This is a genomic window from Pseudoalteromonas rubra (assembly GCF_004212645.1).
Classification (GTDB): domain Bacteria; phylum Pseudomonadota; class Gammaproteobacteria; order Enterobacterales; family Alteromonadaceae; genus Pseudoalteromonas; species Pseudoalteromonas rubra_G.
Window position 1 is genome coordinate 1 of record NZ_PPUZ01000026.1, and the last position, 47,597, is coordinate 47,597.

Annotated in this window: 40 protein-coding genes; 27 read left to right on the plus strand and 13 right to left on the minus strand. The window is 52.3% G+C overall.

The annotated features are described in order from the left end of the window. Positions 1-301: 301 nt before the first annotated feature. The gene (gppA, locus tag C3B51_RS09905) at positions 302-1,804 is read right to left on the minus strand and encodes a guanosine-5'-triphosphate,3'-diphosphate diphosphatase (RefSeq protein WP_130244931.1); all 1,503 of its coding nucleotides are present in this window, start codon (positions 1,802-1,804) and stop codon (positions 302-304) included. 38 nt (positions 1,805-1,842) lie between these two features. After that, positions 1,843-3,129 carry an ATP-dependent RNA helicase RhlB gene (gene rhlB / locus C3B51_RS09910; protein ID WP_125721469.1) on the minus strand — a complete coding sequence of 429 codons (1,287 nt, stop codon included), beginning with the start codon at positions 3,127-3,129 and terminating at the stop codon, positions 1,843-1,845. 91 nt (positions 3,130-3,220) lie between these two features. Between rhlB and trxA the strand changes: the two genes are divergently transcribed. From trxA to C3B51_RS24065, 3 genes are all read left to right on the plus strand, one after another. Next, entirely contained in the window at positions 3,221-3,547 is a 327-nt protein-coding gene (gene trxA / locus C3B51_RS09915; protein ID WP_010387092.1) for a thioredoxin TrxA, read from the plus strand. Positions 3,548-3,765: 218 nt separating this feature from the next. Continuing rightward, on the plus strand, positions 3,766-5,025 hold the full coding sequence (rho, locus tag C3B51_RS09920; protein ID WP_010387091.1) for a transcription termination factor Rho: 1,260 nt from the start codon (positions 3,766-3,768) through the stop codon (positions 5,023-5,025). A gap of 168 nt (positions 5,026-5,193) precedes the next feature. Next, positions 5,194-6,480 carry a methyl-accepting chemotaxis protein gene (locus C3B51_RS24065; RefSeq protein ID WP_130244932.1) on the plus strand — a complete coding sequence of 429 codons (1,287 nt, stop codon included), beginning with the start codon at positions 5,194-5,196 and terminating at the stop codon, positions 6,478-6,480. Here the strand turns inward: C3B51_RS24065 and C3B51_RS09930 are convergent. Next, positions 6,457-9,321, minus strand: coding sequence for an ATP-binding protein (locus C3B51_RS09930; RefSeq protein ID WP_130244933.1), 2,865 nt, complete (start codon positions 9,319-9,321; stop codon positions 6,457-6,459). The two genes, C3B51_RS24065 and C3B51_RS09930, sit on opposite strands and share 24 nt — an antisense overlap. Before the next feature lie 86 nt (positions 9,322-9,407). Here C3B51_RS09930 and C3B51_RS09935 point away from each other — a divergent pair, with 86 nt between their 5' ends. Beyond that, on the plus strand, positions 9,408-9,983 hold the full coding sequence (locus C3B51_RS09935) for a DNA-J related domain-containing protein (protein ID WP_165389137.1): 576 nt from the start codon (positions 9,408-9,410) through the stop codon (positions 9,981-9,983). Here the strand turns inward: C3B51_RS09935 and dbpA are convergent, their stop codons facing one another. After that, complete coding sequence (gene dbpA / locus C3B51_RS09940; protein ID WP_130244935.1) at positions 9,984-11,369, minus strand: ATP-dependent RNA helicase DbpA; 1,386 nt, start codon at positions 11,367-11,369, stop codon at positions 9,984-9,986. Between the two features lie 155 nt (positions 11,370-11,524). Here dbpA and C3B51_RS09945 point away from each other — a divergent pair, with 155 nt between their 5' ends. Together C3B51_RS09945 and C3B51_RS09950 are read left to right on the plus strand one after the other, a co-directional pair. Next, entirely contained in the window at positions 11,525-12,958 is a 1,434-nt protein-coding gene (locus tag C3B51_RS09945; RefSeq protein ID WP_240701883.1) for a M28 family peptidase, read from the plus strand. A gap of 85 nt (positions 12,959-13,043) precedes the next feature. Then, complete coding sequence (locus tag C3B51_RS09950; RefSeq protein ID WP_130244936.1) at positions 13,044-13,829, plus strand: sel1 repeat family protein; 786 nt, start codon at positions 13,044-13,046, stop codon at positions 13,827-13,829. Here C3B51_RS09950 and C3B51_RS09955 read toward each other — a convergent pair. Beyond that, positions 13,826-16,462 carry a sensor domain-containing protein gene (locus tag C3B51_RS09955; RefSeq protein ID WP_130244937.1) on the minus strand — a complete coding sequence of 879 codons (2,637 nt, stop codon included), beginning with the start codon at positions 16,460-16,462 and terminating at the stop codon, positions 13,826-13,828. The two genes, C3B51_RS09950 and C3B51_RS09955, sit on opposite strands and share 4 nt — an antisense overlap. Before the next feature lie 251 nt (positions 16,463-16,713). Between C3B51_RS09955 and ubiD the strand changes: the two genes are divergently transcribed. From ubiD to C3B51_RS09970, 3 genes are all read left to right on the plus strand, one after another. Then, positions 16,714-18,186 carry a 4-hydroxy-3-polyprenylbenzoate decarboxylase gene (ubiD, locus tag C3B51_RS09960; protein ID WP_130244938.1) on the plus strand — a complete coding sequence of 491 codons (1,473 nt, stop codon included), beginning with the start codon at positions 16,714-16,716 and terminating at the stop codon, positions 18,184-18,186. 143 nt (positions 18,187-18,329) lie between these two features. Continuing rightward, positions 18,330-19,043 carry an NAD(P)H-flavin reductase gene (gene fre / locus C3B51_RS09965; protein ID WP_125721486.1) on the plus strand — a complete coding sequence of 238 codons (714 nt, stop codon included), beginning with the start codon at positions 18,330-18,332 and terminating at the stop codon, positions 19,041-19,043. 129 nt (positions 19,044-19,172) lie between these two features. Then, positions 19,173-19,583 (plus strand): CBS domain-containing protein, encoded by a 411-nt coding sequence (locus tag C3B51_RS09970; protein ID WP_125721488.1) that lies wholly within the window; start codon positions 19,173-19,175, stop codon positions 19,581-19,583. 18 nt (positions 19,584-19,601) lie between these two features. Here C3B51_RS09970 and add read toward each other — a convergent pair whose 3' ends face one another. The 7 genes from add to cyaY form a co-directional block, all read right to left on the minus strand. Continuing rightward, positions 19,602-20,597 carry an adenosine deaminase gene (gene add, locus C3B51_RS09975; protein ID WP_130244939.1) on the minus strand — a complete coding sequence of 332 codons (996 nt, stop codon included), beginning with the start codon at positions 20,595-20,597 and terminating at the stop codon, positions 19,602-19,604. Positions 20,598-20,778: 181 nt separating this feature from the next. Then, the gene (locus C3B51_RS09980) at positions 20,779-21,882 is read right to left on the minus strand and encodes a heme biosynthesis HemY N-terminal domain-containing protein (protein WP_130244940.1); all 1,104 of its coding nucleotides are present in this window, start codon (positions 21,880-21,882) and stop codon (positions 20,779-20,781) included. Further along, positions 21,879-23,681 (minus strand): uroporphyrinogen-III C-methyltransferase, encoded by a 1,803-nt coding sequence (locus C3B51_RS09985; protein ID WP_165389138.1) that lies wholly within the window; start codon positions 23,679-23,681, stop codon positions 21,879-21,881. The genes C3B51_RS09980 and C3B51_RS09985 overlap by 4 nt, the downstream gene beginning before the upstream one ends. A gap of 1 nt (position 23,682) precedes the next feature. Next, on the minus strand, positions 23,683-24,621 hold the full coding sequence (gene hemC, locus C3B51_RS09990) for a hydroxymethylbilane synthase (protein ID WP_125721496.1): 939 nt from the start codon (positions 24,619-24,621) through the stop codon (positions 23,683-23,685). A 19-nt stretch (positions 24,622-24,640) separates the two neighbouring features. Continuing rightward, the gene (locus tag C3B51_RS09995) at positions 24,641-25,510 is read right to left on the minus strand and encodes a DUF2914 domain-containing protein (protein ID WP_130244942.1); all 870 of its coding nucleotides are present in this window, start codon (positions 25,508-25,510) and stop codon (positions 24,641-24,643) included. A 17-nt stretch (positions 25,511-25,527) separates the two neighbouring features. Beyond that, positions 25,528-26,181, minus strand: a complete 654-nt coding sequence (locus tag C3B51_RS10000; RefSeq protein WP_125721573.1) for an alpha/beta hydrolase — start codon at positions 26,179-26,181, stop codon at positions 25,528-25,530. Then, positions 26,181-26,501, minus strand: coding sequence for an iron donor protein CyaY (gene cyaY / locus C3B51_RS10005; protein ID WP_130244943.1), 321 nt, complete (start codon positions 26,499-26,501; stop codon positions 26,181-26,183). The genes C3B51_RS10000 and cyaY overlap by 1 nt, the downstream gene beginning before the upstream one ends. A 127-nt stretch (positions 26,502-26,628) precedes the next feature. On the opposite strand from cyaY, the gene lptM reads away from it, so the two are divergent. The 12 genes from lptM (at position 26,629) to C3B51_RS10065 (ending at position 38,206) form a co-directional block, all read left to right on the plus strand. Continuing rightward, a complete protein-coding gene (lptM, locus tag C3B51_RS10010; RefSeq protein WP_125721501.1) occupies positions 26,629-26,826 on the plus strand; it encodes an LPS translocon maturation chaperone LptM in 198 nt (65 codons plus the stop codon). Continuing rightward, positions 26,827-28,080, plus strand: coding sequence for a diaminopimelate decarboxylase (lysA, locus tag C3B51_RS10015; RefSeq protein WP_125783716.1), 1,254 nt, complete (start codon positions 26,827-26,829; stop codon positions 28,078-28,080). It abuts the gene before it with no gap. Between the two features lie 86 nt (positions 28,081-28,166). Then, positions 28,167-28,997, plus strand: a complete 831-nt coding sequence (gene dapF / locus C3B51_RS10020) for a diaminopimelate epimerase (RefSeq protein WP_130244944.1) — start codon at positions 28,167-28,169, stop codon at positions 28,995-28,997. Continuing rightward, a complete protein-coding gene (locus C3B51_RS10025) occupies positions 28,994-29,638 on the plus strand; it encodes a DUF484 family protein (protein WP_130244945.1) in 645 nt (214 codons plus the stop codon). Before dapF ends, C3B51_RS10025 begins: the two co-directional genes overlap by 4 nt. Next, the gene (locus C3B51_RS10030; RefSeq protein ID WP_130244946.1) at positions 29,635-30,579 is read left to right on the plus strand and encodes a tyrosine recombinase XerC; all 945 of its coding nucleotides are present in this window, start codon (positions 29,635-29,637) and stop codon (positions 30,577-30,579) included. The genes C3B51_RS10025 and C3B51_RS10030 overlap by 4 nt, the downstream gene beginning before the upstream one ends. A gap of 59 nt (positions 30,580-30,638) precedes the next feature. Continuing rightward, on the plus strand, positions 30,639-31,343 hold the full coding sequence (locus C3B51_RS10035) for an HAD-IA family hydrolase (protein ID WP_130244947.1): 705 nt from the start codon (positions 30,639-30,641) through the stop codon (positions 31,341-31,343). A 116-nt stretch (positions 31,344-31,459) separates the two neighbouring features. Continuing rightward, the gene (locus C3B51_RS10040; RefSeq protein ID WP_130244948.1) at positions 31,460-32,959 is read left to right on the plus strand and encodes a peptide MFS transporter; all 1,500 of its coding nucleotides are present in this window, start codon (positions 31,460-31,462) and stop codon (positions 32,957-32,959) included. Between the two features lie 278 nt (positions 32,960-33,237). Continuing rightward, the gene (locus C3B51_RS10045) at positions 33,238-34,113 is read left to right on the plus strand and encodes a dTDP-4-dehydrorhamnose reductase family protein (protein WP_130244949.1); all 876 of its coding nucleotides are present in this window, start codon (positions 33,238-33,240) and stop codon (positions 34,111-34,113) included. 11 nt (positions 34,114-34,124) lie between these two features. Further along, entirely contained in the window at positions 34,125-35,261 is a 1,137-nt protein-coding gene (locus C3B51_RS10050; RefSeq protein WP_130244950.1) for a retropepsin-like aspartic protease family protein, read from the plus strand. A gap of 43 nt (positions 35,262-35,304) precedes the next feature. Beyond that, positions 35,305-35,997: a pseudouridine synthase gene (locus C3B51_RS10055; RefSeq protein WP_130244951.1), complete on the plus strand. Its 693-nt coding sequence runs from the start codon at positions 35,305-35,307 to the stop codon at positions 35,995-35,997. A gap of 195 nt (positions 35,998-36,192) precedes the next feature. Continuing rightward, a complete protein-coding gene (locus tag C3B51_RS10060; protein WP_130244952.1) occupies positions 36,193-37,065 on the plus strand; it encodes a multidrug transporter in 873 nt (290 codons plus the stop codon). A gap of 88 nt (positions 37,066-37,153) precedes the next feature. Then, positions 37,154-38,206 (plus strand): GGDEF domain-containing protein, encoded by a 1,053-nt coding sequence (locus C3B51_RS10065; protein WP_240701884.1) that lies wholly within the window; start codon positions 37,154-37,156, stop codon positions 38,204-38,206. On the opposite strand, the gene C3B51_RS10070 is transcribed toward C3B51_RS10065, so the two are convergent. Continuing rightward, entirely contained in the window at positions 38,203-40,494 is a 2,292-nt protein-coding gene (locus C3B51_RS10070) for a penicillin acylase family protein (protein WP_130244954.1), read from the minus strand. The two genes, C3B51_RS10065 and C3B51_RS10070, sit on opposite strands and share 4 nt — an antisense overlap. Before the next feature lie 253 nt (positions 40,495-40,747). Between C3B51_RS10070 and C3B51_RS10075 the strand changes: the two genes are divergently transcribed. The 6 genes from C3B51_RS10075 (at position 40,748) to folX (ending at position 47,560) form a co-directional block, all read left to right on the plus strand. Beyond that, the gene (locus C3B51_RS10075) at positions 40,748-44,062 is read left to right on the plus strand and encodes an ATP-binding protein (protein ID WP_240701885.1); all 3,315 of its coding nucleotides are present in this window, start codon (positions 40,748-40,750) and stop codon (positions 44,060-44,062) included. A gap of 131 nt (positions 44,063-44,193) precedes the next feature. Further along, on the plus strand, positions 44,194-44,820 hold the full coding sequence (locus C3B51_RS10080) for a YceH family protein (RefSeq protein WP_125721528.1): 627 nt from the start codon (positions 44,194-44,196) through the stop codon (positions 44,818-44,820). Positions 44,821-44,929: 109 nt separating this feature from the next. Further along, a complete protein-coding gene (nadE, locus tag C3B51_RS10085; RefSeq protein ID WP_125721530.1) occupies positions 44,930-45,766 on the plus strand; it encodes an ammonia-dependent NAD(+) synthetase in 837 nt (278 codons plus the stop codon). A gap of 121 nt (positions 45,767-45,887) precedes the next feature. Next, positions 45,888-46,595, plus strand: a complete 708-nt coding sequence (gene folM / locus C3B51_RS10090) for a dihydromonapterin reductase (RefSeq protein ID WP_125721532.1) — start codon at positions 45,888-45,890, stop codon at positions 46,593-46,595. 35 nt (positions 46,596-46,630) lie between these two features. Beyond that, entirely contained in the window at positions 46,631-47,185 is a 555-nt protein-coding gene (gene folE / locus C3B51_RS10095; protein ID WP_125721534.1) for a GTP cyclohydrolase I FolE, read from the plus strand. A 9-nt stretch (positions 47,186-47,194) separates the two neighbouring features. After that, positions 47,195-47,560, plus strand: a complete 366-nt coding sequence (folX, locus tag C3B51_RS10100; protein WP_046005884.1) for a dihydroneopterin triphosphate 2'-epimerase — start codon at positions 47,195-47,197, stop codon at positions 47,558-47,560. Positions 47,561-47,597: the final 37 nt, after the last annotated feature.

Here is a 47,597-nt window from a genome sequence, read left to right on the forward strand (position 1 = left end):
CCGGTTACCCGGTGCGACTTAATGCCGCTGCGCTGTTAGCGCTGAGGGTTGTGCATTCTAATCACTTCCCATTTTATGTCAACACTTAATTTTGAAAAGTTTCAAAGCTAAGTTTTATTTGACTTCCAACTCGCTGGCTCTTTGCTTTTCAGCGTTGTGCCCCGTGTCGGTGGATGCGCATTATAGGGAAATCGAAACCCAGCGCAACCCCTTTTTTGAAGAAAAGTGAGAAAAACGGTGCGTTCGGACAAAATACAGCCAAAACCCGCATTTTTGGACATTTGTTGTACAAAAAGAGCGCTTAATCGCGCTCTATTTTCAAGATCCACCCAGCTTTTTCCTGATACCCGGCTTCTGACTCCAATTCACTTCGCATCAGTGGATGCTCATGTAGCCAATCTCCCGGTAAAGTCAGGGTCAGTGTTTCAGGTTCAGTTGCCGTAATGTAGAGATCCGGTAGGACATCATCTTGACGGCGCATCGATAAGATCACCGCAACCCGGAGAATTCTGACAAGTAACTCGATAAACCCCTGATGATTGCCAAACCGAGGAAAAGAACCTTCTTCTACATCGAGTCGGTGATTACCTACTAAAGCGACCACCATCTGCTTTTGTACTCGAGAATATCCCGGCATACCTGTGTGCTTCAAAATATAAGCACTGTGCTGATGATAAGACTTGTAATCAATGACCAGACCAATCTCATGCATAGATGCAGCTGCACTCAATAAGTCACAGGCATTTTGAAAGTCAAACTGCATCGGAGCTTCTAGCTGCTTAAGCAGTATTTTACATATCTCAAAAACGCGTGTCGCCTGGCCAGTATCAACATGATACCGCGACATAAAACCGTCAAGCGTGCGTTTGCGAATATCGGCCTGATTGAGCTGATCAATCATGCTATATAAAACGCCTTCGCGTAACGCACCACCTGCCAGACCCATTCGCTCAATCTGCAATGCTTCAAACAGCGCGATTAATATCGCCAACCCGGATACAAATACCAAGCGACGCTCTTCACTTAATCCAGGTAACTCAAGTTGCTCGATGCTTTTGAACTGGATTGCCTGCTCGCGAATTGCCTGAAGTTTATCCAGAGTCAACATTTCATCTAAGCCAAGCGCGGCGAAGATCTCCTGAATAGCCTGCACCGTGCCGGATGCACCAATCGCTAACTCCCATCCGGCAGTTTTGTATTGTGATGCGTAAGGTGCAACGACACTATGCGCAGCAGCGGTTGCCGCAGCAAAGTTTGCCTCACTCAGTGCGCCATCAGAGAAGTAACGCTCCAAATAGGTCACACAGCCCATATTCAGACTGTGGTATAGGTGCGCTTCAAAACCCTGGCCAATGACTATTTCTGTACTGGCACCACCTATATCCACAACAAGCTGTCGCCCCTGGCAAGCGGAGGTATGCGCAACGCCTTTGTATATAGAGCGTGCTTCTTCTTCACCACTAATAATAGAGATAGGATGGCCAAGAATTTTCTCTGCTCTGAGCTTGAACACATTCGCATTGGTTGCCAGGCGCAAAGTTGCAGTCGCGACGATACGAATATTATCGGCTGGAATATCCTGAAGCCGTTCGGCGAACAAAGATAAACACTCCCAGCCCCGCTGCATCGCTTCTTCACTCAGCAGGTTTTGCTCATCAAGGCCCGCCGCCAGGCGCACTTTACGTTTAACTCGCCCGATTGTATGCACGCCGCCGGCCATATGTTTTGCGATCAGCATATGGAAGCTGTTTGATCCTAAATCAATCACCGCATACACGTTTTCGTGTGGAGATTTCTGAACCACGCTCACTAACCTCTATTTACCTCTACCAAAACGCCCGGCTAGCTGCGCGGGCGCGATTTTTGGTAACTACCTTGTCGACGGTTATTACCGCTGCGATTACCGCGTTGACCGGATGGGTTTCTGCGCCTTTGTTGTCTGGCTGGCGCTTTTATATCATCTAGTAATGCTGACTTATCGTAGTGAGAAACCGGAATTGCATGGTCAATGTATTCTTCAATCTCATGTAAGTTGTAAGCATATTGCTCACAGGCAAAGCTAATTGCGTGCCCCGATGCACCCGCTCGGCCAGTACGACCGATACGATGCACGTAGTCTTCACAATCGTCTGGTAAATCAAAATTGAGCACATGACTCACTTCAGGGATGTGCAAACCACGTGCAGCAACATCCGTTGCAACCAGCAGATCCAGTTCGCCTTTAGTGAATTTAGACAAAATCGACAAACGTTTTTTCTGGTTCACATCACCGGTTAACAGTCCCACCCGGTGTCCATCATTTTTCAGCCACTCATAGACGTTCTCACAACTATGCTTGGTATTAGCAAATACAATGGCTTTGTCTGGCCACTCTTCCTCAATCAGGGTGAGCAGTAAAGGAATTTTGTCCTCTTGCGAAGGATGAAATAATTCTTCTTTGATCCGTTTGCCCGTTTTGACATCCGGCTCTATCTGCACATGGATAGGATTGTGCATGTGTTCAAAAGCCAGCTCCTGCACACGATAAGAAAGCGTCGCAGAAAACAGCAGGTTCAGACGTTGCTGGGTATCCGGCATACGATTGAACATATAACGAATATCTTTAATGAAGCCCAAATCAAACATGCGATCTGCTTCATCCAGTACAACAACTTCAATGTTATTAAGGTTGTAGGCACCTTGTTTATAGAAATCGATCAGGCGACCGGTCGTGCCGATTAGGATATCCACCCCTTTTTCTAGCTGCGACCGTTGTTTTTCGTATTCTTCGCCACCATATACTAAGCCAAGCTTTAACCCACACGCCGGCGCCAATATTTGTGCGTCTTTGTGGATTTGGATCGCAAGCTCTCGTGTCGGCGCCATGATCAATGCTCGTGGCTGACCGGCAACCTGAGCGTCAGATTGGCTTTGCAACAGTCTGTGGCAAGTCGCAGTTAAAAACGCGAGCGTTTTACCTGTTCCTGTCTGAGCCTGACCGGCAATGTCTCTGCCCTCACTAATGTAGGGCATGCACTTTGCTTGGATTGGCGTACAGTATTCGAAGCCACTCGCTGTCAAACCGGCGACCACTTCCGGCGCTAAAGCAAAGTCGATAAATTTTTTATTGGTCAAATGTGTCTTAGTCATAGCAATTAAGCATAACGTTTAAACTTGCAATAAGAAACAAGAGTGTTTAAATACGCATTAAATAATTGACCTAATTCTAACGGAGAGCGCAATGAGCGACAAAATTATTCAACTAACTGATGACAGCTTCGAAGCAGACGTGCTTAAGTCGGATACCCCTGTACTGGTAGATTTCTGGGCTGAGTGGTGTGGTCCTTGTAAAATGATCGCCCCTATCCTGGACGAGATTGCAGACGAGTTCGAAGGTCGCGCGACCGTAGCTAAGCTCAACATCGACCAAAACTCACTGACACCACCTAAGTTCGGTATCCGTGGTATCCCAACTCTGCTTCTGTTCAAAGACGGTGCTGTAGCAGCAACTAAAGTTGGTGCATTGTCAAAAACACAATTGATTGAGTTCCTTGAGAACAACATCTAACTGATCACTGATTAATGGCGCCGGCACAGGCTGGTCGCCAATCAGTCACAGTCTGAATGCATCAGGTAGCGCTGTTTTAGCTCTGCCTGATTAAATTTGTATAAAGACTGGACGACTGCTCCCCTAGCTGCTAACTTATAGAGCCACTAACCTTAAGCAATTTCAATTCAATCCCTCGTACCACGAGAGAACAACTTTTAAATAAAGAACCCACCAATATGCATTTACGCGAACTGAAAGACAAGTCAATCAATGAGCTTGTAAAACTTGCCGAGTCTATGGGGCTCGAGAACGTTGCCCGTCTGAGAAAACAAGACATCATCTTCGCCATCTTAAAAGCGCACGCTAAAAGCGGCGAAAACATTTATGGCGGCGGCGTGCTGGAAATTCTTCAGGATGGCTTCGGCTTTTTACGCTCATCAGAAGCCTCCTACCTGGCAGGCCCGGATGACATTTATGTTTCGCCCAGCCAGATCAGACGTTTTAGCCTGCGTACAGGCGACAGCATCAGCGGTCTGATCCGCCCACCAAAAGATGGTGAGCGTTACTTTGCGCTGCTGAAAGTAAACGAAGTTAACTTCGATAAGCCAGAAAACTCCAGAACTAAGATCCTGTTCGAGAACCTGACACCAATTCACGCCAACGAACGTATGGTGATGGAACGTGGTAACGGCAGTACAGAAGACATCACTGCGCGTGTTCTGGACCTGGCTTCTCCAATCGGTAAAGGTCAACGTGCACTGATTGTTGCACCACCTAAAGCCGGTAAGACCATGCTGCTGCAAAACATTGCACAGTCTATTTCTTACAACAACCCAGATGCAACGCTGATGGTACTGCTGATCGACGAGCGTCCGGAAGAAGTAACAGAAATGCAGCGCCTGGTACAAGGTGAAGTCGTCGCCTCAACGTTCGACGAGCCAGCAAGCCGCCACGTGCAGGTTGCAGAAATGGTCATCGAAAAAGCGAAACGTCTGGTTGAGCACAAAAAAGACGTCATCATTTTGCTGGACTCTATCACGCGTCTTGCTCGTGCCTACAACACCGTGATCCCATCGTCAGGTAAAGTTCTGACAGGTGGTGTCGACGCCAACGCACTGCACAAGCCAAAGCGTTTCTTTGGTGCGGCACGTAACGTAGAAGAAGGTGGCAGCCTGACTATCATCGCCACAGCCCTGATCGACACGGGCTCTAAAATGGATGAAGTTATTTACGAAGAGTTTAAGGGTACCGGTAACATGGAACTGCACTTAAACCGTAAGATTGCTGAAAAGCGCGTCTTCCCGGCCATTGACTTTAACCGTTCAGGTACGCGCCGCGAAGAGCTCCTCACTAAACCAGATGAGCTGCAAAAAATGTGGATCTTACGCAAAATTGTTCATGAAATGAGCGAAATCGATGCAATGGAATTCCTGATCGACAAGCTCTCAATGTGCAAAACCAATAACGAGTTCTTTGACTCGATGAAGCGTAAATAATCCAACCGCTTGAACAGAAAAAGCCTGCTTATGCAGGCTTTTTTTATGCCCTCATTGCTTGGAACTCTCAAGGGGGTGTTCTATATATTAAAGGATATGCATAAGACATTTGAACGCAAATAAGGACACGATCCTTATCCTGCAAGTCCGATAAAGGAACCCATACCCATGCGTTTAGTAGCCAGTGCCATGGCCGTGACAACAGTGAACATAGCCGCCGTGCTGGTCTGTACTGCCATCTTTTCCCTCCCTCTGACTGTCACTGCCACTTTAATCACCATGATGCTAATTGCGTCTGTGCTTATCACCGTGTGGTTAGATAAAAAACAAGAAAAGGGTGCCTATTTACAAAGCTTTGTCAGCGCACTACATCACCAGGACACCATAGACCTCACCTTTCGCTTTGACGAACAGGACAAAACACTGCCCAAGGCATGCCTGGCCATTAATGCCAGTATGGCCATGATGGAGCACATTATTGGCGAAGTCTATGCTTCTTCTTCACGCCTTACCCCCATGGCCGACAGCCTGCGCGATACCTATGCCTCTATGACACAAAAAGCCACCATCCAGCATGCCCACGGCACGGATCTCGCCACGGCCATCAATCATATGCTGACGGTATCCAGAGAGCTGGATGACAGTCTGGAGAAAATTTACAGCTCAGTCGAAAACGCCACACAGGCGGTCAAAAAAACCCGTATTGATACTGACCGCAGCCAGCAAAGCCTGATGACGCTGGCGACGAATATTCAGGCCACCAGTGAACAAATAGCGGCACTGAAAGCAGACAGCGATGCCATTAGCTCCGTCATTGATGTGATTAATGCCATCGCTGATCAGACTAACTTACTGGCGCTGAATGCCGCTATTGAGGCAGCCCGAGCAGGTGAGCAAGGCCGGGGCTTTGCAGTGGTCGCCGACGAAGTACGCAGCCTGGCCGCACGCACCAGTCAGTCAACGCAGGAAGTACGGACCATGGTCAATAAAATACAGGCAGGCACAGACAGTGCTCATGCGCTGATGCTCACTGCACTGGAAGAAACCGATAAAACGGTCAGTTTATCAGAAGCCTCCACCAAAGAAGTCGACCAGATAGAAGGCGCTATGATTGAAATTAATGCGATGTCGCACAGTATTCACGACCAGGTAAGCCGGCAAAAGGCGGTTTCAGACGAAGCGCAGTCGAGCATTGAGTCTATGGTTGAACTCAATTCGGATGCGCTATCCGCCTCTAAGATCCAGGCCGTATCAAGCAGTGACCTGATTAACCTGGCCGCAAGCATTCATGAAAAGCTGTCAATTTTTACAGCCCAGCGACCTGAGTTGGATATGTCCCATCGCACCGATACCAGTCGCTATAACTATGACGCAGAAACCAAAGCGGTGTCGAAACCAGACCACACTAAACAGTCTGACCAGCATAGTGAATTAGGTGACATCGAATTGTTCTGAGTAACTGCACACTTTGAGTTCATCACACAAGATCAGAAACAAGTCCTGATACAGTGCGGTTTGTTGTTGCTTCAGCGCAGCTTCAAATTGCGAGGCGACATCGGCGATATGCACAAACTCGAACATGCTCGCTGCGCCATTCAATTTGTGGCAATGATGCTGCAGGGCTTGCCAGTCCTGCTCCTGCCACAGATCAATCAGCTTATAGCGCTCTTGTTCCAGTGTTTGTGCAAAGCTCTGTTTGAGGTCACTCATATCGATCGCCAGGTCCAGCGCCTGAGCGTCACAGGTACGCTGTAAAGACTTGGCAAGCGTCTGATATAACAGCTCGCGGTTAATCGGTTTGCTCAGGTGACCACTAAAGCCCTGGGCCAGATAATCTTTGATTTCATGCTCCATCACATTGGCCGTCAGTGCATACACGTCACCTTCAAAGCCTGCCTGGCGCAGCAATTTCAGCGCTTCCAGGCCATCCATCTGGGGCATCTGAATGTCCATCAATACCACATCCGGGTAGGCGCTGAGACAGCGCTCGACCGCTTGTCGTCCATTGCTGACCGCATCCACCTCCAGGCCCATTCTCTGCAGCATGCGGATGATCAGGGCTCGATTATCATCATGATCTTCGGCCAGCAACACAGTGCCGGATAATCGTACCTCTGAGGCGGGTAACTTATCATCGCCTATCTTGTGAGCATTCTCATCAGATTCACTGGCCTGGCTTAAGCGTGCACAAGGCACTAACAGCGTAAACTGGCTGCCCTTATCCACTTCACTGTGTACCGAGATCTCTCCTCCCATCATTTTAGCGAGATGCTGCGACAGGCTGAGCCCAAGTCCTGAGCCGCCAAAACGGCGGGTAATGCTGTTATCGCCTTGCTGAAAGCATTCAAAAATCCGTGCCACCTGAGACTGAGACATGCCAATACCACTGTCCCGTACGATGAAGAGCAGGCCATCGTCATGTTGTCTGATGAGCAGCTCAACCTGTCCCTGGTGTGTGAACTTCACCGCATTGCTAAGCAGGTTAATTAAGATCTGCTTCAGCCGCACATAGTCAAGCCTCACCAGGTAGGGCTCGGGCAAATCATTTTCGACCAGCAAGGCAAGCGATTTTTCCATGCAAGGGCGCTGGAACATATCGCAGACATCCGCCAATAAATTCTCGATCGTAAACTCGGTGTATTCCAGCTCAAATCGCTGGGCCTCGATTTTACTCAAGTCCAGTACATCACTGATGAGATCCTTAAGATGATTGCCCTGACGTGTCACCACCGCCAAAGAGGACACCAGGTGAGCGTCATGTGCATAGTCTTGCTGCAAACTTTCTGCGTGGCCCAAAATTGCCGTCAACGGGGTGCGAATTTCATGGCTGATATTGGCTAAAAACTGGCTCTTCACCTGATTGGCATTGCGTAACTCATCTGCGCTCTGTTGTAACTGCGCGGTACGCTGCGCCACTTTTTTGCTGAGCTCGATTTTCGCTCGCCGCTCACTCGCGCGATGATAAAAGGCAAACACTGAAATCAAGGTCAGACACAAGATCAAGCCACTCATCCACAGCAACTGATTGCGCTGCTCGTCTTGCAGCTTCTGCAGCTCCTGCGCTTGCTTCATCTTTGCCAGCTCCTGACTTAACTGGCTTTCTTCAAACTTGCTTTGGTATTTGTTCAGGCGCGTGATCAGGCCTTCGTTCAGCAAAGAAAACTGTAAGTCCCGGTAGTGATCCAGCGTTTCTGCCGCAGCCTGCATCTTGCCTGTGGCCGCCTGCACCAGTGCCTGCAGATGCAAAAATTCACGCTCCCTGAGCCGGTCCCCCAGCTTACGGGTCAGCATTAAACCCCGCTCGATACTGACTTCAGCTCCGCTGATATCACCACGCATTAGCTGTAGCCTGGCCGTTGGGTGCAAAGCATGCATAACACCGGCCTGGTTATCGGCCTTTTCGGCATAGTACATAGCAAAGTTCACTTCCTGCTCCGCCGTGGTGTAATCGCGAAGCAACAGGCTGAGTTTTGCCATATTAACGTATTCGAATGCCAGATGGCGCGTATCATTGATGCTGTGATAGTAATCGACGGCGGCTTTTACCGCGACGCGAGCCAGTTCAGGACGGTTCGACTCAGTATAAATGACACCCAGGTTACCCTGTGCCAGTGCCACACCATACTGATCTCCCAGGCGCTCAAACAAGATCATCGCACGCTTAAGTAATTCTTCCGCTTTGTCATAGCGAAACTGGCGAATATACACCCCGGCCAGATTTAATAGCATGTCAGCTCTGTCTTGCTCATTACCGTGCTGCTCATACAACATGTATGCAGCCAGATAATGCTCCAGTGACGCTTCTAAGTCGTGGATCTGGATAAATGACATACCCAGATTATTATGGATGTCTGCGCGTTCAATGGGTTGGTTCCTTTGCTCTGCCACACTCAGCGCCTGCTGATAGTCAGTCACCGACGCAGCATAGTCTCCCTGGTAGAAGGCGCTGATCCCTTGCATCTTAAGGGCATGATACAAGCTGTCAGACGACTGCTCGCTGCGACTTAAGGACTCAAGTTGCTCAAAATAACGGATCGCCATGTCGTAGCGTGCGCTCTCCAGGGCAATTTTACCGATGGCTTTCAGGGTGGCGGCACGTTGTACAGGGCCGAGTTCATTGTGCTGTAACAAACGCTCAGCACTGAGCACTTGCTCCTGCCAGTTTGGCAGCTCTGATAACGCGTCAATTTGCGACGCAATCGCAGGTTTGGCAGCAGACGTGTCAGCATGGCCCTGTGCCGACCATAAACCCACTAAAAGCACTGTGGTCACAGCCCACTTAAAACCCTTTATCATCCCTGCCTGCCCCGTATTACTTGCAATAAACGTGTCAAAAAATAAGAATTGAACAAAGAAGATACACTATGTTTACAGGCGGAACAATGTTGAACCCCCTCCTTGATGCTACATTTAAAATAATCACCCGTGAGCGCGCCACGCAACTACACCGGCTGGCAGCCACTCTGGATGCCGAAATCGGCCTGCCAACGCTGGACAGCGACCCGGATAAAGACCTCTTTCAGCGTAATTTTTTGTTGATGAATGCCCTGTATCAACTGCAGCAAGAGGTCGCTGAACAAGGCTATTATCTTCAGGTTGAGGCAATGGATATCCGTCTGAGTGAGCAGTCCCTTCCGTCTGCATTGCAAGCCCGGGATCCGCTCAGAGAATATTATTTAGATTGGTGCAACTATGATACCAGCAAAGAGGAAGTGAACGCGCTGCTCAGTCAGTTCTGGCAACGCTATCTGAAAGTACCCACCCTGGCACCACAGCAGCACAACGCCTTAATACAGAAGTGGCAACTGCCCAATCCATATTCACGGCGCCAGCTGAGTAAGCGCTGGCGCACGCTAGCCTTTGCCGCCCACCCGGATCAGCAAGGGGAGAGTTCAGCGTTTGTGCAACTGCAACACGAATACGAACAACTCAAGTACTATGCTGATGCGGAAGAATAACTACAGGCTCATCCGCTTGGCTTTAAATTTACGTCCCTTGAGCTTGCTCTCCTGCAGCTTTCTGAGTGCCGGTTTGACCCCTTCTCTGGCCACGGCGACAAACGCCTGATGGTCCAGTAAATCAATATTGCCAATCAGGCTGGCACCTATCCCTTGCTCCGACGTCAGACAACCCACAATGTCCCCGGCGCGCAGCTTATCTTTTTTACCGCCATCGACCTGCAAGGTAACCATAGGGGGTTTAAAGACCGGCTTGTCGAGCAGGCTCAAAGGCGGTGGCGTTGTCGGCTCAAACGTCTGCTCGTAGATTTCACCCAGTTTGGCAACTTTAAAGGCCTCATTTTCGCCATATAACGAACAGGCGAGTCCCTTCTTGCCACCCCGCCCCGTGCGGCCCACCCGGTGTACGTGCGTTTGTGGATCCAGCGCCATATGATAGTTAACCACCATATCCACATCTTCGATATCCAGACCCCGTGCCGCGACATCGGTGGCCACCAACACCGAAGCACTTTTATTGGCAAAACGGATCAATGCACGCACCCGCTCGGCCTGGTCCAGATCGCCATGCAGCGTCACCACATTGACGCCACAACTTTTGAGCTCGCTGTACAGCTTTTTGGTCTCAACTTTGGTATTGCAAAAGGCAATACAGCTGACCGGCTTGTAATGCTGCAGCAACAGGCGCAGTGTATTGAATCTCAGTTTGTTGTTTTTGAGGGCAAAAAACTGCTGTTTGATCTGTCTGTTGAGGGTCTCTTCTTCTCCCTTTACCATCACAGGCTCACGCATAAACTGCTGTGTTAGTGCTTCGATGTCCTGCTGATAGGTGGCGCTGAACATCAGTGTCTGACGCTCCGGCGGCAGGTAAATCGCGATATTTTCCAGCGCTTCAACAAACCCCATGGCCAGCATCTGATCGGCTTCATCCAGAACCCAGGTGTGCACCTGAGTCAGGTCGAGTGTGCCCTTATACAAGTGTTCCTCAATCCGACCAGGTGTACCAACCACAACGTGCGCACCATGCTCCAGAGAGCTGATCTGCGGCCCGATGGGCTCACCTCCACACACTGTGAGTACCTTGATATTTTGCATGCTACGCGCCAGCTTGCGGATCTCTGTAGCGACCTGTTGCGCCAACTCGCGAGTGGGTGCCAGCACTAAGCTTTGGATCACCTGCTCTTCGGCCACCAGTTTATTGAGTAAGCCAAGGCTAAAGGCCAGCGTCTTACCCGACCCGGTTTTTGCCTGAGCAATCACATCCTGGCAGGCAATAATGGCGGGCAATGCCTGCGCCTGAATGGGTGTCATGGTGGTAAAACCGGCTTGCTGTAAGCTACTTTGCAGATGGCGGGCCAATGGCACTTGATTAAACGACTGAGTCACACTATTACCTCGGATGAACTTAATCCGCCAAGTTTAGCAAATCCCGCATAGCGCCGTCACTTCAGTAAGTAAAAACGCCTGTTTACCCCGAAAAAGTTTAATTTAACACCAATTGTTGCGACAATCACAGGCGATATAAATTACCAAGGGTTACTATGGATCAGATGATACGCTTTACACCTTTTCGCAGGCTAACCAGCGCCGCCAGACACTGGCTGTTGCCACTGTGTGCATTAACCGTCAGTGCGGTTGCTCAGGCGCAGGAATTCACGCAAACACAACTCGAAGACGTCGCTAAAGTGCGCACACTGGCAAGCCAGAGTGATTTAAGCTGGCAGTTACTGGAGTCGCTGACGACAGAGATTGGCCCGCGCCTGCCTGGTACAGAAAATGACAAGTTAACGGTGGCCTGGGCAGAGGCACAGCTTAAGCGCCTGGGTTTTGACAAAGTCTGGCTGGAAGCGGCGACCTTCCCTGAGTGGCGCCGCTATCACGAATCGGCGAAACTGATCGCCCCCAGTGAACAGCCTCTGCATATCACCGCGCTGGGCAACAGTATCAGTACACCCGAGCAGGGTCTGCGTGGCGAGGTCGTATTGTTTGAAACATTCGACGAACTCAAAGCCGCACCGCCAGGCAGCCTGAAAGGCAAAATTGCTTTTATTAACTACAGAATGAACCGGGACATCGATGGCAACGGCTACGGCCCGGCCGTTCAGGCACGTAATAAGGGCGCCGTAGAAGCCGCCAAAAAAGGCGCCATTGCCTACATGATGCGCTCGGTCAGTACCGCCCACCACCGCTTTGCCCACACCGGCGGCAGTCATTACGATGATCAGGTAACAAAAATTCCAACGACCGCCATTGCAAACCCGGACGCCGACCAAATCGCACGCCTGCTCAAACATGGTCATACCCCACAGGTCGAAATCAATATTCAGACCGAAGATCTGGGCGAAGGCACCAGCTTTAACGTGATCGGCGAAATCACCGGCTCGGACTATCCAGACCAATATGTGCTGCTTGGCAGCCATCACGATTCCTGGGATCTGGGCACAGGTGCACTGGATGACGGTGCGGGTATGGCGCTGACTATGGCGGCAGCCAAGCACATTGCGTCTGTGACTCGCCCCAAGCGCAGCATCCGGGTGGTGTTATTTGCTGCCGAGGAGCTCGGCTTATGGGGAGCAAAAGCTTACTTCAAACGCCATCAGGACAATCTGGCGCAGATTGTTGCCGCTGCCGAATCCGACTTTGGTGCCGACGTAGTGTATGCCTTTGAGTCCAATGTGAACGCCGCTTCTCTGCCACTGGTACGCGCCATTGCTGAGCAGCTTAAACCGCTAGGTATCAAATATATTGGTGCCAACCGCGCGCGAGGAGGTCCGGATCTGATCCCATTAAATGACCTGACCTCTGCGCCGATTTTCGATCTCCATCAGGATGGTACTGACTACTTTGATTATCACCACACGGCCGACGATACGCTGGATAAAGTCGACCCGGCTAAACTCAAGCAAAATACCGCCGCCTATGCGGTCTTTGCGCTGATGGCAGCGAACGGCAAAACCCGAATGCAGGGTAAGTAGTCGCCGCTTTATTGGCGCGACGGCCTCTGCCAAACCGGCACCGACCTGACAAGTTCGGTGCCAGATCCAATCACAAGGAGCGACCTTGAATAAACTCACCGCCGGGCTGTTTGTGTCTCATGACGTGATCAGCCGCTTTCTGATCCGCTTTAAACATGGCCTGATACTCACCTTAGTACTGGGTATCATCGCGTACTTCTGGCTGCAACAGGTGCAGCAGACGGCCCAATATCAGCGCCTGTTACTCGACCCGCAAACAGATGACCTGATCTTAATCGATCTCGGGCGCTTCGATACAGACAGGGTCTACCAGGCGCAGTTTCGCATCACCCAGGTCATTGCTGCCAGCGAGGACAAGATCACGGTTAAGCAAGGGCGCTACACCTATGGACGCAAACGGGATATCAAACGGGCCATTCAGTTAGACAACCTGATGCTCGACACCTATTTTGACCCGGCCCCTATTGAGTGGCCAAGAGCCGCACTGACAGATTACTTTGCGCGCGGCGCAATCTACGCTATCCACCGGCCCAATGATATTTATGTGATGGGCGGCATCGTAAAGCAAAGAGCCATTCCACGCTTGCACGTGCCTGTGGCGAAATACCGACTTTCGCCCGATAACCAGCGTGGCATTGCACACTATCAATTGGGTGAACTGCCCGAGGCGCGCAAGGCCTTTGCTGATGCAGCCCATAAGGAGGATCATTGGGGTCAATACAATCTGGCCACTATGCTGCTTGCGGGCGAAGGTGGCGAGGCCGACCCTGCACAGGCAGTTGCCTTGCTAAGACTGGCCGCCGCGCGTGGCAATTACAAAGCCCAAACACTGCTCGATACGCTGTGCCCGGACAATGTAGCCTGTGACTAACGCGCGAGGCTGGTTGACTCAGCCGCCGTGTCTGGCAGCGCGTTATAATCGCGGATAAAGGCTTCGAATTGCGCTGCGTCACCGGGTTTGGCATGTAAGAAGCCTTGCGTATAATCGCAGCCCAGTTCCTGTAAAAACGCCAGCTGAGCGGGTGTTTCAACCCCTTCAGCAATCACTGTTAAATGAAGCTGACCAGCCATGGAAATAATGGCACTCACCAGTGCCCTGTCTTCCTCATCGTCTGGCAAATCACGAATGAAAGCGCGGTCAATTTTCAATTTCGAAAGCGGGAAGCGCTTCAGATAACTCAAAGACGAATACCCGGTGCCAAAATCATCAATGGCCAGACCCACCCCCATTGCACGCAAGGTCTCCAGCTGACGCTGAATATGGCCCGAGTTATCTGCCAGTACGGTTTCGGTGATCTCCAGTGTCAGTGCCTCGGCCGCCAATCCGGTTTCCTTGAGCACTTTGGCCACCAGACTGGCAATATCCTGGCGCTTAAACTGTGTGCTCGACACATTCACCGACACAAACAAAGACTGACCGGTTTGTGTGATCCAGGATTTGGCCTGCGCACAGGCCTGATACAGTACCCATTCGCCGATGGTGATGATCAGCCCGAGTTCTTCGCAGATAGGGACGAAGTCAGCCGGTGATACCTGCCCCAGCTGAGGGTTATGCCAACGCAGTAACGCTTCGCACCCCAGCCGCTGCTGACCAACAATGGGCTGATATGCCAGGTAAAGCTCACGATTTGTCAGCGCACGATGCAGCGCCCCTTCGAGCGCACTGCGCGCTTTGGCATGCTCGTGCATGGCCGAGGTAAAGAACTGAAAACAATTTCGGCCATGGTCTTTTGCTTTATACATGGCACTGTCGGCATTTCTGAGCAGCACTTTACGATCGGCGCCATCATCGGGATAGAAGGTGATCCCCATGCTGCCAGACACAAATGCTTCATGGCCTTCAAGAAAAAACGGCTCGCTCAGTACATGCAGGACTTTGCTCGCCAGCTTTTCCATGTCGCTGATCTTGGCCATATCCGGTAGCAAAAGCGCAAACTCATCGCCGCCCAGGCGCGCCACCGTGTCTGAGTTGCGGGTGCACTCGCGGATCCGATTGGCCGCTTCAACGAGCAGCTGATCACCAATATGGTGGCCCAGCGTATCGTTTACGGCCTTAAAGCGGTCCAGGTCGATAAAACACACCGCCAGACGGGTTTGCTTTTGCTTGGCCTGAGCCAGGGCCAGGTCAAACTTAGTGTGATAATGATGACGATTGGCAAGCCCGGTGAGGTTGTCGAAGTTGGCCTGCTGCCACATTAATTGCTCATTGCGCTTACGCGAGGTTATGTCGTTGAACAGCGCGACATACATATCAATTTCGCCGGATGCATCAAATACCGCAGAGACCTGCAACCAGCTTGGGTATACCTCGCCGTTTTTACGCTTGTTCCAGATCTCGCCTTCCCAGTGTCCGCGCGCACTCAGCGCGTCATACAGCTGAGCAAAATAGGCGGCATCATGGCGGCCTGAATTGAATATCGATGGGGTATTTCCCAGCACCTCTTCGGCCGAAAAGCCGGTGATATCGGTAAAAGCCTGGTTAACCATCTGAATTTGATTGTCGCGATTAGAGACCAGCACGCCTTCACTGGTGGTTGCAAATACCGTGCTGGCAAGGCGCTGCTCTTTTTCGTCCGCCAGGCGCTTGCTGATGTCCTGAATAAGATAAATCGAACCACTCTGTGTACCGGCACCATCCAGCACCGGGGTTTTGCTGATCTCAACATCCCGTTGCTGACCGGCCAGTATCACTCGGCATTCAATGGGGTCTGCACCAAGTGCTTCGAGACAGGAGCAATCCTCAAGCACAAACGCCATAGGGCGTCCCTGAATAGCGCCTAAATCGCGCAGCGCTGCCTGATTGGCCGAGGCCACCACGTTGCTTGAGTTGGTATAGATGAGATAATCGCCAATGGCGTTGAAGATGGCACTGAAGCGGTTTTTCTGCAGATCGGTGCGACGCTTGGCACGGCGCAGGCGCAGCGTAAACATCACCAGCACCAAAATGGACCCCGCCAGGATCGCAATCACACTGCCAAGCAAAATAAGCTGCACCGTATTGGCGTCTTTCAGTTCTGCGGTTTGCAGCGCAACCTGTTGCTCCAGGTTCGACTGATAATGCCATAGGTCTTGCTCCAGACTGCGCTGTGTGCTGATGTCCTGGATCACCGATAGCAACAAAGGCTGGTCTTGCGCACCACGGAACGGCGCCGAATAAACACTCACAGTGCGCACTTCATCATTGGCAAGCTGATGCTGAAAGATAAAGTAGTTGCGGCCTTCACTGAGCGCAGACATGCGCTCCTGCTCAACCTGCTGGGCTGAAAACTGATTGATCTGCTGGATCTGCATGGTTTCCAGCTGTGTCTTGTCATAGCCGTAAAATAGTGCCGCCGCCTCATTGGCCTGGACGATGTCGCCAGATTTGGGCTCAATGATCAGCATCACCGCACTATGTTGCTCAAATGCACTCATTGGCAAAGAGGGCGCCGCCTCGCTGCCCATTGCAAACAATGAGGTCAAAATGGCAATACATGAGCTGGCTACTATGGTTGTTATTTTCAAGCCGCCTCCAAACAAATACTGCGCAATGCGTCCGACTATAACTGAAAGCCAAAAGCAAAGATATATGAGGACTAAGGACTATTGCGCCGAATCAATTAATTCTACTGTTAGCATAATAGTAGTTAATAAAGTTGCAATGCACACTCAGGGTCACCGGGTAAACCAGACGGGCACGGCGAACGTAAATACCTGTTCTACCTCTGGCGACTTGTTATACTAGCGCCATCAACTCTGAGTAGCCCAAGATAGTGATGAAATATAAAGATTTGAGAGAATTTATTGCCCTGCTGGAAAAGCAGGGTGAGCTGGTGCGGGTCAGCCAGCCCATTTCCACCAAACTGGAAATGACCGAAATAGCCGATCGTACATTGCGCGCCGGCGGACCTGCCATCCTGTTTGAAAACCCCATAGGCTTTGATATGCCGGTGCTGGCCAACTTGTTCGGCACGCCCAAACGGGTGGCGATGGGCATGGGCCAGGATGATGTCGGCGAATTACGTGAAGTCGGTAAACTGCTGGCATTTTTGAAAGAGCCAGAGCCCCCGAAAGGCATCAAAGAAGCGCTTGGCCAGATCCCGGTATTTAAGCAAGTGCTCAATATGCCAACTAAGGAGCTGAAAAAAGCCCCCTGCCAGCAGGTGGTACTGCAAGGAGATGAGGTGGATCTCACTCGCCTGCCCATTCAGCATTGCTGGCCCGGTGATGCCGCACCGTTGATCACCTGGGGCCTGACGGTCACCCGTGGACCCCATAAAAAACGTCAAAACCTGGGCATTTATCGTCAGCAGCTACTCGGTAAAAACAAGATCATTATGCGCTGGTTGTCGCACCGCGGCGGGGCACTGGATTTTCAGGAATGGTGCCAGCAAAACCCGGGCGAACCGTATCCCGTGTCGGTTGCGCTAGGCGCCGATCCGGCCACCATCCTGGGCGCAGTAACGCCAGTGCCCGATACCCTCAGCGAGTATGCCTTTGCAGGTCTGCTGCGGGGCAGTAAAACCGAGGTGGTAAAGTCTATTTCTAATGACCTTCATGTGCCGGCTACTGCAGAGATCGTTCTCGAAGGCTACATTCAGCCGGGCGAGACAGCACCGGAAGGCCCTTATGGCGATCACACTGGTTACTATAACGAAGTCGATGACTTCCCGGTCATGACGGTGACCCATATCACACATCGTGACAATCCCATTTATCACAGCACCTACACCGGGCGGCCACCCGATGAGCCAGCTATTTTGGGCGTTGCGCTGAACGAAGTGTTCGTGCCCATATTACAAAAGCAATTTCCAGAAATTGTCGATTTCTACCTGCCACCAGAAGGCTGCTCTTACCGCATGGCGGTGGTGACGATGAAGAAACAATATCCGGGTCATGCCAAACGTGTGATGCTGGGCGTATGGTCTTTCCTGCGTCAGTTTATGTACACCAAGTTTGTGATTGTCTGCGATGATGATGTCAATGCCAGAGACTGGAACGATGTGATCTGGGCAATTACCACCCGGATGGATCCCGCCAGAGATACCACTATGATAGAGAATACGCCGATTGATTACCTCGACTTTGCGTCGCCGGTATCAGGCCTTGGCTCAAAAATGGGGATGGATGCCACCAACAAATGGCCGGGTGAAACCGACCGTGAGTGGGGCGAGCCCATTGTCATGGATGAGGCAACCAAGCAACGCGTTGATGACATCTGGGACAGCCTCAAAATCATGAAGTCATAATCAATCTGACAGACTTTTTTCTGGCATGTCGCAATGCGCCATGCCGGAATCTGTCTGTCTCGGTGTGAAAGCGGTTACAGGTAAACGTGAGTGTGCTAAAGTGCACACACTTTCACCACCGTGCTTATTTTCTAAGGTAAAAAATGCAAGTACTAAAAGCCACCGTGGCCGAGATTTCGCCACTGACCGAATACGTATCTAAAGTTGTCTTAACACCGGAGCAGGATGCCGAATTTGCCGCTGGCCATTACCTGCAATTAGTACTGGGTGAAAAAGACAAACGCGCCTTCTCAATCGCCAGCAGCCCGTCGAAGAAAAACGCCCTGGAGCTGCATATTGGAGCCTCGGGTGCCGATTCTTACGCGATGCAGGCGCTGGATCATTTAAAAGCGGCACACACCAGCCAGACTCAGGTAGACCTGGAAGTGGGTTTGGGCGTTTCTCAGGTGCGCCCTGAGCAGGCACGACCACTGATTTTACTGGCGGGCGGTACCGGGTTTTCTTACGTCAAATCCATGGCCGATCACCTGGCTGAAATTAACTACGACCAGCCGGTGCTGTTTTACTGGGGTGTTAAAGAAGAATCGGCCTTGTATGCCAAAGCGGAAATGGAAGCCTGGGCAAACAGCAAAGCCAACTTCCAGTTTATTCCTGTGGTAGAACATGCCTCAGAGACCTGGACAGGCCATACCGGTTACGTGCACCAGGCGGTGATGAAAGACATTGTGTCTTTGGAGCCATACAGTGTTTACATGGCGGGTCGCTTTGACATGATTGGCATTGTACGTGATGACTTCATCAACCACGGCGCTCAGCGCGAGTTTATGTTCGCGGATGCGTTTGCATTTATCAAGTAATGCACTGTGATGCGCGGTTGCCAGATCGCGCATCAATTCATAAAACCAATCACTGCAATATAATTAATCCATTTTAAAAATCAATTGCCTTTATCCATACTGAACCTGTCACTTAACAGGAGAATTCATATGGCTAAACAATTTATCGCAGACATCATGTCGACCCAGTTTCCGCTGATCACGCCCGAGACCGAAATCACCGACGCCATTGCGCAGCTCGAAAAGTTCGCCCTCTTCGGCGCACCGGTGCAAAATAGCGAAGGTAAACTGGTGGGCTTTATTTCTGAGCAACAATTGCTGGCGCCGTTACTGCAAAGCAGTTACTTTTGTGATGGTGCCACTGCGGTAGGCCAGCTAATGCGCACAGAGACTTTGTCGGTCAGTCAAACCACGACTGTGGTCGACCTGGCCACACAGATGCAACAGGACAAGCCCAAAATTTATCCGGTCATCAAAAATGACAAGGTAATTGCGGTTGTAACCCGCAGTCAGGTGCTCAGTGCACTGAAAGAGAATTACTTAAGCTGCTCAGCACACTGAGCAGCTTAACGCGCAGGGTTAGGCGTATTTTTGCAACAGCGCCTGCTTGTCTGAATCACTTAAGAAGGCAATTTCAATCGCATTCTTTTGCGCCTGAAGGATATCTGACTCACTGAGGCCCGCCAGTGGCGCTGCTTTTTCAAACTCGTTGTCCAGCTCTACCCCTTGCACCGCCGGATCGTCGGTGTTGATTGTGGCCAGAATACCGTGATCCAGGAACTGTTTAAGCGGGTGTGTTTCTATGCTTGCCACTGTGCTGGTTTGCAAGTTACTGGTCAGGCAAGATTCAATGCCAATGCGATTATCGCGCAGATAATCCATCAGCTTAGGATCTTCGATGGCTTTTACGCCATGGCCAATGCGCGTTGCGCCCAGCTCGTTGATCGCCTGCCAGATACTGCTGGCACCTTCCGCTTCTCCGGCATGGATAGTGGCACCCAGGTAGGCGTCGCGTACTTGCTTGAAGTGATCGATAAACAAGGCACCCGGGAAACCGATTTCATCGCCAGCCAAATCGATCGCTACCAAATCGTTTTTAAACGCCAGCAAGGCATCCAGCTCATACTGGCATTTTTCAACGCCAAAAGTGCGCGACATAATGCCAATCAGATTCACCTGGATATCCTGCCCGCGCGACGCGGCTTTGATCCCGTCGACCACGGCTTCCACCACGCCCTGCGGGTGCAGGTTATGGGTTTTGGCCATGTAGTAGGGGCTAAAGCGCAGCTCAGTGTAATCCATGTTTTGCGCCATGGCGTCTTCGACATTTTCTACGGCAATACGGCGACAGGCATCATAATCTCCCAAGACCTTAACGCCCCAGTCCAGCTTTGCCAGAAAGGCCATCAGGTTGGGGGCATTATCAATGACCTGGACGTGAGGTCTCAGACCTTCTACATCCAGCGCAGGCAATGGCATGTTAAATTTCTGACCGAGGTCCAGTATGGTCTCAGCACGGACGTTACCGTCTAAGTGGCGATGTAAATCAAGTAAAGGTAGTTTGGTATTGATCATAGGACACCCGGATTGCAGATAAAATTTTTCAGATCATACGCAGCCTAAGTGTAGATTCAAGGACAAATATCCGCAAAGTGACAAATATAGACCAGGTTCACTTAATGCGGGGTCAATTTACAGGGTAAATTGGCACAAAAAAACCGGTCTGGCGACCGGTTTTTTTATAAACCTCTTGAGGTTACTGCGTAGCCAACAGGTAGGCTTTATCAAACTGCCCGGTTTTGGCATAAGCCTGCTCTGCCTGCTGTTGCCACAAGGCCTGCCACGGCGATTTTGCCAGTGTATCGAAAATCTTGGCCGCCAGTTCATGCTCTCCTTCGGCATTGGCCAGACACGCCAGACTGAATAATAACTCGGCCTGCTCCGGCTGCTTCTGCAATGCCGCCTGGATCAGTTTGCGTAATTCAGGGTCGGAACTGCCAGCATATTGTAAGGCCTCAGCGAGCTGCTGATACTGACCTTTTTTCAGGTATTTTAATAAGTCTCCACGCACCGCATCAAATTGACCGAGGCGCAGCGCCTGCTGAGTCAGTGCCGGGGCAGCCAATGGCCGCAATCCTTTAGGCAAGGCATTAAACGTGGTCTGAGCCGAGCTTTCGTCAATGGCAAATAACGCCTGCAGGTACTGCTGCCAGCGCGATTCTGACCAGCCAAGCTGTTTGTGCCTTTGCTGGATCAATGCCAGTGCTTGCTGCCCTTTACCGGCCTGGAGCAAAGCGTCCAGGTAACTGGCCACAACATTGTCCGAAACTTTTTTCTCGTCCATTTGTGCGCCGAGTAACACCAGTGCCTGTTCACCCTGATTCGCTTCCAGCCACAACCTGGCCACCTGACCTTGTGACTCTGGCGACATCGCCTGCAACTGTGCCAACGCCTGAGCTGGCTGTTGCTGCTGCAATGCAACCCGCGCAGCCATTGCACGCTGCTGATCCTGCCACTGATCTGGTAAATCAGCGATGCGCAGGGCCTGCTGTAATTGTTCGTCATCGCCATTGATACATGCCCACAGCGCAGCCTCAAATGCCTGTTGCTGACGCTTGCTTTTACGGCCTTTCAACCAGCCACGACTGCGGGCAAATGCCCGCCATAAAGTGCCGGCCAGGTTTAACAGCACAGACCCCAACAGCAGCGCAAAAATCAGTATGACACCGAGAGCAAACAGGGAGGTTTCTATGGTGTAGTTGTTCACCGCAACCAGTAAGTAGCCTTTTTCATCGATCAGCAAGTGGCCCGCTGCCAGCACACCCAGCAGCACCATGACTGAGATCAGTGTGCGTGTCATTGTAACCACTCCTTCACCGCCTGCGGGGTTTGTAGCTCAAGCACGCGTTGCGTTGCAAACTCTTGCTGCTGTAGTACTTTCAGGCCGGTTTGCATTGCCGCCACCGCACTGTCCTGGGTACGGTAATAACGCGCTAAGGTGGCGCTTGCCCCTTCCAGGGCGGTAAAATAAACACTTTGCTGGTGCTGCATCAGGGCCGTCTGCGCCTGACGTAAATAACTGCTCAGCTGGGCCCGAATAAGCTGCTGCTCTTCACCATCCAGTAGCGGATCGATGACAGGTTTATCATGCGAGCGCACCTTAATAAACTGATCCTGAATTTTAAGCCAGGAGCGCCAGGCATTGGCTTTCCAGTCACTCACCTGCTCGGTCAGTTCACTCTGCTCACTGTGTTGCTGCGCCGGTTTGGTCATCACCTGTAACGGTAATTTGTCAGCCTGGCTAATATAGCCGTGCAAGTCCAGATACAGCGCTTCTTGCTGAGGTTTCGGCTGCGCATTGAGCAGGGCAAGATCGGCAGCAATCGCGGTTTGCACCGCCGCTGTATTGCTTTGCGAGCGCACCAGATCATGCAGTCGTGTGAGCGTCGCGGCCGCCGCCAAATAGTGGCGTTGAATATTGGCCTGAAACTCTGCGCTGCGGATCAGCGCATTGATTTCGGCTTTCTGAGCACCGCCAAGCTGCTTTTTAGCAGCCTGTAACGTGCTTTGCAGACGCTGTTCAAGCTCCTGAGTTTGTGCACTCAGTTGCTTTGCAACTTGTTTTTCGCGCTCGCTCACCTGCGCATTCAGCGCAGCCAGTGATTGTTCACTGGCACTCAGTGCCTGGCGCAATTGCTGATTGTCGCGGTTCAACTGAGCCACAGCCTGCTGGTACTGAGTCAGCTGCTGCTGGCCAAGATAATACACACCTGCAGCACCGGCGCCGGACGCCAACGCCACCAGCAGCGCCAGTACGGCAGTTTTACTGACTTTGTTGTCTGAGACGGCTGCGGGTTTGGTTGCCTTGCCCGAAGACTGAGGGCCTGAGTGACTTTGTTGTTGTTCTGTCATAGTTCCACCTTGGCGGGGCTGATTATCCATAATGCAAGCCAGTAACGCATCGTTATCTGCTCCTGCACTGATGGCGATTTGTTTGTCCTCTATCGCGTATTGTTCGCGAAGGTATTCAGCACTGCGTTGACTGACCAGATAAAACCGGCGACTGCTCAGCCAGTTCAGTAATTCGCTCTGCTGGGTATTAAAAATGGCATCAATGGCCGCATTACTGGTGATCACTATACCGTCAATACCCTGCCTTTGCCAGTGGTCCAACCAGATATCAGAGCCAGTCGCAGCCGGGATCCGCTCATATACCACGCAATGCGATAGCAACGCGCCACGCTGTTTCAGCATTTGACTGATCAGGGTACGGCCGCCACGCCCTTTGACCACCACAACCCGTTTATCTTCAACCTGTTGCAGCTCAGGCAGAGCGAGCAATCCCTCTGAGTCATGTTGCTTTGGCACACGCGCACGGCGACCAAAGCAAGCCTCGATGGCGGCTGCGGTCTGCTCGCCTACGGCGAAAAACTGACAATCGGGGGAAAAATCAGGCTGATGCTGTGCCAGATAGTGCACGGCATCCTGAGAAATGAAGATCAGCTGCTCGGCATCCACGATGGGCGCCAGTTCGGCCTCGCTGACAGGCAGTTTGACCAGCTCCAGTACGGGGGTACAGTCACACTGGACCCCCTGCGCTTCAAGCTGCTGCGCCAGCAAGGTTCCTTTGCCGGCCGGGCGGGTGATGGCTAGTTTCACATTAGTTGTCCCGATAAACCTCAGCGAGGATCTGGTCCGCACCTTGTGCCAGCAAAGTCTCAGCCAGGCGGATCCCCAATTGTTCAGCATCCGTGACCGGACCGCTTTGTTCACCGCGTAAGATCTGGCTGCCGTCAACCGCACCCACCAGCCCGCGCAGTGTCAGCTGCTCGCCTGCAATTTCGGCATAGGCACCAATCGGCACCTGACAGCCCCCTTCCAGACGACGGTTCATGGCGCGCTCTGCCAGTACTCTCATCCGCGTTTCACTGTGCTCCAGCGGTGCCAGCCAGGCCTGAACCTGTGCATCATCACTGCGGCACTCAATCCCAACCGCGCCCTGACCATTGGCCGGCAGAGAGTCTTCAACGCTGACAAAACTGGCAATGCGCTCAGCCATTTCCAGTCGGATCAGGCCTGCGGCGGCAAGAATAATGGCATCGAATTCACCAGCATCCAGTTTCGCCAGCCGGGTATTGACGTTACCACGTAAGTCTTTGATCACCAGATCCGGGCGCATTGCGCGGATCTGACACTGACGACGCAAGCTGGAAGTGCCCACCACGGCACCCTCCGGCAGATCAGCCAACGCCTGATAATGGTTCGACACAAACGCATCGCGCGGATCTTCACGCTCACAAATAGTGTGCAGCTCCAGCCCTGCTGGGAAATCAACCGGCACGTCTTTCATCGAGTGCACGGCGATATCCGCACGTCCGTCCAGCATGGCCTGTTCCAGCTCTTTTACGAACAAGCCTTTACCGCCAATTTTAGCCAGCGGCGTATCGAGGATTTTATCCCCCTTAGTCGACATAGGTACCAGCTCGACGGTCAGGTCGGCGTGAAACTTTTCCAGTTCGGCTTTTACAAATTCGGCCTGCCATAAGGCCAGCGCACTTTTTCTTGTTGCGATACGCAACACGTTATTTTTCGTCGTCATGCTTTACTCAGTCTGCTCACTATTGAGCGGTTGCAATAATTCTAAAGGTTTTTTGTGCCAACAGCTGATCATCGGCGGTGATCACTTCAATGCGCCACTGGCCACTTTGGCTGGGCATTATGTTTTTGCTGGAATAGGTGCGATGGCGGTAGGCACTGATAGCCAGGTCTATCTCTGCCATCAGCTGATCCTGATGAAACCACAAATGGCGGATGGTTTGTCCCTGCAGGCCACGTACTTCGGTAAAGAAATACAACTTATCTGCAAAGGCCGATTGCTCCACGCTGTCTTTGAGTACATTCACCGGCTCGCGGTTGACCACCTCTGTGGTCAGCACTGCGCGGCTGATGTGATTGGTATCCACTTGTGCCGCCATGGCCACGCTGGCTACCTGAGCATCGTCAGCAAAGCGCTTGGTCGGCTCGTTGCTGGCTTCTTCATCGGTCATTCCATCCGCACTCTGCGGCGCAACATCGTCACTGCTTTGCTCATCGTCCCGCTCTGCTTCAACCCGGGTAACAGCCGGTACGACAGCTGCCGTCACAACTGCCTGAGTTGGTGGTGCTTCGATGACAGGCTCAGAGTCGAGTTCACTGGGCGCGGATGCCGCGACACTAACAGGCTCGGACTCACTGACGGGCGCAGATATTTCAGCATCATCAGGTTTCGGCTCTGGTTGCACAGCCGCCTGATAGTCACTCAGTGCCGAAGCTGGTTGCTCATCGGCACTAACCGAATTCACTATCCCATAAAACAAAGCGGCTAAGCCACATGCCGCCACACTGCCAACGGCACCAATGCGGCGCCAGTGATATTGGTAGGTCACGGGCCTGGCTGGGCCTTCGTTTGCTTTGGTTACCGCTGTTTTAATCACAATGCGTTGTGTCATGGGTGTTCACTCTGTTGTCACGTTAACCTGGCCAGTAACCAGGTGCGGATTGCCTCCAGCTCTTCCTGACAAACCTGATGCTGCATCGGGTAATCCTGCCAGCTTACTTCATAGCCTTGTGCTTGTAAGGTTTCAAATGCCTGTCGTCCTGCCATCATCGGCACCACAGGGTCCAGACTGCCATGTGCCATAAACACATTGAGGTCAGTTTGCTGTGCCTCCTGAGCCAGTTTATCCGGGGCACACATGTAGCAAGAGAGCGCCAAAACACCGCCCAGGCGCGCTTTAAAACGCGGCGCTACGTGCAGCGCCATCACGCCGCCCTGCGAAAATCCAGCCAAAATAATACGCTCCGGTGGTATCCCCGCAGCCAGCTCAGCATCAATTAATGCCTCGACCAACTTCGCAGAGTCTCTCACACCGGCTTCGTCGGCTCTTTTATCCAGATCAAAAGATTTGATGTCATACCAGGAGCGCATCACCATACCGTTGTTCACGGTCACCGGCTGCTCTGGCGCGTGCGGGAAGATAAACCGGACACCCAGTTCGGCGGGTAATCTTAGCTCTGGCGCAATAGGTAAAAAGCCGTCGCCAGAATCGCCAAGACCATGCAGCCAAATCACACTTGCCCTGTGGGTTCCCTGGGCCGGGTATTCTACAAACGGCAGCATCAGTCGTGCTGCCATTCAATGCGCTGGCCCGCCTGGCGGGTTGCGGCATCGCTCATAAACTGCCAGAACTCTGCGCCACTGCGGTTATCAATCCACTGGGTGTCGCGCAATTCAAAGTGATGCCCGTTATACTTAGTGGCCACCCACACCTGGTGCAGCGGAGCTTGCTTATTAATCACTATTTTACTGCGATCCGGAAAAATGATTTCCAGGATCCCGGATGCCGATTCATAATCCAGGTCTACCTCACAGTCGTCAATTTGTTCCTCAATGGTTAACATTAACGCATCGGCTAACTCGTGATATTCATGATCTGTCATAGCTTGATCCTTACTGTGCAAACCCCGAAAGTCCGCCACTTTGGCGCAATTAAATTTACTTTCTAAGCTGCTTTTTTTACCAATTCTGTTACTCTGCGATTATAAAGGCACTGACATCATTAATCTAATGAAAGCGACACACACTCAATTTAGCCTATTTACCCTGATCTTGACCAGCCTCTTGCTGTTAAGTGGATGCGGTCAGAGTGGGCCTCTATACTTACCCGAGCAACGCGCCCAACCGACCAACGCGCCCGAGCAGGCTCCTCAGCCTGAACAGGATAGCGGATCGTCTGAGGATGCTGATACGAAACAGGAGTCATAAATGGATTTCTTTCACTATCAGGATAATCAACTCCACGCTGAGCAGGTAGCCATCCGTGATATCGCCGAAAACTATGGCACGCCCTGTTATGTGTATTCCCGAAAGACGCTGGAGCGCCATTATCATGCGTTCACCGACGCGGCACAGGGACACCCTCACCTGGTTTGTTATGCCGTCAAGGCCAACAGCAACCTGGCTGTGCTGAATGTCTTGGCCAGATTGGGCGCCGGATTTGATATTGTCTCTCAGGGTGAGCTGGCACGGGTACTCAAAGCCGGCGGCGATCCGGCCAAAATCGTGTTTTCCGGCGTTGCTAAAACGGCACAGGAAATCGCTTTTGCGCTTAAAACAGGCATCAAGTGTTTTAATGTGGAATCTGCCGCTGAATTGCGTCGCATCAGTGAGGTTGCCAGTGAGCTTGAGCTACTCGCGCCCATTTCTATTCGGGTTAATCCGGATATAGATGCCAAAACACACCCGTATATTTCCACCGGGCTGAAAGAGAACAAATTCGGCATCGATATTAAAGAAGCCTTTAATGTTTATCAGCTGGCATGTGCCCTGCCCGGCATCAAAGTCGTAGGCATCGACTTCCACATTGGCTCACAATTAACTGAAGTTGCGCCCTTTATTGCCGCGCTGGACAAAGTGCTGGCGCTGGTCAACACGCTTGAGTCGGCCGGTATTACCTTGCAGCACCTGGATATTGGTGGCGGCCTGGGTGTGCCCTACGACAGCGAAAAACCACCCCATCCCAGCGCGTATGCCGCTGAGGTCAAGGCACGACTTGCCGACTATCAACATTTGGAGCTGATCTTTGAACCAGGCCGTGCCATTGCAGCGAACGCCGGCATACTGGTTACCAAAGTGGAATACCTGAAGCCGACCAAAGACAAGCATTTTGCGATTGTCGATGCGGGCATGAACGACATGCTGCGCCCTTCGCTGTATCAGGCGTGGCAGCAGATCATTGCGGTCGCCCCAAGACAGGACGATACACCCTTGCATACCTATGATGTTGTAGGGCCCGTGTGCGAGACCGGAGATTTTATCGGCAAAGACCGCCCACTCGCGATCCAGCCCGGCGACTTGTTGGCGCAACGCGGCGCCGGGGCCTATGGTTTTACCATGAGCTCAAATTACAACTCACGCCCACGCATTGCGGAAATCATGGTCGATGGCGATACTTGCCACCTTATCCGCCAACGAGAAACGCTGGAATCGCTGTGGCAAGGCGAGCAAGTGCTTCCGTAATAACACGCGGCGTGGCAAAGTAAGGTATCACAATCATAAAATAGGTGCGGGCATACACAGCGCGACACCAAAATAGAAAAGGCTTTATGTTTGTAAATTTTTCAAAGATGCATGGTTTGGGCAATGACTTCGTGGTCGTGGATAACGTGACCCAGAATGTCTTTTTGTCGCGGGACCAGATCCGTAAACTGGCACACCGCAATTTTGGCATCGGTTTCGACCAGCTATTGTTGGTTGAACCACCCTATTCGCCCGACCTGGACTTTCATTATCGTATATTCAATGCCGACGGCACCGAAGTAGAACAATGTGGCAATGGCGCACGCTGCTTCGCCCGCTTTGTCCGCATGAAGGGCCTGACCAACAAACACAAAGTGAGCGTGTCCACGAAGGGCGGCAATATTACGCTGTTTACCGAAAAAGACGGCCAGGTCACCGTGAATATGGGCAAACCCGAATTTGCGCCCGCACAGGTGCCCTTTAAGGCGAAACAGCAGGAACAAACCTATATTCTGCGTGCCGAAGAACATACGGTGTTTTGTGGTGTGGTCTCTATGGGAAATCCGCATTGCGTGATTGAGGTCGAAGACATTGAGCAGGCAGATGTGAACACGCTTGGACCGCTGCTGGAAACCCATGAACGCTTTCCAAAACGTGCTAATATTGGTTTTATGCAGATCATTAACCGTGAACATATCAAACTACGTGTCTGGGAGCGGGGTGCCGCAGAAACCCTGGCATGTGGCAGTGGCGCTTGCGCTGCCGCAGTCGTCGGCATAGCGCAGGATAAACTGGCCAGCACAGTGCGTGTTGACCTGCCCGGTGGCAGCATTCAGGTACGCTGGAATGGCCCAGGCCAGAGCGTTAAAATGACCGGCCCTGCAGAACACGTCTTTGACGGACAAATTGCATTATGAGCCACTCAGAAGGTCCACTGACACACCAGCAGGTGCAGGACTTTCTGCACCAGCATCCCGATTTTTTGCTAGCGCACCCGTATCTGTTGCTGGAGCTGAACCTGTACAACGATACCCAGGGCGCGCCTAACCTGGCACTGTTACAGCAGCGCACTTTGCGTGAGCAAAATCAGCAGCTGCAAAAGCAAATTGCGCAGATGGTCGCGCACGCACAGGAAAATGAACAGATTTATCGTTTGTTCAGTGAGTGTCAGCGACGCCTGTGGCAATGTCAGGATGTGTCAGCCCTGACCGAGCTGTTGAGTCAGGAATTAACCCAACTGCCTAACGTCAATCACTGCCAGCTGGTTAACCTCAGTGACGACAGTGAGCAAGCCCGTGCAGTGAATGCACTCAGGCACAGCCGCTTAAAAGACAGCAATGGTTATCAGGGCCGCCTGAATCGGGCAGAACGCGCCGGCCTCGTCGAAGACGAACAATGCCAGTCGTTTGCCTTGTATACACTGGGTGACAAGGATAACCCGCAGGCCGTGCTGCTGTTTGCCAGTCATTGCGCCGATCATTTTGCTCCCGGTAACGGTTCGCTGTTCGTCAGTGAGCTGGTGTCTTCTTTGCAACTTAGATTGCAGCATCTGGCATGAGTAAACCCCACCTGGATGTGGATCCGAGCGAGCTTGGGCCAGGCTGGCTGGAGCCGATTACCGACTTTGCTAATTACCTGAAATTTGAACGTCAGTACTCAGCCCATACCCTGGGTCAGTACCAACGCCAGTTATTGCAGGCTGCGGCTTTTTTTGCCCCCCACTGTGAGCACTGGCTGGCAGTCAGCAGTGAGCTGGTCAGGCGCTACTCAATGCAGCTGCGCACCCGCCAATACAACCCGCGCAGTATCAATCTGAAACTCAGCTGTGTGCGCAGCTTATACAAGTTTTTGCAGCACAAACACGCCACAGAGCAAGAGACCTACAACCCGGTCCAGGGGCTGCGCGGACCAAAATTTCAAAAGCCACTGCCCAAAAGCCTCGATGTGGATCAGATGGCACAACTGCTGGATATTGCAGATGACGATGCGCTCGCAGTGCGCGACAAGGCCATGATGGAGCTAATGTATTCCAGCGGACTGCGGATCAGCGAGCTGGTCAATGCCAACCTGCATGATATCCGCGATGGTGAAATACGGGTGCTGGGTAAGGGCAATAAAGAGCGGGTTGTGCCCGTGGGCGGTAAGGCCCTGGAGGCCATTGCACTTTGGTTAAAATACCGTCCTATGTTTGCGCCTGCTGATGAGCCGGCGCTGTTTGTCAGCAAACGCAAAACCCGCATTTCGGCCCGCCATGTGCGTGCCAGAATGCAGGAGTGGGGGATCCGTCAGGGCATTACCGGTACTATTCACCCCCACAAATTGCGTCACTCCTTTGCCACCCATTTACTCGAATCCAGTGGCGATCTGCGGGCCATCCAGGAAATGCTGGGCCACACCAGTTTGTCGGCAACTCAGGTCTATACCCATGTCGACTTTGGTCATCTTGCCAAAGTGTATGACAACGCCCACCCCCGAGCCCGCAAACAACGTAAAGACTAAGTAGGCCTGAAGCGTTTCTTTAGGTACACTCTGGCAAACTTGAACAACTGAGAGGTGTTATGCGATTTAACCGTGCTATTGATGAGATCCAGGTACTGAGCTTCGACCTGGACGATACTTTGTATAACAACCACCCTATCATTGCGAATGCGGTGCAGGCAATGAACGACTACGTGAATGCACTAGCGCCCTGGCGTGCCCAGGGTCCAAAATTTTGGCTCGAATGCCGCCAGCACGTTGCCACCGAGCAAAGCGAGCTCACCAATGACGTTACCCGCTGGCGTCAGGCTGCGCTGCGCTATGGCTTACGGCAAGCCGGGTTTAGCGATGCAGACGTTGAACACCACGCCGATGCTGCTTATCAGGCGTTTGCAACCGCGCGCAGCAAGATTGAGGTCAGCGCATCGGTGTTGGAGCTGCTGGCGCGTTTGAGCAAACGCTTCCGGTTGATTGCTATCACCAATGGCAATGTTGAGGTAGAGCGCTTCAACCTCGCCGGTCAGTTCGAGCAAGTGTTTATGGCAGGACGAGATGGCCGTGCTAAGCCCCATGCCGATCTGTTTGACGCCGCCTGTCAGTACTGCGCTGTAGCGCCGCACCAGATACTGCACATAGGTGACAGCCTGGATACGGATGTGCAGGGTGCCAACCTGGCTGGATGTCGCAGTGTGTGGCTAAACAATCAGGATGTTGCCTACCGTTATCAGGGCCTCGCCGACATTGAAATTGATGATATCCATGCCCTGTCATTACTGCTGAAATAACCACAGCACAAGGCATTTCCTCCCGGTAAAAGGCCAACTGACTTCGGTTGCAAACTTTTAACAAATCACGTACTAATAAGACTTTCGGATAATAAAACAACAATCGGAAGTCTATTATGTCATCTCAGGACACTCATCTTGATACGGGATTTTTTGGCCATCCCAAAGGCCTGTCTACCCTCTTTTTTACTGAAATGTGGGAGCGCATGAGCTACTACGGCATGCGCGCCCTGCTGGTGCTTTTTATGACCGCCTCTTTGCAAGAAGAAGGCCTGGAGTTCACCGTGGCAGCCGCCGCGGCCATCTACGGCTTATACACAGGCGCGGTGTACTTCCTGGGCTTACCCGGCGGCTGGATAGCCGATCGCCTGCTGGGCGGTCAGCGCACCGTCTGGTACGGCGGCATCATCATCATGTGTGGCCATATCGTGCTGGCCATTCCGGCCCATGAAACCTTTTTTATTGGCCTGATCCTGGTGGCTGCGGGCACCGGCCTGCTAAAGCCCAATATCAGCGCCATGGTGGGTCAGCTTTATCGCGATGAAGACGAACGACGCGATGGCGGCTACGCCCTGTACTACATGGGGATCAACCTGGGGTCAGTGCTCGGCTATACCATTTGTGGCTACTTTATGGAAAATCTGGGCTGGCACTGGGCGTTTGGCGCGGCCGCGGTAGGCATGGGTGTTGGCCTAATTCAGTATCGTCACACTCTGAGTAATATTGCCCAGGTCGGCGACCAGCCCAGCAACCCGCTTCCTGCTGAAAAGGCGCGCAAGGCCTGGTCGGTCATAGGTGCTGTGGTTGCCGTCGTTGCGGGCGTGGTGGCACTTACCTACAGTGGGCTGATCACCATTAATCCGGTGGTGGTTGCCCAATATGTGGCCGTGGCGTTTACGCTTATCTTCTTCGCCTATTACGGGTTTATTTACTTTGCCGGTGAGCTGGAACACGATGAGAAACGCAAAATGTGGGCGCTCTTTTTGGTCTGCGTGGCCTCAGCCTGCTTCTGGTCCGGGTTTGAGCAGGCCGGTTCTTCTTTGAACCTGTTTGCCCGTGACTATACCGACCGACTGATTGGCGACTTTAGTATTCCCACCGCCTGGTTCCAGTCAACCAACTCCTTTTTTATCATCATACTGTCGCCCTTCTTCGCGGCCCTGTGGATCAACCTGGCCAAGCGCATGATCTCGCCGTCGTACACAGTAAAATGTGCCATTGGCTTGGTGATCATGGCCAGCGGCTTTATCGTCATGTTCTTTGCCGCTCAATACGCTGCGCAAGGCCTCAAGGTCGCACCCATGTGGCTGGTAACCACTTACTTCCTGCATACAGTTGGTGAGTTATGCCTGAGCCCGGTGGCACTGAGTGCAGTCAGCAAGCTGTCGCCAAAACGCTTTGCCGGACAGATGATGGGCGTATTTGTGTTAACTTACTCAATCGGTAACATTATCTCGGGCCTGCTGGCCGGTAATTTTGACCCCAACAACGTAAAGCAGATGCCGAATCTGTATCTGCAGATCAGCCTGTTCTGTATTGGCGTGGGGATCCTGGTTGGCCTGTTTGGTTTGCGTGCCAAAGTCTGGGAAGGTCAGGGTCAGCAACAAGCGGCATGATGTCGCGGGGCCGGTGTTAACCGGCCCTAAATTATCTGCCCTCCTCAACTCCCCATCCACACAGACTCGCTCCTGCTGCGAAAAATCACCACCGCCATCTGGACACCCTGTGGGAATTGGGTAAGCTGGCACAGTTGCTACTACAATGCATCGCACTCGGCGCATATAGACTCAAACCAATTCGCCAGTTGAGCAATACAACAGTGCAATAACAGCGTGAATCACGCTCTGTTTTTTACCTCACGCTGTAACACAATCAGCTATTTAATGGAGACAGAATGCAAACCATCGCCATTACCGGCGCCACCGGATTACTGGGTCGCGCACTGGTTAAAATACTCAAGACTCAGTACAACATCATTGGCTGTGGATTCCGTCGTGCCGCACCGCCGCTGGTCTCGCTAGATTTATCCGATCAGGGAGCCGTAAACAACTTCCTTGATGAATACGCACCGGATGTGCTGATCCACGCTGCCGCAGAACGCAAGCCTGATGTCTGTGAAACGGATCATGCTCAGACGCTGGCACTCAATGTTGCCGCCAGCGAGCACCTGGCCGCACAATGCAGCCAGCGTGGGATACGGTTGTTTTTTATCAGCACCGACTACGTCTTTGACGGCACTCAGCCGCCTTATAACGAGCAGGCAACAACCAACCCGCTCAATTTTTACGGTCAGAGTAAGCAACGGGCAGAGCAGGCTGTGCTGTCTATCGACCCGGGCCATTGCGTTATCCGCATCCCCGTACTGTATGGTGAGGTCGAATACCTGGCCGAGTCGGCTGTAACTGTGATTGCCGAGCAACTAAAAGCATCCCCATCCGGTGCGCATGACGACTGGGCAATCCGCTACCCTACTCATGTTGAAGATATCGCACTGACGCTGGCCGACTTAGTAGCACTGCCTGCAGAAAAGCTAGGCGGGATTTACCATGTGTCGGATACTCAGGCGATGACCAAGTATCAGATGGCACGCACCGTGGCAGCGCAGTTAGGTGTAGACGCCGAACAGCTTGTTGCTGTGCCTGAGCCGACGCAAAGCGCAGCCCGGCCACACAACTGTGCACTTCAGGACACCCGCCTGCACGAGTTAGGGATTGCCCATCATCGCGATTTTGCCTCGGCGATAGCAAGCGTGCTGAGCAAGCACCTTTAGGAGCACAGGGGATGCAGGTGAAATCAACGTTGTTAGGACTTTCTTTGCTGCTTAACGCTTACCTGGGCTGGCAGTTGTCTCAGCTGTCACCTGCATTACAACCTGCAGACTCAACCTTGACTCCTAAGGTCCCACAGGCCAGGCCAATACGGGCCAAAGACAGCGATACGCCAGCCGCTGTTGCTCAGGCCCAGCAGGCATTTGAACAGGCTCGTTATGAACAGGCTCTGGTCAGTTTGCTGCAAGCGCGACAAACCCACCCGGACATCACACAGCGCTATGCGCAGCAGTGGTGGCAGTGGATAGATACCCAGCGCATGCAGGCACGTCAAACTCAGTTGTTTGCCCAGCTGGCGCTGGTACAGGGTTATCTCAGAGCAGACCCCCAGGCACTGACAGCACAACGGCTGGAGATTCTGCTCTATCAATCGCTTGGGCAGCCCGATGAGGCACTTACCCGGCTCCTTATTGCGTACCGGCGCAACCCACATTATACCGAGTGGCAAACGCTGGTTGATACCTTGCTGGTGCCGCGTCTGGTCGCGCTGAGCCAACAGCAACAGTGGCATGAGCTGCTGACACTTGCCGCGCCCTGGTACGATGAAAAGCCACAGATGCTGCCCCTGCTGATACACCAGGTCGAGGCACACCTGGCACTATTGCAGCCTGCCGAAGCCTTATTTTTAATTGCCCAGGCAGATCATACCCTGCGCCACCACCAAAAGACCGAGGCACTTTATCAGCGCGCCCAAGCGCTGCAACAGGGCGTTACACATGTCCCGCTGCGTCGCCTGGGTAGTCATTTTGTTCTCGAAGCCCGACTCGCCGGCACCACCATTGAATTGATGATAGACACTGGCGCCAGCGTGACGTCGCTGACCCAACAGCAATTCGCCACCCTGGCGCAGGCCGTTGACTATCTCGATACCCGCACCGTGTCTACGGCCAATGGTCTGGCGAACGTCGAATTTTATCAAAGTGAGCAGATGCAAATTGGCGATCAGGTACGCGGCCCCATGCAGTTTGCGGTGATGAATGAGATGCGAGCAGGCCCCGGACTGCTGGGCATGAACTTCCTGCGCCATTTTGACTTCGATATAGACCAGCAAAATGCGGTGCTGATTTTGCGCCCGCGCAGCCACAATTGATATACTGAGCTTTTACTTCCGGGTTATCTCATTTATGCAGCCAATGCGCCTAGCCAAATACCTGAGTCACTGCGGTGTCTGCTCCCGCCGTCAGGCCTCACGGCTGATCGAAGCCGCTGAGGTGACTGTAAATGGTCGCCCGGCGAACCACATTGACCATGTTACCGACGCCGACGACGTTTCTGTCAGCGGCCGCCCGGTCTCCGGTCCAGCCCCGAAAAAGCTCTACGCGTACCACAAACCGGTGGGCATTGACTGTAAATTACGCCCGGACGACGCCAGCAGCCTGATCCATTATCTCCCCCCGGGTGAGCGTGTTTATCCCATTGGCCGGTTAGATAAAGACAGTCGCGGATTGTTGCTACTCACCAATGACGGCGAACTCTGCAACCGGCTTATCCACCCCGACCATCATCAGGAAAAAGAATACCGGGTGGCGGTAGACCGCCCGTTTGATGCGCAATTTTGTGCGCAAATGCGCGCCGGTGTGCCAGTAGATGGCGTCATGACTCAGCCGTGTCGGGTCGAGCCTGTTACCACCGATACCTTTACCATCATTCTCAAACAAGGGCTTAACCGGCAGATCCGTAAAATGGCGCGCTATTGTGGTTATCGGGTTGTGGATTTATATCGGGTGCGGATAGCCAATTTGCACCTGGATGCACAGGCCCTGCCGCCCGGACACTATCAGGCCATTGCCCTGACGCAGCTTGAGCTGCTGGAAAAAGAAAAATAATACCGCCCGACCAGCTGTCTGGGCGGTAAAAAGTAGCATCGCTAAGCAGTATAGCGCGCGGCGAGTCGCGACACACTGTGGCAAATTGTCGCACCACCATTGACCCTTTTTATGCTGAATATTTCTCAAGGCGCTGGTAATTCTCGACCGGCGCAGGTAGCGTCAGTGCTCCTGAATAACTAAAAGTCATTACGTATGGAATGGATTGCCTTTACCTGTCTGGCCGCATTTAGCCAGGCCTGGCGTAACGCCCTGCAAAGCCGTTTGAGCCAGCACGCCAGTGTGGCCAGTGTCACGCTGGCCCGTTTTCTGTTAGCCACACCTCTGGCCGCGCTATACCTGCTGGGCCTGTACCACTGGCAGGCGGCACCCGCCCTGACCTTTAATCCAGCTTTGCTGGGCTATATTGGCGGCGCAAGCGTGATGCAGATCATCGCCACCGGGCTAATGGTGGTCCTGTTCAAACGCAATAATTACGCTGTGGGCGTGGGCCTGGCCAAAAGTGAGGCTTTATTGGCGGCTATGCTGGGCATGGTGTTTTTTGGCTCTCACCTGAGCGCGCTGGGCTGGCTGGGTGTTGTGTTCGGCGGCATTGCCGTGCTGCTGCTCAGCGGCGTGACCCTGCGGCAATTTCAGCTGTCGACCGCCCTGCTGGGACTTGCCTGCGGCGGTGCCTTTGCACTCACGTCTTTGTGGGTGCGAGAAGCCAGTATTGCCACTCAGTTACCCTTTCCTCACAGCGCAGCCTGGGTGTTGTTGCTGGTGTTATCCTGTCAAACTTTGCTGCTGTCGGGTTACCTGAGCTATGCCGAAGCCGACTCCTGGCGGCAGCTGTGGCAACATCGCCGACTGACTAGTGCCATCAGCACCACCAGCTGTATCGGATCGATTGGCTGGTTTAGTGCCATGAGCTTGCAACACGTTGCTTATGTGAAGACCCTGGGTCAGATTGAAGTGTTCTTTACCCTTGCTATCTCATTGTGGTGGCTGAAAACCCCCGTTGCCCGGCGTGATACGCTGGGACTGGGGCTGATAGCACTGGCCGCAGTGCTGGTCATGACGGGCTAGGCGACTGGCCTGACATAAATTTTCAGGGAAAAAATGTGGACGCTTTCTATACTGAAGATATCGCAACAATAACAACTGAGTGCCTTACGTGCCGATTGCGCAACACATTTATAGTCAGCCGGACGAAGTAGAACTGGTCAAAGTAAAGCTGTTTAAGCAAGTCGCTTATTACTGCTTGTGCTTACATTTGCTGTTTATTTTCGCCTTCTGGTACAGCCAGGTGTATATCCTGGCCATCGCCAATATCGCCAGCGTCGCAGCCTGGGCAACGGGTATTTACTTACTGAACCTGGGCCACAGCCATTTGGCACTCAGGGTTTTTTGCATCGAAGTCACCGCCCACTCGGTGCTGGTGTGCGCCACCCTTGGCATGGACTATGGCTTTCAGTATTACCTGTGGACCATCGCCTGTATGTTACTGCTGGATATGAAACTGAAATTACGACTGGCCATCACCCTGTCGCTGAGCCTGATCGTGCTATTTGCCGCCCTGTTTGAGCTATTTAGTGACGTGCAAACCGCATTTGTGTTTCATGACTACGCTCGCCCTATTCATTTTATCAATGTCTTTGTCTGTGGCCTGCCGATGATTTATGTCATTGGTCATGTCCGCGAAAGTACCTTTATTCAGCGCCATCAGCTGGCGACCCTGGCGGCCAGAGATCCACTCACGAATTTGTTTAACCGCCGCTATGCCAAGGAGCTTATTCTCAGGGCGCACAGCAGTTGTGCTCACAATGATCAGAGCCTGTGCGTAGTAATGGCCGATCTGGACCATTTTAAACAGATCAACGACCAGCTGGGCCATGACGTAGGCGACGAAGTACTGCAAACCGTATCTAACATTTTGCGCGAGCATGTCACTGATCAGGACATTGCCGTACGCTGGGGTGGGGAGGAGTTTTTGCTGGTGCTGGTTGACTGCTCACTAGAAGAAGCGCTCCAGCGCCTTGAGACACTGAGGCAAACGCTGGAAAAGCAGCGCTTTAACGGCGATGAACTGACGGCAACCATGAGTTTTGGTGTGGCCTTATGGCACACTGCGCTGCCCTTTTCTGTGGCCTTGCAGCTGGCCGACGATGCGCTATACAGCAGTAAAGCAAAGGGCCGCAATTGTATTACTGCGGCCCGCTCTGGCTAGTCCAGGGGTGTAAACGAAATGCGATGGGTAATTTTACCCGGTAACAGGGGCACCGCCTCTCCCTGTGCATAGCCACTAAAGCCAGCCCGATAAAATGGCGATAAAGGATGGCCGCTTTGCCCTCCCGCAATGCTCATAATGGCGTTATCCAGGTGGCCAGGTTGCGCGATAAAGCGCTGAGAAGCGCCAAATGCCGGCTTTTGTACCGCAGGCATATAACTGTCACCAAACCCAGCAACCACCGGCATATCGAGCAAGCCACTGAGCAGTGGCATTTGCCGACTAAACGGATGCTTCACCTCAAGCTGATTCACCCGCCCCCATTGCCACGCCGCCATATCCCGGCCCTGTGTTTCTGTTAGCTGCACCTTGGCTGCTTCATAGGAAGCCAGTAACAGGCTATCCCAGTCAGGATGTTGCGCTCGCCAGTGCGCGGGCTGCTCACGCAGCAGCTGCCACGCAGCCGGCTCAAGATAGCGCTTTAAGGGTGACAAGCTGCCCTTTGCTGGTTGCAGCCTTGTTTCTACCGGTGCAAACAGCTGATCAAGCGTATGATCACGAAAACGCCTGACCAGGGTATAACCAACCGAGTCCGGGCAAGCACACGCCTGCCAGTCGGCCAGGTATTGACGGTCACGGGCATAACGGTCGCCATTGTTTGCCAGTAGCTCGCTGAGCAGCTGATGCCAGGGCATGAGAAAACGCGCCTCATTATCGAGCTGCAAACGCATAAAATCGGACTCATCGAACTGGCTCTGCGCCATCAGGCGATCGCGGATCTGCACAGCCCGCGCGCCCAGTGCATAACCACCATCACCAAAACGTAGATGCTGCTGCGCCGACACCACCCGGGAGTTGGCCGTCCATAGCTTGCCATGAGAGGGGTTTTTAACCACCGGACGCTGCACTTCGTTGTGCTGCCAGTCAGTACTGTAACCCTGGCTGGGCACCGCTAAATCACTGGGCACTGAGCGACCCGGCACCGCGCCTGTTGGGCGCCATGCGGCATTACCTTTGGCATCCACAACCACCAAGTTTTGCACCGGGATAGCAATGTGTGCGGCCTGCTCCAGTGCTGTATCCACAGAGTCGGCCTGCTCCAGCGCCAGTAGCCCAAGGTTAACCGCATAGTCCTGATGCGCCACCCAGCTCAGGGCATAGGGCTGACCCTGGATCTCCTTAACCGGGCCAAAATCACTCATTGTCAGTTTGAACGTTTCACTTTTACCACCCGGTAACTTCAGCTGCTCAGTAACCTCCCAGGTGTTGTCATCCTGCGGGTCGAGCTGGATCCAGTCGGCTGTATCCAGATAGCCATTGGTAAACCCCCAGGCAATGTGGTTATTGCTGCCCACCACCACAGCAGGTGCCCCCGGTAAAGTGACGCCCGTGACCTGAACCGGCTGATTTGTATCCGTGTCATAATTTAATTGCGCACGATACCAGATAGCCGGTGCGTTTAAGCCAAGGTGCATATCGTCTGAAAGCATCGCTGCGCCAGTTTGAGTATGCTGTCCAGTCACAGCCCAGTTATTACTCCCATGCACGGGAGACTCTTCAATATGCACAACACTACCAAAATAAGCAATGTCACCTATATTTGGTATATCAACATCTTTTGCGGTGACTTTAGACCCATCAAGCGACGCCTGATAATTCCCTGGCTGCAGAATAAAGTCTACCATTTCCTTTCCAAACAATGACTCCACCAAAATTAGTGACTCATCTCTTTTTATCGTACTTTCTTGTAAATCCAGATACATACTGAAAATTACCAGTAAGCTGTCTTCTGGCTGCCAGAGCCTGACTTCAGCACCTAACAGCAGGTATTCAAAGCTTGTCATTCCGCTTTGCGCTTGTCCTTCATTTACTCCCTGAGTGTAACGTGCCAGCAACACCTGCTCAGACTCCGGCAGTTGCTGCAAAATGGTCTGACTCAGGGCGCGAAAGCGATGAAACCTCAGGCGTTTATCCAGCCCAATCGCCGCTTCACCAAATAATTCACTCAGTTCTCCGGCGGCATTACGACGCAGCAGGTCCATCTGAAAAAAGCGATCCTGACCATGCGCAAAACCCAGTGCATAAGCAGCATCATGACGGTTTTTAGCCGTGATCACCGCCTGTCCCAGAGCATCTCGCTCTAACGTCACTGGGGCACTCACCCCCTCCGACTGACCCTGCCCGTCGAGCGCCGGCAAGCTCAGTGATAACACGCCATACACCACTGCACTGGCAGCCAGTGCGAGCAACACCAACACTGCCACCCCGCGTTTCAGCCAAGTCAGCATATCTTCCCTCATTTGATTGATTAATGACCTTAGCCAGCTTAGCGGTTATTACGCTGTATTGCATTACATCTCAGTGAATCTGAATCGGTCACTGCACAGACTTGTAATCCGCGCAAAACAGGGTTCAACCAATGCGTCAGGCAAGGCTGTACGCTGCAACAGGATTTTTGTGCTTTAAATGTATCTGGGTCTTGGCGAGTTTTCATACAGACAACTATAGTTAAATGATTCAAGGATACTTTTTCATGTTTACATGCAACCCATAAACGTGCTGTCGTCAAGGAAAGCTTTTTTAACCCGCTTTATGGTGGGCGCACTGTTATTGGTGATCCTGGCGGCGGGTTGGTACATAGATGGCGTTAACGAGCGACGTCTGATTGAAGTTGAAAAAAACCGAACGTTTGAAGAGCTCAATGTCTATCGTACCCAGCTCGAAGGCACACTGGCGTCTAATATTCAGCTGGTCCGTGGGTTGGCCATTGCACTGGCCCCACAGACGAATCTTAATCAAGCGCAGTTTGAGCGCTTTGCCGCACCGCTATTTGAGACCAGCCAGGTGCTGCGTAATGTTGGTGCGGCACCGGACATGGTGCTAAAAATGATCTATCCGCTCGAGGGCAATGAAAAAGCCATCGGGCTCAATTACCTTACTCATCCACAGCAAAAGAAAGATGCGATCAGAGCTCGAGACTCTCGCACCATCGTACTGGCCGGGCCGCTTGAGCTGGTCCAGGGCGGTATGGCGCTGATCGCGCGTGTCCCGGTGTATGTTGATAAGGACCAGTTCTGGGGCCTGTTGTCGGTTGTAATTGATATGCCTAAACTATACGAGCAAGTGTCACTGAACAAGCTTGAAGGGGATTACCTGATCGCCATTCAAGGCAAAAATGGCCTGGGTGACAGCGGCGAATATTTCTATGGCTCGCCCACCATACAGGAGCACAACCCGCTTGCATTTACCATTCACGTGCCATCGGGCAGCTGGGTAATGTATGCAGCCCCCCGTTATGGCTGGAAAGCGTCGTCTGCCGCCTTGTGGCCATTTCGGCTTGCATTACTGACCATAGTGCTGTTCTTTTTGTTCGCTTTTTCGTTTTACACCCGGCTGCTCTCTGAGCTTAAAAGCAAGACCAGTGCGTTGACCAACATGGGGTCGCTGGCCAAAGTCGGTGCCTGGTCGGTGGACCTGGCAACTCACCAAATCACCTTGTCGGAAGTCACCCGTCAAATTTTTGCCGTACCACCGGATTACCAACCCACCTGGATGAGCAGCACCGAGTTTTTCAAAGAAGGTCCGCATCGCAAGAAGTTTCAGGATCATATGAATCAGGCGATCAAATACGGTAAGCCTTTTGAAGATGAATTCATTGTACAGCCACACAAAGGGCAGGAATGTTGGGTGCTCATTAAGGCTCAGGCCAAGCAGCATAACGGCTGGACCTTACAGGTGTTTGGCTCAGTGCAAAATATCAACGACCGCAAACTGATGGCCATTGAGCACGAAAAAGTGGCCAGAAATAACGAACTGCTGGCACAGCTGAGTACTCACGAAGCTATCCTCAATAATCACACTGAACGCGCCCAGGAGCTGTGTACCGATGCCGTTTGCCAGGCCGCTCGCGCTTCACGTGCCAGTATCTGGCTACTCAGCGAAGATCATGCGCTGCTCTATCCCACTTGCTTTAGTAATACCCGACGAGATAGCCTGCAACACTTCCCTCCCTGGCGCAAAGCCACCCTGCCAGGCCTGTTTTCAGCGGTACTCAGCAAGCAGGTGATTGAGGCCAGCATGGCAACCAAGCACCCGATAACTAGACCACTGGCCGATCAGTATCTCGACCCCTTTGAGGTCGAAGCCATGCTGATCATGCCTATCCTGCATCGCGGTGCAGTGTGCGGCATACTCTGTACTGAATACGGCGACCCGTACCCAGACTGGACCGACAGCGACAGGCGTTTTATTCACGCCATTGCCGCAATGCTGGCGAGTTTGTTCAGTGGCCAGCAGCAACAGCAAGCAAAGCGTAAAGCCATTATAGAAAAGGAGCTGGCGGAGCAGTCAGCCAAAATCAAGGCCGATTTCCTGGCCAGTATGAGCCATGAGATCCGCACACCGATGAATGGCATCATAGGTATGCTCGAGATCCTCGGCAATTCGCAACTGACAGATACGCAACAACGCAACCTGGCACTGGCACAAAGCTCCGCCGAGTCATTACTGACGATTATTAACGACATCCTAGACTTCTCAAAAATTGAGGCTGGTAAGCTCAATATTGAGAATATCGAATGCGATCTGATCCAGATAATCAGTGACTGTTTTGCCGCCTTTGCCCCGCGCGCCAACGATCAGCAAACTGAGCTGTTTATTGACAGCCGGAATATGCAATATCAGCACGCTAAAACCGACCCACACCGGCTCAAACAAATTCTTAATAACCTGATCAGCAACGCCGTTAAATTCACTGAGAACGGCAAAGTGACACTGACCTGTTATACGGAGCGTACCAGCGAGCAGTCACGCCTTTGGTGCAGTGTTGAAGACACCGGGATTGGGATCAGTAAACAGCAGCTGAGTAAAATCTTTGACTCCTTCACCCAGGCTGACCCTTCAACCACCCGTAAATTTGGTGGGACCGGGCTGGGTTTAACGATAGCAAGGCAATTGTGTGAGCTGATGGGTGGCGCACTTAATGCCTACAGCAAACCCAATATAGGCAGCACCTTTACCTTTTACATTGAACTCACTGACCCTCAGCCGATCCGCGCACTGGATACCAATAATGACTGCCTGTATGTCATAGACGCCCACTGCGCGTCCGACCTGGCAGCTCGGCATATGCTGGATGCCTGGCACATACCCAGCGAGCATTTTGAAAGCGTTGCGCATATGCTTGAAGTATATGAAGAGGCCCCATCGCAGCGGCCAGCCCTGATCATCGCCACTGACGTGCTGAATGATACGCCGGAATCTGACATCAACCGCTTACTGAAGCACATCAAAACCAAGCAGCTAAGCTATGCACTTTTATGCCAAAACATGGCGCAGACTCAAGCCTGGCCACAGTTTTCGTCCAATAATGTGTTGCTTGCGCCACTCACGCCTGCTAATGCATTGTCGCTGGTGAAACGCAAAGAGCAACTGGCTGCTAAAACCGTAGAAGACGTATGCCTGGATGTGGATATCCTGCTGGTCGAAGACAACAAGATAAACCAAACCGTGGCAACCACCCTGCTTGAAAAATTGGGCGCCCATGTAACCTGCGCACACAATGGCCTCGCCGCCCTTAACCACCTCAAAATGCGCGATGAATCCTATGCCATTATCCTGATGGATTGCCAAATGCCCGAGATGGATGGCTACACAGCAACAAGAGAAATCCGCGCTGGCGTGGCCGGTGAACAGCACCAGCAAACTCCCATTATCGCCCTGACGGCCAATGCAATGGAGGGCGATGAAGAAAAATGCCTGGCTGCCGGTATGGATGCCTACCTGAGTAAGCCGATTAACTTTGTGGCGCTAAGTAAAATGCTACAGCGGTGGGTGGATGAGGCCAAAACCTGCTAAACCACACACTGAAAATACTCGCTATTCACCTGAGGCCACTATGCAAGGTCTTGCAAATCGCATAGAGTAAAGTTATGAAAACTAACCTGATCTGCTGCACTGTATGGCAGCACATCATATAGGGAATGAATATGAACTTATCCAAGATTGAACAACGGATCATTGGCTGCCTGCTGGAAAAGCAAACCACAACCCCAGATCAGTATCCATTGTCACTCAACGCGCTGACCAATGCCTGCAATCAAAAATCGAACCGCGAGCCTGTGATGTCATTGTCAGAGTCAGAAGTGCTGGACACGCTGACACAGCTTGAGCAAAAGCGCATTGTGGTCTGCGATGAGGGCTTATCCGGAAGAGTAAGTAAGTACCAACATCGCTTTTGCAATAGTGAGTTCGGTAGTCTGCAGCTCACCGAACAGCAACGGGCCATTGTTTGTCTGCTGTTGTTACGCGGACCACAGACACCCGGAGAACTGCGCACCCGCAGCGGTCGGCTGGCGGAATTCGCCGCAGTCAGTGAGGTAGAAGCGGCACTCAACGCACTGATACAGCAAGAGCTCGTCACACGCCTGGCCAGGGAACCCGGCAAACGCGAAGCGCGCTATCAGCACTTGTTCGGCGACATTGAAGACAATGCGCTCAGTGAGCAGATGAGCACACCCGATGCAGAGCCGGCGATAAACCTCGATGAACTCCTGCAGGAAATCGATCAGCTTAAGCAGGAACTGAAAACCATCAAGCAGCATCTGGGTTTGTAACGATCACGGCAAGAAACAGATCTAATCTGCCATAATTTCAAGTAAACTTAGAGCAATTAGTCATTATTAGACCAGCCGAATAAAACACGGCAGGTCAAAGGGAGCCCCCATGCGTGAAGCTATCATTGCTGAAATGAAAGTTCAGCCAACCATTGATGTTGCGGCAGAAGTTGCCCGACGTGTTCAGTTTATTAAACAAACCCTGATCTCAGCCCATTGCCACAGTCTGGTACTTGGGATCAGTGGCGGTGTTGACTCGTCGACTTGCGGTCGCTTATGCCAGCTGGCCATTGACGAGTTGAATGCAGAACAAGGTCGCCAGGGATATCAGTTCATCGCGATGCGTTTGCCCTATGGTACCCAGGCTGACGAAGACGAAGCTCAGCAGGCGCTGGAATTTATTCAGCCCAGCAAGCGCCTGACGGTTAATATCAAGGCTGCGGCCGATGCTATGCATGAGCAGGCAATTCAGGCAATGCAGGTCAGCGATACCCAGTTACCCAGCGCCGCTCTGGTCGACTTTGTTAAGGGTAATGTCAAAGCCAGACAACGTATGGTCGCTCAGTATGAGATAGCCGGACTGACACGCGGCCTGGTAGTTGGCACCGATCATAGCGCCGAAAACATCACCGGCTTCTATACCAAGTTTGGCGACGGCGCCTGTGATTTAGCCCCGCTATTTGGTCTGTCTAAACGCCAGGTGCGTGCATTAGCCGATCACTTGGGCGCACCGCAATCACTGGTGCATAAAACCCCCACTGCGGACTTGGAATGTGACCGCCCCGGTCTTGCCGACGAAGAAGCGCTGGGCCTGAGCTATGATGACATTGATGACTTTCTGGAAGGCAAGCCCATCAGCCTGGATGTTGAACAGCTGCTGATCGAGATTTATCAGAAAACACAACACAAGCGCCAGCCTATACCAACTATTTACGACCATGAGTAAAACCCCGACATAATCTTAGTGATCTGGCCTGCGTTAACCCTCGTACAAGGCCAGACGAACTACGGGTACAGTTGCGGATCCACCCGCCACCCGTTCACTTTGCAAAGAAGGATAGATGCCAATGACAGCGCCCATTTTGATCACCGGAGCCGCACAGCGTATTGGGCTGGCGATGGTTCAGCACTTTGTTGCTGAAGACATCCCGGTGATCATGACATATCGCACTAAACACCCGGTCATCGACACCCTGGCTGAACAGGGCGTGATCTGTATCCAGGCCGATTTTAATCAAGCGGGAGCCGTGGATGCTTTAATCGCTCAGGTTAAACAACATACCGATACGTTGAGCGCCGTGATACATAATGCATCCAGCTGGGATTGCGAAGCGCGCAACCCGGATCACAATGCCCTGTTTGATGCCATGATGCACATTCACGCCAAAGTGCCATATCTGCTGAATATGGGCCTCGCGCCATTGCTGCAAAATTATCATGAAACAGCGGACATCATTCATATTACGGATTATGTGGTCGAAAAAGGCAGCCCAAAACATATTGCCTATGCGGCCAGTAAAGCTGCGCTGGATAACCTCAGCCGCTCCTTTGCAGCCAAGTATGCGCCGGATATCAAAGTAAACTCCGTGGCCCCGTCACTGATCATTTTTAATCAAGATGACAGTGAAGAGTACAAGGCGAAAACACTGAAAAAATCCATTATGGGCATTGAACCGGGTTGTCGCGAAGTGATCGACGCCATCGAGTTGCTGCGTAAAAGTAATTACATCACCGGCCGTACTTTGGCCGTTGACGGAGGCCGCCACCTGAAATAGTGGGCCTGAGCGAATCAACTACAGTGAGTTTTATTATGCATGAAGAATTAAAGAGCAGTTTTCAACAGATCATTTCCGCCGTTGGCGAGGACAAAGACCGTGAAGGGCTGCTCGATACCCCCAAACGTGCTGCCAAGGCAATGGAATACCTGACTCAGGGCTATCGTCAGGAGCTTAGTGATGTGACTAACAACGCGGTGTTTAGCTCTGACGCCGATGACATGGTACTGATCCAGGACATTGAGCTGTATTCTATGTGCGAACACCACTTGCTGCCTTTTGTCGGGCGCGCGCACATCGCTTACATTCCCAATGGTAAGGTGTTAGGCTTATCTAAGTTTGCACGCATTGTTGATATGTACGCACGCCGCTTTCAGATCCAGGAACAGCTGACGCACCAGATTGCCAAAGCTGTAGAAGACGTAACCGGAGCGCGCGGTGTTGGTGTGGTTATTGAGGCAAAGCATATGTGTATGATGATGCGTGGCGTTGAGAAACAAAACTCACAGATGCGCACCTCTGTCATGCTGGGTAACTTCCGAGAAGATGCCAAAACACGCAATGAATTCCTACAACTACTGAAACGCTAAGGACCGCTTATGCACACGGCCATCATCAATATTACGAACCTGAGGTTACGTACTTTCATTGGTTTCAATCAAGAAGAAAGAGAGAAAAAACAGGACGTGGTGATCAATATCGAGATCCACTACCCGGCTGATGCGGAGTGCCTGTTCCACGATGAGGTTGGCCACGCGCTGAACTACAAAACCATTACCAAAGCGGTGATCGCGAAAGTCGAAGATGGCCACTTCCTGTTGTTAGAGAAGCTGGTCGCCGACATTCTTACGGAGTGTCATCAGCACCCGGACGTCAGCTATGCCAAGGTCAGGGTTGATAAACCGCATGCACTGCGCTTTGCGGACTCAGTGTCTCTGACACTTGAGTGGCGCAAACCCGCCTAAACGCAATCGGGCAGCCGTTTATACCAATTTGCTTAAT

Bases quoted from the DNA above. Each gene is read 5' to 3' on its own strand.
- C3B51_RS10060 (WP_130244952.1), top strand. From the start codon at position 36,193: ATGGAATGGATTGCCTTTACCTGTCTGGCCGCATTTAGCCAGGCCTGG.
- C3B51_RS10045 (WP_130244949.1), top strand. From the start codon at position 33,238: ATGCAAACCATCGCCATTACCGGCGCCACCGGATTACTGGGTCGCGCA.
- hemC (WP_125721496.1), bottom strand. From the start codon at position 24,621: ATGACGACGAAAAATAACGTGTTGCGTATCGCAACAAGAAAAAGTGCG.
- C3B51_RS10075 (WP_240701885.1), top strand. From the start codon at position 40,748: ATGCAACCCATAAACGTGCTGTCGTCAAGGAAAGCTTTTTTAACCCGC.
- folX (WP_046005884.1), top strand. From the start codon at position 47,195: ATGCACACGGCCATCATCAATATTACGAACCTGAGGTTACGTACTTTC.
- lptM (WP_125721501.1), top strand. From the start codon at position 26,629: ATGAAAGCGACACACACTCAATTTAGCCTATTTACCCTGATCTTGACC.
- C3B51_RS09935 (WP_165389137.1), top strand. From the start codon at position 9,408: ATGTTGAACCCCCTCCTTGATGCTACATTTAAAATAATCACCCGTGAG.
- ubiD (WP_130244938.1), top strand. From the start codon at position 16,714: ATGAAATATAAAGATTTGAGAGAATTTATTGCCCTGCTGGAAAAGCAG.
- dapF (WP_130244944.1), top strand. From the start codon at position 28,167: ATGTTTGTAAATTTTTCAAAGATGCATGGTTTGGGCAATGACTTCGTG.
- rho (WP_010387091.1), top strand. From the start codon at position 3,766: ATGCATTTACGCGAACTGAAAGACAAGTCAATCAATGAGCTTGTAAAA.
- C3B51_RS09970 (WP_125721488.1), top strand. From the start codon at position 19,173: ATGGCTAAACAATTTATCGCAGACATCATGTCGACCCAGTTTCCGCTG.
- folE (WP_125721534.1), top strand. From the start codon at position 46,631: ATGCATGAAGAATTAAAGAGCAGTTTTCAACAGATCATTTCCGCCGTT.
- C3B51_RS10040 (WP_130244948.1), top strand. From the start codon at position 31,460: ATGTCATCTCAGGACACTCATCTTGATACGGGATTTTTTGGCCATCCC.
- C3B51_RS10025 (WP_130244945.1), top strand. From the start codon at position 28,994: ATGAGCCACTCAGAAGGTCCACTGACACACCAGCAGGTGCAGGACTTT.
- C3B51_RS10030 (WP_130244946.1), top strand. From the start codon at position 29,635: ATGAGTAAACCCCACCTGGATGTGGATCCGAGCGAGCTTGGGCCAGGC.
- C3B51_RS10070 (WP_130244954.1), bottom strand. From the start codon at position 40,494: ATGCTGACTTGGCTGAAACGCGGGGTGGCAGTGTTGGTGTTGCTCGCA.
- trxA (WP_010387092.1), top strand. From the start codon at position 3,221: ATGAGCGACAAAATTATTCAACTAACTGATGACAGCTTCGAAGCAGAC.
- cyaY (WP_130244943.1), bottom strand. From the start codon at position 26,501: ATGACAGATCATGAATATCACGAGTTAGCCGATGCGTTAATGTTAACC.
- C3B51_RS10080 (WP_125721528.1), top strand. From the start codon at position 44,194: ATGAACTTATCCAAGATTGAACAACGGATCATTGGCTGCCTGCTGGAA.
- fre (WP_125721486.1), top strand. From the start codon at position 18,330: ATGCAAGTACTAAAAGCCACCGTGGCCGAGATTTCGCCACTGACCGAA.
- C3B51_RS10000 (WP_125721573.1), bottom strand. From the start codon at position 26,181: ATGCTGCCGTTTGTAGAATACCCGGCCCAGGGAACCCACAGGGCAAGT.
- folM (WP_125721532.1), top strand. From the start codon at position 45,888: ATGACAGCGCCCATTTTGATCACCGGAGCCGCACAGCGTATTGGGCTG.
- C3B51_RS09995 (WP_130244942.1), bottom strand. From the start codon at position 25,510: ATGACACAACGCATTGTGATTAAAACAGCGGTAACCAAAGCAAACGAA.
- C3B51_RS09980 (WP_130244940.1), bottom strand. From the start codon at position 21,882: ATGACACGCACACTGATCTCAGTCATGGTGCTGCTGGGTGTGCTGGCA.
- C3B51_RS10050 (WP_130244950.1), top strand. From the start codon at position 34,125: ATGCAGGTGAAATCAACGTTGTTAGGACTTTCTTTGCTGCTTAACGCT.
- C3B51_RS09930 (WP_130244933.1), bottom strand. From the start codon at position 9,321: ATGATAAAGGGTTTTAAGTGGGCTGTGACCACAGTGCTTTTAGTGGGT.
- C3B51_RS24065 (WP_130244932.1), top strand. From the start codon at position 5,194: ATGCGTTTAGTAGCCAGTGCCATGGCCGTGACAACAGTGAACATAGCC.
- lysA (WP_125783716.1), top strand. From the start codon at position 26,827: ATGGATTTCTTTCACTATCAGGATAATCAACTCCACGCTGAGCAGGTA.
- C3B51_RS10035 (WP_130244947.1), top strand. From the start codon at position 30,639: ATGCGATTTAACCGTGCTATTGATGAGATCCAGGTACTGAGCTTCGAC.
- add (WP_130244939.1), bottom strand. From the start codon at position 20,597: ATGATCAATACCAAACTACCTTTACTTGATTTACATCGCCACTTAGAC.
- nadE (WP_125721530.1), top strand. From the start codon at position 44,930: ATGCGTGAAGCTATCATTGCTGAAATGAAAGTTCAGCCAACCATTGAT.
- rhlB (WP_125721469.1), bottom strand. From the start codon at position 3,129: ATGACTAAGACACATTTGACCAATAAAAAATTTATCGACTTTGCTTTA.
- C3B51_RS09945 (WP_240701883.1), top strand. From the start codon at position 11,525: ATGGATCAGATGATACGCTTTACACCTTTTCGCAGGCTAACCAGCGCC.
- C3B51_RS10055 (WP_130244951.1), top strand. From the start codon at position 35,305: ATGCGCCTAGCCAAATACCTGAGTCACTGCGGTGTCTGCTCCCGCCGT.